The 57,671-nt window shown below is 46.4% G+C and carries 48 protein-coding genes and 1 pseudogene (1 of these 49 cut by a window edge); 16 read left to right on the top strand and 33 right to left on the bottom strand.

Features of this window, described 5'->3' with window-relative positions; all coding sequences use genetic code 11:
• Positions 1-103 precede the first annotated feature (103 nt).
• The 3 genes from OEU88_RS03255 to OEU88_RS03245 are packed head-to-tail and all read right to left on the bottom strand — an operon-like array spanning position 104 to position 1,897.
• A complete protein-coding gene (locus OEU88_RS03255; protein ID WP_262693665.1) occupies positions 104-844 on the bottom strand; it encodes a M48 family metallopeptidase in 741 nt (246 codons plus the stop codon).
• Positions 844-1,272 (bottom strand): YcgN family cysteine cluster protein, encoded by a 429-nt coding sequence (locus OEU88_RS03250; protein ID WP_262693664.1) that lies wholly within the window; start codon positions 1,270-1,272, stop codon positions 844-846. Before OEU88_RS03250 ends, OEU88_RS03255 begins: the two co-directional genes overlap by 1 nt.
• A 28-nt stretch (positions 1,273-1,300) precedes the next feature.
• Positions 1,301-1,897, bottom strand: coding sequence for an SCO family protein (locus OEU88_RS03245; protein ID WP_262693663.1), 597 nt, complete (start codon positions 1,895-1,897; stop codon positions 1,301-1,303).
• Between the two features lie 179 nt (positions 1,898-2,076).
• Here OEU88_RS03245 and OEU88_RS03240 point away from each other — a divergent pair, with 179 nt between their 5' ends.
• From OEU88_RS03240 to OEU88_RS03230, 3 genes are all read left to right on the top strand, one after another.
• Entirely contained in the window at positions 2,077-2,646 is a 570-nt protein-coding gene (locus OEU88_RS03240; RefSeq protein WP_262693662.1) for an ankyrin repeat domain-containing protein, read from the top strand.
• A gap of 128 nt (positions 2,647-2,774) precedes the next feature.
• Complete coding sequence (locus OEU88_RS03235; RefSeq protein WP_262693661.1) at positions 2,775-4,100, top strand: ActS/PrrB/RegB family redox-sensitive histidine kinase; 1,326 nt, start codon at positions 2,775-2,777, stop codon at positions 4,098-4,100.
• Between the two features lie 18 nt (positions 4,101-4,118).
• The gene (locus tag OEU88_RS03230; RefSeq protein WP_262693660.1) at positions 4,119-4,667 is read left to right on the top strand and encodes an ActR/PrrA/RegA family redox response regulator transcription factor; all 549 of its coding nucleotides are present in this window, start codon (positions 4,119-4,121) and stop codon (positions 4,665-4,667) included.
• A 17-nt stretch (positions 4,668-4,684) separates the two neighbouring features.
• Here the strand turns inward: OEU88_RS03230 and OEU88_RS03225 are convergent, their stop codons facing one another.
• Positions 4,685-5,407 (bottom strand): transglutaminase-like cysteine peptidase, encoded by a 723-nt coding sequence (locus tag OEU88_RS03225; RefSeq protein ID WP_262693659.1) that lies wholly within the window; start codon positions 5,405-5,407, stop codon positions 4,685-4,687.
• A 214-nt stretch (positions 5,408-5,621) separates the two neighbouring features.
• Between OEU88_RS03225 and OEU88_RS03220 the strand changes: the two genes are divergently transcribed.
• Positions 5,622-7,673 carry an HD domain-containing phosphohydrolase gene (locus tag OEU88_RS03220; protein WP_262693658.1) on the top strand — a complete coding sequence of 684 codons (2,052 nt, stop codon included), beginning with the start codon at positions 5,622-5,624 and terminating at the stop codon, positions 7,671-7,673.
• Positions 7,674-7,692: 19 nt separating this feature from the next.
• On the opposite strand, the gene OEU88_RS03215 is transcribed toward OEU88_RS03220, so the two are convergent.
• Together OEU88_RS03215 and OEU88_RS03210 are read right to left on the bottom strand one after the other, a co-directional pair.
• Complete coding sequence (locus tag OEU88_RS03215; protein WP_262693657.1) at positions 7,693-7,893, bottom strand: hypothetical protein; 201 nt, start codon at positions 7,891-7,893, stop codon at positions 7,693-7,695.
• A gap of 84 nt (positions 7,894-7,977) precedes the next feature.
• Positions 7,978-8,376, bottom strand: coding sequence for an Hpt domain-containing protein (locus OEU88_RS03210; RefSeq protein WP_262693656.1), 399 nt, complete (start codon positions 8,374-8,376; stop codon positions 7,978-7,980).
• Positions 8,377-8,543: 167 nt separating this feature from the next.
• Between OEU88_RS03210 and OEU88_RS03205 the strand changes: the two genes are divergently transcribed.
• Complete coding sequence (locus OEU88_RS03205) at positions 8,544-8,762, top strand: DUF3126 family protein (RefSeq protein ID WP_262693655.1); 219 nt, start codon at positions 8,544-8,546, stop codon at positions 8,760-8,762.
• Positions 8,763-8,787: 25 nt separating this feature from the next.
• Here OEU88_RS03205 and OEU88_RS03200 read toward each other — a convergent pair whose 3' ends face one another.
• Entirely contained in the window at positions 8,788-10,566 is a 1,779-nt protein-coding gene (locus OEU88_RS03200; RefSeq protein ID WP_262693654.1) for a winged helix-turn-helix domain-containing protein, read from the bottom strand.
• 187 nt (positions 10,567-10,753) lie between these two features.
• On the opposite strand from OEU88_RS03200, the gene OEU88_RS03195 reads away from it, so the two are divergent.
• Positions 10,754-11,317, top strand: a complete 564-nt coding sequence (locus OEU88_RS03195; protein WP_262693653.1) for a hypothetical protein — start codon at positions 10,754-10,756, stop codon at positions 11,315-11,317.
• A 143-nt stretch (positions 11,318-11,460) separates the two neighbouring features.
• Positions 11,461-13,155, top strand: a complete 1,695-nt coding sequence (locus OEU88_RS03190) for an AMP-binding protein (protein ID WP_262693652.1) — start codon at positions 11,461-11,463, stop codon at positions 13,153-13,155.
• Positions 13,156-13,164: 9 nt separating this feature from the next.
• Here OEU88_RS03190 and OEU88_RS03185 read toward each other — a convergent pair whose 3' ends face one another.
• From OEU88_RS03185 to OEU88_RS03165, 5 genes are all read right to left on the bottom strand, one after another.
• On the bottom strand, positions 13,165-13,770 hold the full coding sequence (locus tag OEU88_RS03185) for a winged helix-turn-helix domain-containing protein (RefSeq protein ID WP_262693651.1): 606 nt from the start codon (positions 13,768-13,770) through the stop codon (positions 13,165-13,167).
• A gap of 63 nt (positions 13,771-13,833) precedes the next feature.
• Positions 13,834-17,232, bottom strand: a complete 3,399-nt coding sequence (locus OEU88_RS03180) for an amidohydrolase family protein (protein WP_262693650.1) — start codon at positions 17,230-17,232, stop codon at positions 13,834-13,836.
• Between the two features lie 183 nt (positions 17,233-17,415).
• Positions 17,416-18,174, bottom strand: a complete 759-nt coding sequence (locus OEU88_RS03175; RefSeq protein ID WP_262693649.1) for a hypothetical protein — start codon at positions 18,172-18,174, stop codon at positions 17,416-17,418.
• A 96-nt stretch (positions 18,175-18,270) separates the two neighbouring features.
• Positions 18,271-19,002, bottom strand: coding sequence for a LytR/AlgR family response regulator transcription factor (locus OEU88_RS03170; protein ID WP_262693648.1), 732 nt, complete (start codon positions 19,000-19,002; stop codon positions 18,271-18,273).
• A gap of 19 nt (positions 19,003-19,021) precedes the next feature.
• Positions 19,022-20,065, bottom strand: coding sequence for a sensor histidine kinase (locus OEU88_RS03165; protein WP_262694180.1), 1,044 nt, complete (start codon positions 20,063-20,065; stop codon positions 19,022-19,024).
• A 247-nt stretch (positions 20,066-20,312) separates the two neighbouring features.
• On the opposite strand from OEU88_RS03165, the gene OEU88_RS03160 reads away from it, so the two are divergent.
• Positions 20,313-21,257 carry a hypothetical protein gene (locus OEU88_RS03160; protein ID WP_262693647.1) on the top strand — a complete coding sequence of 315 codons (945 nt, stop codon included), beginning with the start codon at positions 20,313-20,315 and terminating at the stop codon, positions 21,255-21,257.
• A gap of 13 nt (positions 21,258-21,270) precedes the next feature.
• On the opposite strand, the gene OEU88_RS03155 is transcribed toward OEU88_RS03160, so the two are convergent.
• Positions 21,271-22,830 (bottom strand): amidase family protein, encoded by a 1,560-nt coding sequence (locus OEU88_RS03155; protein WP_262693646.1) that lies wholly within the window; start codon positions 22,828-22,830, stop codon positions 21,271-21,273.
• Between the two features lie 170 nt (positions 22,831-23,000).
• On the opposite strand from OEU88_RS03155, the gene OEU88_RS03150 reads away from it, so the two are divergent.
• Positions 23,001-25,127, top strand: a complete 2,127-nt coding sequence (locus OEU88_RS03150) for a prolyl oligopeptidase family serine peptidase (protein WP_262693645.1) — start codon at positions 23,001-23,003, stop codon at positions 25,125-25,127.
• Between the two features lie 12 nt (positions 25,128-25,139).
• Here OEU88_RS03150 and OEU88_RS03145 read toward each other — a convergent pair whose 3' ends face one another.
• Positions 25,140-26,270, bottom strand: a complete 1,131-nt coding sequence (locus OEU88_RS03145) for an alpha-hydroxy acid oxidase (protein WP_262693644.1) — start codon at positions 26,268-26,270, stop codon at positions 25,140-25,142.
• 256 nt (positions 26,271-26,526) lie between these two features.
• Here OEU88_RS03145 and OEU88_RS03140 point away from each other — a divergent pair, with 256 nt between their 5' ends.
• The 3 genes and pseudogenes from OEU88_RS03140 (at position 26,527) to OEU88_RS03130 (ending at position 30,801) form a co-directional block, all read left to right on the top strand.
• Complete coding sequence (locus OEU88_RS03140; RefSeq protein ID WP_262693643.1) at positions 26,527-28,851, top strand: TonB-dependent receptor; 2,325 nt, start codon at positions 26,527-26,529, stop codon at positions 28,849-28,851.
• A 110-nt stretch (positions 28,852-28,961) separates the two neighbouring features.
• Positions 28,962-29,207 (top strand): annotated as a pseudogene (locus OEU88_RS03135) (arginase family protein); the annotation flags it as partial.
• Between the two features lie 16 nt (positions 29,208-29,223).
• Positions 29,224-30,801 (top strand): tetratricopeptide repeat-containing sulfotransferase family protein, encoded by a 1,578-nt coding sequence (locus OEU88_RS03130; RefSeq protein ID WP_262693641.1) that lies wholly within the window; start codon positions 29,224-29,226, stop codon positions 30,799-30,801.
• A gap of 31 nt (positions 30,802-30,832) precedes the next feature.
• Here OEU88_RS03130 and OEU88_RS03125 read toward each other — a convergent pair whose 3' ends face one another.
• From OEU88_RS03125 to OEU88_RS03055, 15 genes are all read right to left on the bottom strand, one after another.
• The gene (locus OEU88_RS03125; protein WP_262693640.1) at positions 30,833-31,360 is read right to left on the bottom strand and encodes an SRPBCC family protein; all 528 of its coding nucleotides are present in this window, start codon (positions 31,358-31,360) and stop codon (positions 30,833-30,835) included.
• Between the two features lie 24 nt (positions 31,361-31,384).
• Positions 31,385-32,443 carry a proline iminopeptidase-family hydrolase gene (locus OEU88_RS03120; RefSeq protein WP_262693639.1) on the bottom strand — a complete coding sequence of 353 codons (1,059 nt, stop codon included), beginning with the start codon at positions 32,441-32,443 and terminating at the stop codon, positions 31,385-31,387.
• Between the two features lie 776 nt (positions 32,444-33,219).
• Positions 33,220-33,774, bottom strand: a complete 555-nt coding sequence (locus OEU88_RS03115; RefSeq protein WP_262693638.1) for a hypothetical protein — start codon at positions 33,772-33,774, stop codon at positions 33,220-33,222.
• A gap of 155 nt (positions 33,775-33,929) precedes the next feature.
• Entirely contained in the window at positions 33,930-34,631 is a 702-nt protein-coding gene (locus OEU88_RS03110) for an Hpt domain-containing response regulator (protein WP_262694179.1), read from the bottom strand.
• Positions 34,631-35,110 carry a DNA-binding transcriptional response regulator gene (locus tag OEU88_RS03105; RefSeq protein ID WP_262693637.1) on the bottom strand — a complete coding sequence of 160 codons (480 nt, stop codon included), beginning with the start codon at positions 35,108-35,110 and terminating at the stop codon, positions 34,631-34,633. The genes OEU88_RS03110 and OEU88_RS03105 overlap by 1 nt, the downstream gene beginning before the upstream one ends.
• Positions 35,094-37,166, bottom strand: coding sequence for a GumC domain-containing protein (locus OEU88_RS03100; RefSeq protein WP_262693636.1), 2,073 nt, complete (start codon positions 37,164-37,166; stop codon positions 35,094-35,096). Before OEU88_RS03100 ends, OEU88_RS03105 begins: the two co-directional genes overlap by 17 nt.
• A gap of 5 nt (positions 37,167-37,171) precedes the next feature.
• On the bottom strand, positions 37,172-38,032 hold the full coding sequence (locus tag OEU88_RS03095) for a glycosyltransferase (protein ID WP_262693635.1): 861 nt from the start codon (positions 38,030-38,032) through the stop codon (positions 37,172-37,174).
• Positions 38,025-38,528: a glycosyltransferase gene (locus OEU88_RS03090; protein ID WP_262693634.1), complete on the bottom strand. Its 504-nt coding sequence runs from the start codon at positions 38,526-38,528 to the stop codon at positions 38,025-38,027. Before OEU88_RS03090 ends, OEU88_RS03095 begins: the two co-directional genes overlap by 8 nt.
• 68 nt (positions 38,529-38,596) lie before the next feature.
• Complete coding sequence (locus OEU88_RS03085; RefSeq protein WP_262693633.1) at positions 38,597-38,995, bottom strand: UDP-N-acetylglucosamine transferase subunit ALG14; 399 nt, start codon at positions 38,993-38,995, stop codon at positions 38,597-38,599.
• Positions 38,989-40,302, bottom strand: coding sequence for a glycosyltransferase (locus tag OEU88_RS03080; protein ID WP_262693632.1), 1,314 nt, complete (start codon positions 40,300-40,302; stop codon positions 38,989-38,991). The genes OEU88_RS03085 and OEU88_RS03080 overlap by 7 nt, the downstream gene beginning before the upstream one ends.
• Entirely contained in the window at positions 40,299-41,243 is a 945-nt protein-coding gene (locus OEU88_RS03075; protein ID WP_262693631.1) for a glycosyltransferase family 2 protein, read from the bottom strand. Before OEU88_RS03075 ends, OEU88_RS03080 begins: the two co-directional genes overlap by 4 nt.
• Positions 41,234-42,541 (bottom strand): hypothetical protein, encoded by a 1,308-nt coding sequence (locus OEU88_RS03070; protein WP_262693630.1) that lies wholly within the window; start codon positions 42,539-42,541, stop codon positions 41,234-41,236. Before OEU88_RS03070 ends, OEU88_RS03075 begins: the two co-directional genes overlap by 10 nt.
• Positions 42,538-43,797 (bottom strand): Coenzyme F420 hydrogenase/dehydrogenase, beta subunit C-terminal domain, encoded by a 1,260-nt coding sequence (locus OEU88_RS03065; protein ID WP_262693629.1) that lies wholly within the window; start codon positions 43,795-43,797, stop codon positions 42,538-42,540. The genes OEU88_RS03070 and OEU88_RS03065 overlap by 4 nt, the downstream gene beginning before the upstream one ends.
• Positions 43,794-45,044, bottom strand: a complete 1,251-nt coding sequence (locus OEU88_RS03060; RefSeq protein WP_262693628.1) for a lipopolysaccharide biosynthesis protein — start codon at positions 45,042-45,044, stop codon at positions 43,794-43,796. Before OEU88_RS03060 ends, OEU88_RS03065 begins: the two co-directional genes overlap by 4 nt.
• A complete protein-coding gene (locus OEU88_RS03055; RefSeq protein ID WP_262693627.1) occupies positions 45,037-46,299 on the bottom strand; it encodes a polysaccharide pyruvyl transferase family protein in 1,263 nt (420 codons plus the stop codon). The genes OEU88_RS03060 and OEU88_RS03055 overlap by 8 nt, the downstream gene beginning before the upstream one ends.
• A gap of 264 nt (positions 46,300-46,563) precedes the next feature.
• On the opposite strand from OEU88_RS03055, the gene OEU88_RS03050 reads away from it, so the two are divergent.
• From OEU88_RS03050 to OEU88_RS03035, 4 genes are read left to right on the top strand one after another with little or no spacing between them, the layout of a single operon-like run.
• The gene (locus OEU88_RS03050) at positions 46,564-48,303 is read left to right on the top strand and encodes a sugar transferase (RefSeq protein WP_262693626.1); all 1,740 of its coding nucleotides are present in this window, start codon (positions 46,564-46,566) and stop codon (positions 48,301-48,303) included.
• 1 nt (position 48,304) lies between these two features.
• A complete protein-coding gene (locus tag OEU88_RS03045; RefSeq protein WP_262693625.1) occupies positions 48,305-49,153 on the top strand; it encodes a DUF4114 domain-containing protein in 849 nt (282 codons plus the stop codon).
• Complete coding sequence (locus OEU88_RS03040) at positions 49,150-50,517, top strand: exosortase-associated EpsI family protein (protein WP_262693624.1); 1,368 nt, start codon at positions 49,150-49,152, stop codon at positions 50,515-50,517. Before OEU88_RS03045 ends, OEU88_RS03040 begins: the two co-directional genes overlap by 4 nt.
• A complete protein-coding gene (locus tag OEU88_RS03035; protein WP_262693623.1) occupies positions 50,517-52,526 on the top strand; it encodes a hypothetical protein in 2,010 nt (669 codons plus the stop codon). Before OEU88_RS03040 ends, OEU88_RS03035 begins: the two co-directional genes overlap by 1 nt.
• 1 nt (position 52,527) lies before the next feature.
• Here OEU88_RS03035 and OEU88_RS03030 read toward each other — a convergent pair whose 3' ends face one another.
• The 4 genes from OEU88_RS03030 to OEU88_RS03015 form a co-directional block, all read right to left on the bottom strand.
• On the bottom strand, positions 52,528-53,943 hold the full coding sequence (locus OEU88_RS03030) for a sigma-54-dependent transcriptional regulator (RefSeq protein ID WP_262693622.1): 1,416 nt from the start codon (positions 53,941-53,943) through the stop codon (positions 52,528-52,530).
• A 2-nt stretch (positions 53,944-53,945) separates the two neighbouring features.
• On the bottom strand, positions 53,946-56,228 hold the full coding sequence (locus OEU88_RS03025) for an ATP-binding protein (protein WP_262693621.1): 2,283 nt from the start codon (positions 56,226-56,228) through the stop codon (positions 53,946-53,948).
• 1 nt (position 56,229) lies between these two features.
• Positions 56,230-56,763: a heme NO-binding domain-containing protein gene (locus tag OEU88_RS03020; protein WP_262693620.1), complete on the bottom strand. Its 534-nt coding sequence runs from the start codon at positions 56,761-56,763 to the stop codon at positions 56,230-56,232.
• 235 nt (positions 56,764-56,998) lie between these two features.
• On the bottom strand, positions 56,999-57,671 hold the final stretch of the coding sequence (locus OEU88_RS03015) for an error-prone DNA polymerase (protein ID WP_262693619.1). Its footprint extends 2,609 nt past the window's final position; only the last 673 of its 3,282 coding nucleotides appear in the window; its start codon lies off the right edge, out of view — the gene reads right to left on this strand; the stop codon is at positions 56,999-57,001.

Raw genomic sequence — 57,671 nt, 5'->3', positions numbered from 1 at the left:
ACACAAGCTAAGTTTCATAGTTTATGCTCCGCGGGTTATAAAATAGGATTTTCAAATCATAGGGCCTACACAGGGTTTCCATTGAAAACATTATCTACATATTTCAATAATTTAATGATCCATCAATCAGATTCTTAAATTGCAAATCCATCAATTGGCTACCTTCCTTCTTTAACCAGCGACGATGCGAAGCAAAGTCGGGCATACACTTTGCCACATGTTGCCAAAACCGCTCTGAATGATTCATCTCCAACAAATGCGCCACTTCATGTGCAGCAACATATCGCCGCACCATTTCTGGAGCCAGCACAAGCCGCCAACTGAACTTGAGCGTTCCCTTGCTGGAACAGCTCCCCCACCGCGTTTTCATATCTCCGATACTGATACGCTGAAATGTTACCCCCAATTGGTCAGCATAGTCCCTTGCATCTGTAGTAAGCACGCGTTTTGCTTCCGCACGCAACCAACGCTCAAGGCGGGCCGGAGCCTGATCGATAGGACCACCAACAACAATTTGTTCGTTCTCCACACTGATCTTGCGCGGTGGCACACCAGAAAAAACCAGCTGGCTTTGCGCACCCATAAACGGCATAAGCATGCCATTAGCGATAACTAAAGCTGCATTTTGTTTACTACGCTCACGCTCAATCCAGCCAATATGTTGCGCTATGAAGTCACGAACTGCTTTTTGTGAAGCACGTGGGGGCAAGGTAACCTTTATATCACCAGATAAACGATCAACCCTTAAAATCATCCGTTTGGCCCGGGCATTGCGCCGCAGAGATAAAGGTACCTGCTCACCGGAAATATTCACATAATTTAAGCTGCGATCAACAGCCGTCATTATGCTGGCCATTCGACTAGATGGTCTTCAAAATCACCGGCAATTCGTTCGTCAATACTGCGCCCTTTAGCCGATTGCCTCGCCTTATGAACACTGTCTGGGTCACCGCTGACAAGCGGGTGCCAGTCATACAGTGGCTTGCCTTCATACAACAATCTGTATGCGCACGTACTTGGCATCCATGGCAGTTTATCAAGCAGATCAACACTCATGACTACGCAATTGCCGACGTACCGTTGCCGCGTCAGATATTTACCGCATTTGATGGTTTCAGGATCCAAAAACCGACAAGCGACGTCTGTGTAATGAATTTCGCCGGTCTCATCATCTTCCAGCTTATGCAAACAGCATTTACCACATCCGTCACACAGGCTTTCCCACTCAGTGCGATTCATCTCGGTTAGTGATTTTTCTTCCCAAAAACCCATGGTTTGATCAGGCCCTGTATCTGTTGGTTTAACGCTTTTCTAAAATAGATCCGAAAGCAGCAGCTATGTCTTGCGGTTTATCCCGCGAAGAAAATATCCGCAAAAACTCGCCGCCCGGGCCCATGACAAATTGATACGCCTGATGATCCATCAAGTAGCTATCTGTGCCCGGCTGTTCGCGTTTGGCGTAATATACTTTATATTTACGTGCAACATCAGCAATTTCAGCAGGAGTTCCTGTTAAACCAATAAGGCGAGGGTGGAAATCAGGCATAAAGCTCGCTAACTCCTCCACCGTGTCACGCTCAGGGTCTATAGTAATGAAAATAGGTTGAATGGGCGTGGTGTCATACCCCTCTTCTTCAAGCTGGTATAAAGCTACTGACATCTTCTGCAAATCCAGCGGACAAACATCAGGGCAAAAGCTATAACCGAAATAAATCAACATATACTGGTTATCAAAATCGGTATTGGAAACAACTTCACCAGTATGAGATGTCAATGTAAAATTGCCACCAGGTCCGCTTGTTAAAGCAGGCCCGTCGTTTTGCAGAAAAAAACGGCTACCAACGCCAACAAGCACTAACGCGACAACAATCCAGAGCGCAAAACGCACCATTTTCATCACATCTCTCCAAAATTTGATCTACCTGCCGTGACGGCAACGCCATTTACACTTGTGATACGGCCTTCGTTATAGAAATATGCTAGTGCTTTGTCACGGCTCCTGCGACAAAAAGGAGCATATGATGAATGAACAAAACGCCGCATATATCATCGGCTTGTTAATTGCTCGGAGTAACAATGACTTTCATTACACGTTTTCTGTCTCAAATCATGGTCGTGATTTCTGCCTTACTGATTAGCTTTTCTGTATCGGCACAATCGCCTCAATACGATTTATTAAAAGCAATTGACCGCCAAGAAGTGCAGGATCTGAACAACACGCTCCAAAAAGGCGTGTCTCCGGATACACGCAGGCGCAGCGATGGTATGCCAGCTATTGTTCTCGCGGCACAAACAGGCAATATCGCTATCATTAAAGCGCTGCTGGATGGCGGTGCAAATGTTAATCTTGGTGACCGGTTGCGCGGTGAAACGGCCTTGATGATCCGGTCTACAGCTGGCGACACAAACGCAGTAAAACTACTATTAACCTACAACGCTGACCCTAACCGCGCTGACATTGGTCAGGAAACCGCATTGATGAAAGCCGTAAGGGGGCGTAAATTTAAAACAGCGCAGGCATTGATCGAAGCTGGTGCCGACCCGAACGTTCAGGATCTAACAGGGAAAACAGCACTGGAATACGCAAAACTGAGCAAATCTAGGCGCTTCATAAGGCTGCTTCAGGATGCCGGTGCAACATATTAAATCTCAATTCTAGATTTCGGCTCAATAAAAACACTAATACACTGCGCTAATTGTCACACTGATTGCTTTTGACCATGTAAAAGGGTTTCTGACACGATCAACTTACCAATTGGATATAATGATCCATAATGCCGTACACGTCGCAAAAGAGTATTAATGAAATCTATCCTGACTTTGGTCCGGAAAGCGGTGTCCAGTTACATACAATCATTACTATTCGGTGGTTAGGGCTGGCTGGTCAGCTTTTTGCGTTGGCTCTCGTAGGTTTTGGGCTTGGCTTTGATGTCATGCCAGAAATAACGGTGCCACTGGTTCTTGCTTCCGGCCTGTTAAATGTTTGGGCGACATTACAGCGCGACGGTAACCGGCGGTTAAGCAACAAACAAGCAAGTGCGCATCTTGCTTTCGACCTGATTCATTTGGCTGCACTTCTGTTTGTAACAGGTGGACTGGCCAATCCATTTTCAGTCTTAATGCTTGTGCCAACCACTGTATCTGCAACCATGCTGACCCGCACAACAACTTATGGCCTTATTGGGCTTTCAATTGCGCTTGTAACAGCACTCGCATATACGCCGTTCCCGCTTCCATGGGACGGTGAGCCGCCAGTTGTCTCGCCGCTATTCAGAGCGGCGCTTTGGATAAGCTTATGCTTCACGCTTATTTTCCTGGCCATATATATGGCGCGCGTTGGTCGCGAGGGCAGACTGCGCGCACGAGCGCTTGCCGCCACCCAGTTTGCGCTTGAGCAAGAACAAAGACTTGCTGCAATTGGCGCATTGGCGGCAGCGGCGGCTCACGAGCTTGGCACACCTATGGGTACAATCATGCTTGCTGCAAAAGAACTGCTGGAAACATGGGACGGCGACGAAAACGCGCGTGCTGATCTGCAGCTTATTTTGGATGAAGTAACACGCTGCAGAGATATCCTTTCAGAATTGCGCGACCATAAAACGGCAGGAGACGGCGGTCATTTTATTACAATGTCTGTTGCCGCAGTATTGCATGAAGCCGCTGGGCCGCATGAAAACCGCGGTGTTGATCTTCATTTCGATATTGATCCATCAGCAGAATTTGAAATTACCCGCGCTCCTGAAATCATTCATGCTACCCGCAGTATTATTGAGAACGCGGCAGGTTTTGCGCGCACAGGCGTTATCATTTCTGCACATACTGCTGACAATGAACTTATTGTAACAATTGATGATGATGGGCCAGGCTTTGACCCTCAAATCATCAAACGACTGGGCGAACCATACGTTACAACACGAAGCCTAACCCCCGGCCGTGATGGTGGTATGGGCTTAGGACTTTTTATAGCAAAATCACTATTGGAACGCGTTGGCGCTTCACTCACTTTTTCAGCGTCTGATACTAACGGTGCGCGCGCATGTATCCGCTGGCCAGAAGCCGCTGACAGACAGCCCTCACAGACGCAACTGCACGTAAACTGATAAACCGAAGGACCTATCATGCAGAACTCAACATCTATTAACCCTGATGATAAATTACTCATCGTTGAAGATGATAAAGCCTTCAGAACACGCCTCACGCTTAGCATGGAGCGGCGTGGATTTAATGTTGTTGCAGCAGAAAGTGTTGAACTTGCCGGTTTGATGGCGGCAGAACACCGTCCCCGTTATGCCGTGCTTGACATGAAACTGACAGACGGCAATGGCCTTGATTTAGTACCAACATTACGCCATCTACGCCCAGATGTAAGGATCATTATTTTGACCGGATACGGCAATCTAGCCAGTGCTGTTGCTGCGGTAAAAGCAGGGGCAGTCGACTTTCTGGCAAAGCCTGCTGACCCAGACGAAATCGTAAAGGCATTGCTGACCGAAGAAGGCGAGAAACCGCAGCCACCAGAAAACCCGATGTCTGCTGATCGCGTAAAATGGGAACATATCCAGAGAGTGTATGAGCTTTGTGACCGCAATGTATCGGAGACAGCTCGCCGTCTCAATATGCACCGTCGTACACTGCAACGTATTTTGGCTAAACGGTCGCCGCAATAATGGCATTCCAGTTATTTTTACCGTAAGAAACGGCGTACCTGATGTAACCACCAAGCGGATTCATTGATGGAATATACGGGACGGTAGTGAAGAATTTTTTCGTGTGGCAAAACCCCGTCCACCTGATTATCCAGAATGTAAAATGTACCATTATAAAATACAGCAAGCACTGCATGTGCAACGCGTAGGTTTTCATCCTGCAATACAACGACACGCATTAAAGACGGGTCAACACCAAGCCTTTTTAACGTAATATATTTGCTGATTGCATAGTCCTCACAGTCACCGTCCTTCATAAAAAACTCGTCCGGTGTGGCCCAATAATCAGGAATGCCCCAGTTTACTGGATCAACAACATAAGTTGTACGGTTCATATAGACATTTACAGCTGAAAGCAGCTCGGGCGTGACAGGTGTATAATCCTGTTGCGCAGAGGCTTCGCTGGAAATAGCCGTATTTTGTTCAGCAATAAAGCTTTCCCAAGCATCGCGGTTGCATATAACGCGGTTGCGGCCGCGGCAGTTTTCTTCAGCCGACATACGTGCCGGTGAACGCGCTTGCTCGTTCTGTGTTCGCTGCAAATTGTGCCTGCGCCAAAGCTCTGTCCATTTGTCAAAAGAATTCATATTGGTTGAACGAATTTCACGGCTACCAAACAAGCCCGCCTGCTGAGCCCCCACAGGATAAAACCCCGCTAGCAAACAAAGTGAAATCAACAAAAAGCGCATGTGTCGTGGCATGATATTCTGAATTCTCTTATTTATTGGTCTCGCTTAACGCGACAGGAAAACATAACCTAATATTAAGCGTTTTTATGTCAGGTTAATCTTTCCGTGATTATGGTGACAAAATGTAAATAGCGCCCTAACATTCGGCAAGCAAAACTCGGCGCCTATCGTAAATGTGACATATGCACATGAACAGCTGATTAAGTAAGTAACCCAAGGAAAGACGATGTCACAGCCTGCTATCTCATTTCGCAATCTCGCAATGCCGTTTATTGGTATTGCTATAGTGATATCGTTAGTCGTTTTTTTAATTTTTAAGTTTGTAGACGGTGAGACTGAAAAAGGCTTGGAGAACTGGCAAGCCCGCATGAGTCTGATCGCAGATAGTCGCACTGCAGAAGTTTCAGAATGGCTCAACAGACATTTAAACAGCGTAGAAGAGATTGCAGGTGATGCATCCATTCAACTTTATGCCAACACTATCATTGCAGCAAACGATCCCAACAGCACCGAGGCACAACACGGCTATATTTTTTCCTTATTATCTGCCGAGGCAGAGACCGCCGGTTTTCATGAAAAAAGCGCAATAGATACTGTTGCTGCAAACGTTAAAAGGCCCAACAGGGCTGGCCTTGCTGTTGTAAATAGCGAAGGGCGTATACTCGTTGCATCTGCCGGCATGCCAATGCTGCGACCTGAAGAGCTAAGCCTTACTGGAGCACGGTCTTTTGTAAAACTAGGCCCTACTCTTGCAGACAAAACGCCATTAATGCTGGTCGGCACACCGATCACCATGGCCGAAAATAACCTAGATGTATCTGCGTGGCTTGTAGGAGCCCGTCCTTTAGACCAAGACTTCTTAGTGACCCTTGTTCAACCTGGTGACTATAGCGCCACAGCCGAAAACTATCTGGTTATAGCGGGCGAAGGGCAAATCGTAACACCGATTTCTCCGCTAAAACACGGCGGAAAAACTGGGAGTGCACGCACGGACCCAGCCGCCAGTTTTGCCGCGCGAACACCGGGAGGCTTTGGAGAATATACAAACTACGATGGTCGCAGCGTTCTTGTAACAGGGCGGGAATTATCGACACCAGTACCATGGATACTGGTGCGCACTATCGAAACAAGTGAAGCATTTGCAGACATCAACGCACAACGTAACAGTCTTTTTATTACACTACTGTTAGCCGCGACAGCATTAACGGTCGCTATGATTCTTATCTGGCGTCACGGCGTATCAACCAGACTTGCAAAGTCATTTGAGGAACAAGCCGCCCTATCTGGGCAAAACGAGTCCTTAAGCGTATTTTTACGCGCCGTTAGTGACAATCAGCCAGCAGCAATTGCCGCGATGGATACCGACATGAAGGCTCGTTTTGTAAACAAACAAATGGGTGTAATCGCCGGACTACCAGCCACAGAGCTGGAAAACAGACGACTGGACACTATCTTCGATCATGAAACAGCAGAATTGCTGCGAGGAAAGGTTGAGCGCGCCGCAACAGGGGTACCTGATTCTATTGCTTCGGTCAGCACTGCAATCGCAAAAGACAGATTATTCAAAACGGATATCTTGCCGTTACGGTCCAGCGGTGACACATCGGCACAAGTGCTGCTTGTAATGCAGGAAATCACAGACCTCGTAGCAGCAAACGAACGATCCGAAGCTTTGTTCCATCAGTTGATCGGCACCCTGACACAAATCATCGATGCCCGTGACCCCTGGAGCAAGCACCATTCTGAGCGTGTTGCAGATGTTGCGGCGGCCATTGCTCAGGAAATGGGCTGTGATGAAGAAACATGCGAGACGATGGAAATTGCCGGACAACTTGTTAATCTGGGCAAGATATTTGTACCGATCGATATTTTGACCAAGCAAACACCCTTGACCGACGATGAGTTATTGATGGTGCGCGACAGTATGCGCAGAGGCAATAATCTACTATCTGGCATTGAATTTACCGGCCCGGTTGCCGCGACACTTAACCAAATGCGTGAACATTGGGATGGCTCTGGTGAGCCAAACGGCCATAAGGCTGAAGATATTGAGCCTGGCGCACGTATTTTATCGGTCGCGAATGATTTTGTCGGAATCGTATCAACACGGGCACACCGCGCAAGCCTTGGTTTCGATAAAGCAATCGACATTCTTCAAGCCGAAACAGGCAAACGTTATGAGCGGCGCGTTGTAGCGGCGTTGCAAAACATTCTAGAAAACAAGGATGGGCGCAACCGCTGGTCAAGTTATATAAAAATGCCAGATATAGATGACTAGGATTTCAACGTAATCCAATTTAACTGTGTGCTGAAGCAGAAGACAGAAGCTCAGCCACACCAGCACCTATATCTATCCACTCAAGCGGACCATTCCAATCTGCAACATCAGGTAAAAGGTCTGGGATATGGTGAACTTTCAAGCTACTTCGTGAAGGGACAAGCGCGTCAGCTTCAGGTGGCAAATTACGCCATACCTCCTCCAGCTTTCGGCTCTGCATACTGCACTGCAAGGCGCAATTAACAAATTCTATTAACCATCTATTGCTGGTTAATACCTGAAACGAGATTGTTGGCCAAAGCCTCTATGTTTCAGAGATAATCGCGGCCAATCGCTTACGAATTGCATCGCCTTTTTCGCCGCCACTGCCTTGTATCTTGTGTGTCAGCACCACTTCGAAAACTTTCACATGCGCGTCCACAACACGCTGGGTAACAGGTTGATCACCCGACAGGTTTTTTATGTAAACACACAATGAATTTCCAGCATCGGTCATCAAAGGGAAATCAAAGCTACTTCCCATACCTTTAATGTTATGCGCCAGATCATAGATGCGGACAGCTGCATCACCTGTGCTGACTTCATCACCTGCCAGATTGGAAACAATTGTTTTCAGCTCTTCAACGGCTTCTGTTGTCCAATTAACAAATTGTTCAATCAATTCGGGGTCATTGGCGTAAGCAAAATCATCTTCATCTGACATGTGCAGTCGCCTTTCATTCCTTGCAATCGCTCATATATCACAGCCTACTATATAATGCCCATCAGAAACAAACACAGAGTAAAAAGACAAAAAGAATAGTTTTACTTGCCATATATAGCCTGCCTTGGATAAACCAATAGCAATCACATGATCCCAAGGAGCTTCCGGTGACACCAAACGAAACAGCACGCGTACAGACGTATCTACAGCGCAAGTTTAACAATAGCGCGTTTCGCCTCGTAAGAAGGCCACAAGCGCCTGACTCTGTTGAAGTGTTGCTTGGCGATGAATTTATCGGCGTTGTTTACCGTGATGAAGACGAAGGCGAGCTATCGTTTTCTTTCACCATGTGTATGCTTGAAGAAGATCTGCCGACTAACTATTAAGCCAGTACACATGTGAGTTTCTTGTTTACTCTGTACTCGCATTATATCCATACATGCGCCTTAAAACTGGCACGCGGTGAGCCCATAGCTTTACCCAGTTTTTTTCGGCTGTCTTTGTTTGCTCAAGGACAGCATGTGCCTGTTCATAGTCAGCAGCTAAACTATACAGCATAGCTTTGATGATAGCCGAAGAAGGCGAAACCAATTCTCCGAGAATGCTGTAGGCCGCGGCATGACCACCGTTATTAACTGCTTCCAGTGCACTTTTGTAACGTGCGGCCAATTGTACTGATGCCGGCGTGGTAGATTTGAAATGTTTTACCCAGGCCTCTACAGACTTTTGGTACTGACCAGAAGCTCCCCACACAAGGCCGCGGTATAGATCACCAGACATGCCGAGGTCTGTTGCATCATCTGCTGCAACAATAGCTTCGTCGTATCGTTCAGCCAAAAATAATATCCAGACTTTATCCAGCCTCAAAGCAGGATCCATCGGGTCAACAGACTGCGCAATCGTTATTGCCTCTACCGCGTCTTCCATTTTACCAACGGACGCAAGCGCATTGGCGTAACTAACCCATGCAATGACATTATTAGGCGCTAACTCAACAACCCTTATCAAACTGGCTAAGGCCTCCTGTGCTTCTCCGTTAACAAAAAGGGCATAATGAGCCTTGGCCAAAAATAAATCGATCGAAGCAGGAGATAACAGTTCGGCTTGTTCAATATGCCACTTTGCTTTAGCAAGAGGATCAACTTCAGCATCATAGAAAAACCCGCCAGTTTTATAGATATAAAGATCAGCAAGTGCGGTATGAGCACGTGCAAAACTAGGCTCAATCTCGAGCACTTCCAGTAGTAATTGCTGTGCACGGATTGCAGGGTCACGTTGTCGCAAACTCCATAAATACCGCGCACGCCAATACATTTCTTCTGCCAAAGCAGAGAACCTTGGTTGCTGGTTTATGGAAACTGTCAACCCAAGTGCTGCTGCCAAACCTTTCATTGCTGTCGCTTCAGCAAGCCGAAAATGACGCAAAGACACGGACTGGGTGGTAGACCACTGAATTCGATTTGTCATGTGGCTTTTAAGCTGCATGGTTAGCAATGGCCCACGTTCACCTACCACTAGTTTCGGTGTCAAAATCCAGGCATTATCATTATAATTCAAGAATGCCTTGTCATCAGGCTCATACCGCCAGCGAACCAATTGAATGTCTTCTGATTGCGAAAGAGTATCGAGCGTCAGTTCTGTAATGGTTGCAGCAAGCGGGTCTAACACTGGATCAGATGTGGCGTTTTCTGTGTCCAATACAAATAACTGAGGCGAATCAGTTGGCGCCTCGTAAACGGAATTAACCCAAACCACTAATGCCATCAGGCACAACACAACAAATGCCATCAACCATTTCGGCACATGTTGCTTTATTAAGAACGGAACCCCTTTTTCTGTTTCTGGTGCTCCGTGCTGCGCCAGCGCGTTGTCAACATCATCTCTCTCGGGGCCAGTATCAAGGAGGCGGTACCCCCGCTTAGGTATCGTCTCGATATACTTCGGGTTTTTGGGATCATCGTTCAATGCACGGCGCAGGTTACTGATAGCAACTGTTATAGAGTGGTCACTTACAACCTGCAGCTTCCATACTGTATCAATCAGCTCACTTTTCGATACCACCGCGCCGCGGTTCTCATACAATAGCTTAAGCACATCCATTGCCCGCGCCTCTATGCGCACACACTCTTGTCCTTTCGCCAGTTCATTTGTTGTTGCGATCGCAGTCCAATCGCCAACCTTGAATTTCATAAATTATGCGTCACACAAATTTGTTTCAATTCAGTCTGCCACTAAATTCCGAACAATTCTATTTCTTGATGTTTTCTTGAGGTCACCGTGAGGACTTTAAACAAAGCCCCGCTTAAGGAAATTTATGTGCCACATGGCACATCGGCCAGTGGTCGTAATAAATTCCATTATTGCAGGAACAGTCATCATGAAACAAAAGAGAATTAATCTGACAGCATTGATCGCAACAGCATCTGTATTTATCGGGTCAACATATGCATCAGCACAGGAAGCACATGAAAACCAATCTCTGCAAGATATGAATTTCCTTGTGGGAGAATGGATACTGGAAACCAGTTACGCCAATGGCAACAAGGCAAACGGTACACGTTCATGCGCCTATACCTTGCGTGATACCTATATAAAATGTTCGACGAAATCTATATTTGCAGGCGAAGCTGCAAACGGACAAGCACGAGACCTCGAGACCTATTTTAACTACAATGCACGCACAAAACAGTTTGAAGAAACGACAGTTTTCCAGCTTCCGGTAGGCAGAAAAGTTGGCGATGCCTATCTTGATAAATCAAATGGCACGATGATGATTCGTGGCTACATATACGGCGGCGATGGTAGCAGCGGTCCACGTGTATCCGAAGAGTGGGCAATCAGTGAAGACGAAATCACAATGACCATGCGCCTTAACAGAGGGACACAAGCCGCACACGAATGGCCCGTGTTTATTACAGAAACAATGACAAAGAAAAAATAACCCTACCAATAAGCACATTGAAACGGTTTTCTCTCAATTACCGTTTCAATTTCTGCCATATTCAAGCAAGCAAACATTTTCTGTTCGACGCAAGCCCATATCGCTCCTATTCTTTTGTCATAGACAGGTAGGAGACACCCTAGATGACACCAATGCCCAGCTATGTTGCAGGAACAAGCGATACACCGCTTCTGTACCAAACAATTGGCAATGCACTTGATACCACAGCAGACCAGCATGGTGACCGTGAAGCCCTGATTGTTAGGCACCAGAATATACGCTGGACATATCATGAATTGCGCGAAAGAGCTGATACATTGGCCGCAGGCCTCATTGATCTTGGGTTAATCCCCGGTGACCGTGTTGGTTTGTGGGCACCGAACTGTGCTGAATGGGTTTTAACACAATTCGCGACAGCAAAAGCTGGCCTTGTTTTAGTTAACATCAACCCTGCTTACCGATTATCCGAACTGGAATATGCACTCAACAAAGTAGGGTGTAAGGCGCTGATACTTGCAAGTGAATTCAAAAGCTCTGACTACACAGGCATGCTGACACAACTAGCACCAGAGATAGAAATTGCTCCAGCCGGAAAATGGCACGCAAAACAATTGCCGGACCTGAAGCACGCAATATCGCTCAGTGATAACCCACCTGCTGGCTTTATAAAGTTTGCCGCACTTTCAGAAAACCCTTCACCTGCAGCACAGCGCAAACTATCTGAATTGTCCACTATTTTACAGCCCGATGACGCGATCAATATTCAGTTCACCTCTGGCACAACGGGTTTTCCAAAAGGAGCAACTCTGTCCCACCACAGTATTCTCAACAACGGTTACTTTGTGGCTAAACGCCAAAGTTTTACGCACAACGATAAACTTTGCATACCCGTGCCGCTGTATCATTGCTTTGGTATGGTTATGGGTGTTCTAGGTTGTGTAACACACGGTGCTTGCATGGTTTTTCCTGGCGAAGCATTTGAACCAGTTTCAGTACTTGAAGCCATTCAGGCAGAACAATGCTCTGCACTATACGGTGTACCCACGATGTTTATTGCCGAACTCGAACACCCACAGTTTAAAGAATTTGATCTATCAAGCCTGCGCACAGGTGCAATGGCAGGGTCACCCTGTCCGATTGAAGTGATGAAACGCGTCATTACCGAGATGCACATGAGCGAGGTAACTATCGCTTACGGCATGACAGAGACAGCACCAGTAAGCTTTCAAAGCAAAAAAGATGATCCAATCGGCAAACGTGTCAGCACTGTTGGGCAAATTCATCCGTTTGTTGAAGTTAAAATTGTTGACAAACAAGGATGCACTGTAAATCGCGGCATGCAAGGCGAGCTATGTACGCGAGGCTACAGCGTAATGCTGGGATACTGGAATGATACTGATCGCACTAACGAGGCCATAGACACATCAGGCTGGATGCACACCGGCGATTTGGCTGTTATGGACGATGATGGATACGCCAACATTACAGGTCGACTGAAAGACATGATTATTCGCGGCGGCGAAAATATATACCCGCGTGAAATTGAAGAGTTTCTCTATACACATCCAGCAGTGCAGGATGTACAGGTTTTCGGTATTCCGGACGATAAGTTCGGTGAAGAGGTTTGCGCATGGATCATATTGCGAGCAGGCGAAAAGTCTTTGAGTGCAAACGATGTAACCGCATTTTGTAATGGCAAAATCGCCCACTATAAAGTGCCGCGCCATATTAAATTTGTTGATACATATCCCATGACTGTTACGGGGAAAATTCAGAAGTTTGTCATGCGAGAAACGATGCGCGAAGAGCTGTCTATTTCTGAGGTGGGAACAGCCTGACGGTCGAATTCACGATTGTGTTTCTTCACCAGCACGCGGCACAGGAGCAACAATTGCTGACATAACAACCAATGGGTTGTCTTGTCCGGCAGAACTCCAAAACAACTCAGCTATTGCTTCAATGTGCTGGTTAATCTTTGCCAAGGTGTCAGCATCTGGGGCACCAACAAGGCGAAATATCCATATATTTTTCTGTGATCCTGCATCAACAAGATGCTTAGACCGAAGACCACGGGTAAAGTCGCGGGTCGCTTGACGGGCCTGGTATTCACTCAATCGACGATAAATATCGAATGAGCTAGAATCGCCAAGTGTAATGCCGTACCGCATCACAGCACCAGGTGTGCGGTATAGCTTTTCCTCGCAGCGCCCAACACCGCGTTTACCCACACATTCGATCAAGCCAACCGACAAAAGTAGCTCAATGTGATGATATAGCGATGACACTTTAACACCAAGAGTGTTAGCAATCTCCGCTACAGAGCACACACCAATTTGCGCTAACTGATCAACAATTTCCATCCGGCGCGCAGACATCAAACATTCAAATTGATCTGGATGCTTGATCCAGTAAACACTCTCATCCTGCACATTGTCTGGATTGATTTGAGGCATTATTGCACCCTTGAATAAAGGAAGAACCCAAATAGGTTCTTCCTGTTTTATTGCTTACGGTACTTACTTTGGTCCGTTGTCGTGGAACCATAGTTTCGGCAGTTCACGTTGGCGCGGCCATACTTCTTCAAGCGTATCATCGTTGTACAAACGGCCATTCGCCATCACACGGTGAATATCCGTTGTATTCTGAAGATCCGCACGAGGGTCACTGTTAAGAACAACAAGGTCTGCGAACTTACCGGCTTCAATAGAACCAACTTCATTCTCATGACCGATGATATGTGCACCATCTATGGTAGCAGCCTTTAATGCCTCCATCGGCGTTGCCTTGCCTGAGCCCAACAACCACAGCTCCCAGTGATAACCAAGGCCTTGGAATTGACCGTGACTACCAACACCGACCTTGCCGCCAGCACGCTGGATATCGATGGCCGCATCAGCAAACCCTTTGAAAGCATACTCTTCATCACGGAACCACGCTGCACGATTTGTGCGTTGAGCAATGACATTATGCGGCATGAAACGATTCACCTTCTCATCGTTATGAGGGTTCATCTTAGTGAAGAAGTAATTCTCAGCCCATGGACCACCATATGTCACCAAAAGTGTTGGCGTGTAACCGATACCTGTTTGAGCAGCAAGCTGTTGCACATCTTTATAAACTGGGAAGACAGGCATATTATGTTCTGTACCGGCAAAGCCATCAATCATATGCGTCAGGTCAAGTTTGGTATCCAGACTACCCTCAGTTGTTGGCATGATACCAACTTCCTTGGATGCCTCTATCACATACTGACGCTGCTTACGATTACCCGTAATATATGCCTTGATATTTTTCGTACGGTAATGGTTCTTATAGCGCGTGAGAACTTTAACCGCTTGCTCCTTGGATTGGATCGCAGTATCCGAGAACACACCCGGCCCTGTTGACCATGCCCTCATACCAATCATGCGACCAGCTTCAACCATATCCTGATAAGCAAAAATATCAGTCGTGGATGTCTGCACATCAAGTCCGGAGGTTACACCGTATGCAACATTTGCCAAAAACGGCCAGAAGTTTTGTTCGATAACCTGATTACGGCTCCAGTTACGCCAATGTCCGTGGCTATCAACAAAACCAGGTGTAATGAACTTACCAGACATATCGCGCACTTCAGCACCGCGCGGGATATCAACACTACCTGGAGCACCAACAGCGATAAACTTACCGTTTTCAACAACAACATCAGCATTTTCAATGACACCGGCGTCGCCCATTGTCAGTACAGTAGCACCGCGCAGAACAATCGTTCCTTCAGGGTTGTCACGCGGCACTTCAACACGTGCGGTATACGCTGTGTAAGCTTTTTCTTCTTCAGCTTCAGCCTCTGACGTTGCTACGCTTTCAACTGCGGTATCTTCCGCACTCTCTTCAGCTTCGCCGTCTTGCTTATCGTCAGTTTCTTCAGGCTCTGGTTTAACCCATTCCACATCAGACAGATTCTGCGTATAAATGGTGCTGCCCACAGCCCACATAATAGTTTCGCCGTCATTAGACCACTCAAAGTGATCAACCCCGTAATCCGAGATTGTTTTAAGTGGCACAGACGGTGCGGCAACATTCACTGTTGCTGCTTTCTTACCTGTTTGCGGCACTGTCACCAATTGAAGCTGTTCCTGAGAACGTGCTAACGCATACTGACCATTTGGGCTAAGGCGCATATCACGAGCGCCAACAGGTTTTGCTGCAAAATACAACCCCTTACCCGTCACACGCAAATGTTCACGGCGATCTGTACCATCCAGACGGACAGAAAACAGAGCATCAGATGCACCACCAAAACCACCACCACTGTATAAATATACCCGGTTTGGCGCATCACCGAAGTGAATACTGTTGAAACCTGTGCCAGACATAATCACACGTACATCGCCGCTATCGACATTGATCGCGACCAAGTCACGCTGTGCACCGCCACCTGCCATGTTAAATTCATGATTTGAAGTACGAATGGCAACAATCTCTGAACCATCTGGCGTGAAGTGTGGGTCACTGTAATAATTGGCAGTGCTGGTAACTTGCTCTGGTCGGCCACGACCGTTTGCACGCATACGCCATACATGGCCACCATTTGGATCCCAACTGATATATGTCAGATAACGACCATCGCGTGACCAGCTAGGCTGGAAAACATTTTCACCCGCACGATTAATTTTTGAAGGGGCCGCACCGTCTTCAAGAGGCATGGAGTATAGTTCACCCAGCGTCGAGAAAACAACTGTGTCATTGTTCGGTGACAAAGATGGTGTTTGCGCCAAACGCGCAACAACCGGTCCTTCCGGGTCTTTTTCCTGCTGCACTAGGTTAGGGCCAATATCCAGTTTAACCTTTGCTGTGAAAGGAATAACCGAGCGCGCACCATCTTCAATAGCAATCCGTTCGATCTTGCCATCATTATTGATAACAATAGTACTACTATCAGGCGTAAAACTGTAACCTGGCAACAAGTCCCTTGTTGCACGCGATTCCTGATCATCACGTGTAACAGGATATGCAAGCCAGCGATCTTCACCTGTTGTCAGATCACGCAAGCGCAAGCCGGTTTTAGCTTCATAGCGCGTACCATAAACCAGTGAATTACCATCAGGAGATACAACAGGGCGGATAGCGCCGCCATATGCTGTTGCAATCGTATCTGTTGTGCCTTCTTGCAGGTCACGGCGCACGACACGCCACGGGAAGCTCGTCATATTGTATGAAAAACCGCCAAGTTTCGTTGCATAATATAGATAGCGACCATCTTTTGATACTGACACACCTTGTGCATTTGGCTGTTGATTACGCGGTGTGTTAGGGCCACCAGGTTTGGAGTTCGTTACCTGAATGCCCTTACCGCCATGCTTGTGGTACATCCAGATTTCGTTAGCACCGATACCGTTACCAACTTGTGAAACGTATACATAATTGCCATCAGCTGACCATGTCGGGCTCATGAAATCGCCAGAATTTGATGATGATAATTTCTTTGGTTTCGTGCCATCAACATTTGCAATGTATAGGTTCTCGGAGCCACCTTGATCAGACACAAAAGCGATCTGTGCACCATTTGGCGAGTATGCCGGCTGACTTTGAAAGCCCATGCCTGTTACAATTGCGGTGGCTGCACCGCCGCTCATTGGCATCGTATATATATCACCGAGAAGCTCGAAAATAATCGATGCGCCATCAGGTGAGATATCTAATGAAATCCAGGTCGCTTCATCAGTTTCAAATTCGACCGTACGTTCCGGCGCTAAAGGTAGCCCTTTTTTGTCGCCAGCACCTTCGTCAGCTGCACCATCTTTTTCCAGTGTATAGGGTGGCTCATGCCACTTCTCAGGTACTGGTGTAGTGATGGTTGCTGCAATTGCAGGTGTGTAGAGTAAACTTGTTGCAAATAACGCCGCCGTTAGCGTTTTGTTTGTTTTTAATGACATGACGATCCCCCTCGCTGTCGTTGTTGGCCAATCCCGAATCGGGAATACATAACGGTAACGAGCAATAGCCGCCTATTCAAATAAATATAAATTTTTGAATATAAAATAAACTAAAGACATATTATTTGTATCTAAAGTTATTATAAACTGGCCAAAAGTTAGCATCTTTTGAGGCGAAAGCTTTTAGTAATCTGCAAAGGCCTTTTTCAACCAACCTGAGTCTTCAAGCTCAGATAGCCGCGCACGCAAGTGTGCTCGAAATGATGCTGTTTTTTCAGTTTTTAAGCACAAAACACCATCAGTTAACGAATCTAGCCTTACAGAAGCTTTTTTCATTTTATCAGAATGCCCTAATTCCCTGGATAGAAAATCCAGATCAAAGTCATAACCTATCAGGCCATTAATCCGTTTAACTGCTAAAAGATTAAGCATCTGCACCTGACTTTGGAGTGCTAGCGTTTCCTTAATTCCCAACGAATGGATGACACCTAATAAATTAACATCCGACGCAACATTAAGCCGCTTCACTTCTTCCAGTGTTGTGACATCAGGCGCATCACTAGGAATATAGACAACAACATAAAGTGTATTAACGGGACCAATAAACTCAAGCTCGTCCGGCATAATGCCTTCAGATTCCCACACACTCAGCGAATCCGTAGCTATATAGGCACAATCAGCACTTCTGCCCGACATAATGCGATCGAACCGTGCTGCCGGGTAAAAAGAAGTGTTAATATTGCCAGTGTACCCTTCTGTTAATTTTTTGAGCACATCGTTGTAAACACCGTTACCATTCTCTTCATACGCAAGCGGGATTTCCATGCTGGCAATAGAAATATCAGGGGATGCATCTGCACTATCTGGCACCTGTAATGCCCAGGCAGAAGTTGACACACATAAAAGTAAAGACCCAATTAAACGCGCCATGCAACGGTTCACGCAGCAATCCTCCTCCACACCCCCATGCAATATATTACTTTGTTCTATAAATGTTTATAAACAGATAACACCCAGTAACAATAAGTATAATATTCCTTATAGTATTTTACTTCTTAAGTTTTTCGAAACACTTCGGCTGGCAATCAAGACATCACCATTACGACAATACACCCTGAATCGGCGATCAGGGTGAGGCATCAAACTTTCAACATATCGTAAGTTAATTACAGTGGTTCTGTTGAGACGAATAAATTGTTCACAATCCAGCTTCTTCTCTAATTCTGTTAAACTAATTCCAATCAAATATTCATTGTCGCCACGAATAAGAGCACAATACCCTCCGGCTACAGTAATCCGCTCCACCTCATCCAAATGCACACTAAATACATTGACACCTTGACGAACATACACACGGCTGAGCGGTGCATTGGTATCGCTTACCTCCATTAGACGACTTGCTTCAGTTGGAATCTGAGAAGCTTGAACGATAGCCTGCGCTCGCTCAATCGCCAGATCAAAACGATCACTGTCATATGGTTTCAACAAGTAATCTACGACACCCAGTTCAAATGCTGTAATGGCATGCTGTGCATATGCAGTTGTGAAAATAATATGAGGCTTATGCATAGTTAAAGCCGCCACCTTCAAACCTGAAATACCTGGTATTTTTATATCCAGAAACGCCACATCAGGCTTGAGCGTGTCTATCATTTCAATAGCATCTGAGCCGTTTGTCGCCAGGCCAACCAAATCAAGACTGGTTTGCTCGATCAGAAAAGAGAGGCTTTCAGCAGACAATGTTTCATCTTCAACAATGACGCATTTCATGGCGATGCTTTCATCATTCTTAACATTCGTGCGGCACGGTTATTATAGCAGTAAAACATTTGCCATCATCTGACGTACGTGCCTTCATATGTGCGTCACTAGCAAAACCTTTAAGTCGTGTTTTTACAATAGATAGCCCCATACCTTCACGTTCATCAAATTCATCGTCTTTTTGAGAAGTGATCGTGTTACGCACTTGGATTGTGGCGTGCTTCAGGTCATCCATCACATCCAAATGAAGGGTGCTATTTTGGCTACTACCTTCAACGCCGTATCGTATGGCATTCTCCAGAAGCGGCTGCAAAATCAATGGTGGCACCATCACATCCAATGCACTTTTATCAATGTTTCTGACAATGGAAAGGCGGTCCCTAAAACGTAGCTGCTGCAGCTCAAGATATAAATTACTGAGTTCCATTTCATACGCCAAACTAACAGCATCTTCACCTGTTTGAACGGCGACTAAAGACGCACGTAACAGTTCAGCCAACTTGACATGAGCGCTCTCTGCAGCGGCAGAATCTTTTCTGATTAGATGGCGTATGCCATTAAGTGTGTTGAAAAGGAAATGCGGGTCAAATTTCGCCAGCGCGAGTTGTACTTCTGCATTTTTCAACATCGCCCACTTTGTCTGTGATTCAGCGATGGCATACTGCACACCGGATATAGTTGAGTAAATCAAAACACCCGCCAACATATGCCAGTGAACAGCTTCGATGGGCGGCAAAAAGAAAAAGAAGGTGCCTTTTAGCAAACTCATCCTCGATAGCCCCATAAGCCAAACCAGCAACACCCAAAACCCGGCATAACAAAATGCAGATACCGCCTGAATAGCCAGCTGCACCCACCGATTTTCAAACCGTTGCATTACCCGGTTATTATAGAATATTACCGCAATACCAAGCAGCGCGGCAGGAACAATATTTCGCAAAGATATGCTAATTGCCTTCACCACGGACGGATTTTCCGACAACAAATGAAGCGCCGCATACCCGGACGCAAATGTCAGCCACGCCAGCGAATAACTAAACCAAAAGCTACGTTCATATCGAGGAAACCTCATCACAGCTGTCACTTCTTTCCTGTTAAATACACCAACATCAAACAACAGTGTTTACTTCAGGCTCTCAACAACAATGCGGCTAACCGGTCTGTGCAGCAGTACCAACGGTAAATTTATATGTGCCACCCCACCGCCAAAACATATTTGACCGCTCAACACACTACTCGGACCATCTAGAGAAGCCGAAATGGGTTTCTGTGTATTCACCGCATACATTGATTTACCGTCAATAATAAGGTGAATTGAAATGAGAATGACCTCTGATACAAAACCCTCACGACAAGCAACAGTTAACGTTATGTCGCGGCTTGCTACCATCCCATTTTTTCTGACTATTCTAATTACAGCGTCAACTCTAACATCACATGCATCCGCACAAGAAGACAGCACACCACCTCCAGTTGGCTCCTATGCCGGTGTTATCAGCCCGAATGATGTGCTCGCGCTTGCCATGACCGAACTTATGGAAAAGCAGTCACTTTACACACGTAATCAACGTGCGATCATGCAAAAATATATGCCTTTTGTTGCACCTGACATCAACACAATGCCCGAAAACCCTGTAGATCAATTTGCACTGGGCAACCTATTGTTTTTGTCATTAATGGCTGTCGACTCTGAGGCTCACCTTGAAGACCTGATGGAGCGAGAAGATGTTATTGGCCGCATATCGTGGCAACGTGTCATGCAAATTCGTCGCCGAGCCTATGACAGACCTGAAGAAACACGTGAAATGCTTGATGAGTATATCGCCAAATATGCACCCAGTAGTATCGAGATTAATGGGCGCTCCAAACAGCTAGCGGTTTATATCTCAAACTATTTTGAAAACGGGGACGCAGATCAGGCGGTTAACCTTCTTCTTGAAGAGTTAAAACGAATGCCTACAAACGCGCCCTACCCCTCTTTTCTTCTACCAGTTACTGTCACTGAGCAGATACAGAAATCGGGAAGATCAAACGAGATCTATTCTCTGATTGAGCAAAAACTGGCTGACCTGAAATCGCTGGAGAATGAGTGGACCGCTAAAACACCATCATTTGAAGAAGATCTCGCGATACGAAAGCAAGCGCCGACCTGGTATTGGATTTCCGAGGGCGTTAGCTCAGAGAAAAGTGTGCATGAAGTCAGGCTGCAACAGTTACGCAGCATGATACATGACCTTGATGCTTGGCTAGCTAGGCGCAATTAGGTATTACGCATTATCACTCAACAGCAAACTGCTCAGGTGGTTTGCGGTGTTTGGTTTTCTGCTCATAAGCATAGGCATATTTTATAAGGTTTCCTTCACCGTATGGTGCCCCTAGTATTTGCAGACCTGCGGGCAAGTTCCCGTAACTGTAACCCATTGGCACCGTTACGGCAGGCAAACCAGACGGCGGTGAAACAAGCTGGCTATTATCGCCTTTGTAACCTTCATCCGCTTTATCAATGAAAGCTGGCGGGTTAGTCCAGGACGGATACAGCACAGCATCAACATTATTGTCATTCATTGCTTTTAAAATATCGTCTTTAAAAGCCTTACGAGCCGGATGCTTAGGATAATCCAGGCACGGTGGATCACCTTGTTCTGGATGCACATTCATTGGCTTGCTGCCAAAAAATTCAAAGCCATCTTTTATATAGTCAGAATACTGACCAGCTTCATAAGCTTCCATCACATCTTTAATAGGTGCATTTTCACCGAGTGATTTCAGGTATTGTCCCATGTCATAACGAAACCGTACGCAGAAAACATCTGCGTTCAGGTGGGCGTTAAAATTATCGACAGTAAACGGGTCAACAATGACAGCGCCAGCGGCGCGCAAGTCATCTAGTGACTTTTCAAAAAGAGCAATCACTTGAGGATCTGCATCATCGGTGTCTACAAGCGCACGCAAGACACCGAGACGCACTCCCTTTAGGCCATCTTTATCCAGAAACGCTGTATAGTCTGCTTCGCGTTTACCCTTACCAAGTTCGGTAAATGGGTCAGCAGGATCATACCCTGCGACAACATTAAATAACTTGGCACCGTCGGTGACCGTGCGGGTCATCGGTCCTGCAATATCCCAATCAAATGATAATGGGATAACGCCGTCACGGCTGGTCAGGCCAATCGTTGAACGAATGCCAAACAAAGCCAGATGCGATGAAGGACCGCGGATTGAATTACCCGTATCTGTACCCATACCCGCAACAGCAAAGCTCGCCGCAATGCCTGACGCCGTGCCACCGCTTGAGCCCGCTGGCACACGGTCCAAATTATAAGCATTCGCTGTTGTGCCATTGGAGGAACTAACTGTTTGGCGCGGACTAAAGGCCCATTCCGCCATATTGGTTTTCGCGACGATAATAGCGCCTGCTGCGCGCAGTTTGCGCACCATAAAAGCATCATCCGGTGGGTAACTGTCCTTAAGCGCAATTGAGCCACCTGTTGTCGGCATGTCATGCGTATCAAAGTTATCTTTGACTAGAATTGGTACACAAAAAAGCGGCCCTTGTTGCTCACCGTTTCTGAGAGAAGTATCTGTTTCACGTGCACGATTTATTGCATAGGCATTAATGTTAGTAATTGCATTTAAACCGCTTGATTTATCGTGCGCCTCGATACGTGCTACATACCCTGAAACAACCTGCTCACAAGTCATCTGACCCGAAGTAATCGCTTGGTGAACATCAGCAATTGTTGCCTCAACAAACGAAAATGGTGCTGGCGCCACTTCTTCACACGCAGCAACCCCCAAACAAAGACTAACACCCATAATCACGCGTGACCAAACCATCGACATTCCCCTTAATAGCCTACTACCGAAACTCTATCGTATAAAACTATATGTGCCAATTCACGTAGTTGAGAAAACCGCTACATAAAAGCATCAATGTAAATGCTATGTTCACCAAGCGTATAACAAGTTAACATAAAAAGATAAGGTTGGGATACGAGGTTGAGTCTATGACATTGCGCGCCACACAATATTTTTTCTTGGTATCTATAACGGCCATATACGGCCTATTCGGCATGTCTTCATATGCACAAGATAATTCATGGGAAAATGCATGGCTCGACGAAAGCTATGGGGCTCGCGCTCTTTTTTGGGCAGAAGCCGAGACTAATAAGACCCGGCGTGCATTGCAGCAAAACCAGCTTTTCGAGGTGTACCAGCTCGAGGCAGAAGCCGTTCTAACAAGGCCTGGCAGGCTTCCCAATGTACGCTTCTCAGGCAACAATGTTTTCAATTACTATCAAGGAACAGATCATCCGTTAGGATTGTGGCAGCGCACATCACGCGTACAGTATTATGCAGGCCAACCACGCTGGGAAACCCTGCTGGACTTTGATGCCCTAGCTCAGGAAGAAGATCGTAAATGGATATTTGCAGGCGCAAACTGTAATGATAATCGCTGTCTTGTTTCGATATCTGATAACGGGAAAGACGCACATGAGGTTCGGGAATTTGACCTTTCAAGTATGCGTTTCGTTGAAAACGGCTTCATGCTGAGAGAAGATAAATCATCAGTCACTTGGTACGATACGGACACCTTACTTGTTGGCAGCACACTTGAAGGTGGACGAGCCAATGAGGCAGGGTTGCCTGCAACACTGCGCCTATGGCGCCGCGGCACAAGCCTGTCTAGTGCTGTCACGTTATTTGAAATTGACGCACAAGATGCTTTTCAGTTTCCTATGCTGGTACGCGCTGGCGGCGTCGATGGTTTTGTTGTTGCAACGCGCCCTAGTTTCTTTGATACCGAATATACATACATTGGCCTTGATGGCGCACAAGCGCCTATACCACTGCCGCGCAAAGCACAAGTCATTGGTGCCTTCAAAGGCGGGTTACTCATAAGACTTAATCAGGATTGGCTGCCACCTGGCACAACAGAACTCCTGCCCAGCGGGGCGCTTGTTTCCGTTTCACTAGTGGCCTTGATGCAAAGTCAAAACATTGCCGATGTAAAAGCGCTTTATATTCCCAAATCCGGCGAAGCGATCAGGTCCACCGCCAGTATAGGGGATACGCTTTATATCGAACTGTTACGTGCATATCGCAGCCGCATCATTGCTGTTAATGAAATAGAATCAGGTATTCATGCGGAAACTTTACCATTACCGGCAGATCATTTTATTACACTTCAAGGTACCGAAGCAGGGCAATTAGCGCTCAAAATTGAAGCGCCACTGTCCCCGCCTCGTTTATCTCTTTTTGATCCCGAAAACGGCACAGAAAAAATTCTGTACCGCTCTCAACCCGCATTTAAAACGGATAACCTAACCACAAAAATATTACACACCACCAGCGAAGACGGCACACTGCTATCATACACGATCATGCACCGCAAAAACATGGAGTATAACGGTAAAAACCCAACACTTGTTTATGGCTACGGCGGTTTTGATGTTGCCGTTACACCGCGCTATGAGGCTATTTTTGGCAAGCTGTGGCTGGAAAAAGGTGGTGTTTACGTCCACGCCTATCTGCGTGGTGGTGGTGAACGAGGGCCAGCATGGCACCAAACAGCCATGCTTAAAAATCGCCAGCAGCCCTACGATGATATGGCCGCTATATTAGAGGATTTACATAAGCGTGGCATTACTGCTCCCAAACATACCGGCATCATGGGACGCTCAAATGGTGGCTTGATGGTCGCCGCCCTAATGACACAGCGCCCTGAACTCATGAACGCCGTTGTTGTTGGCGGCCCGCTTATCGATATGCTGACGTATCACAAGCTTGGACCCGGTTCGACATGGGCCGCTGAATACGGCGACCCTCGCGATAGCAGTGATATTCGTGATTACATTGCAGGCTACTCGCCGCTACAACGGCTGAAACGCAATGCCGTTTACCCGACACCCCTGATTATCACATCTGTTGATGATGATCGTGTGCTGCCTGGTCATGCAAGACGCTTCCATGCCAAATTAAAAACACTAGGCCATGATACACTCTATTTCGAAGATAAGCAGGGCGGCCATTACTGGGAATTGGCAGGCGGGCCTGCGCCTGGTGATTACCACCTTCGCTCCACCGCTAGAGCAATCGAGTATACATATCTTCATGAAAGATTGGCGCAATAAGGAAGCTGCCCTTCAGCCTTTAATGTCATTAATAGACGGGCATCCCATTAATGCCATTGTACGCTCGGTTTCTGTTTTCAAAATCGTTAACGCACGCTCAACACCAGCCTGCCCGCCTGCTGCAAGGCCGTATAAATAAGCCCGCCCAATGGAGCATGCATCGGCACCTGCATTCAAAGCTTTTACAATATGATTACCGCGCCTGATACCTCCGTCTACAATAAGCTCCAGGTCATTTCCAACAGCGGCGCGAATATCTTTCACACAATCAATAGGGGCTGGGGCGCTTTCAAGTTGGCGGCCACCATGGTTCGATATCATCAATGCGGTGGCACCTACATCGCGTGCTTTCAAAGCATCAGGAACAGATTGCAGTCCCTTGATTATAAATGGCCCACCCCATTCACCAACAAGCCATTCCACATCTTTCCATGAAACCGTTCGGTCAAACTGGCTGTTAACATAGTCGATCAACCCCATTGATCCGCCAGACAGTGCGTCTGTGCGGTGCGCAACGTTCGCCAGATCAAAGTTAGGGTGCCGCAGGTAGCTGAGCGACCAGTGCGGGTGCATGGCAAAATTCAACAAACCCTTAAGGCCAAACTTGGGTGGCATTGTCATGCCCGTACGCAAGTCGCGCTCGCGGTTCCCTGCAACGGGTGTATCAGCAGTCAAACAAAGCGCTGTGTATCCGGCCGCTTTACAGCGCGCAACAAATTCCCGCGTTAGTCCGCGGTCTTTCATAATGTACAGCTGGAATATCTTCGGCACATCAATGGCATCAGCTATATCTTCAAGGCGCGTCGTTCCAAGTGTTGAGAGGGCATAAGCAGTACCAAACTTGTCCGCTGCCCGAGCCACCGCCAATTCTTTGTCGTGATGGAAAAGGCGTGACATACCTGTTGGGGACAGGAAAAAGGGTAATGCTATTTCCGTACCCAGAAGTTTGGTTTTCAAATCAATCCTGTCAACATCGACCAATACGTTTGGCATAAGCTCATATTTGTCAAATGCCGCCGTATTATTGTGCAATGACCATTCATCGTCAGCACCGCCGTCAATATAGTGAAACATTGGTGCTGGCAGGCGGCGCTGCGCCAACGTGCGTAAGTCACTTATGTTATGACATTTTGATAATCTCATACTGACGTTAGCTCCCCATTTTGCACACATCATATGTGAAAATACCGAGCACACTATCAAAGTTAGCAAATAATCAGAAGTATGTGTTTACTCGCGGCAAAATAACAGCCAAAATCCCTCAAGGAAGAGCGTTATACTTTTTAAGTTATGCGCTATATTGTTTTGTAAAATAACAAAATATTGGGGGCAGGCTTTTCTTATATTGCGAAGAAGAGCCCAAAGTGAACCATAAAGATAACTTTCGGGGAAAAATCTAATGAACAGCCAGTTTCATGTGATTAACAAGAAAACCATTGTCCGTTTGCTGTCAACAACAGCAATCACGCTTGCCTCAGCACAGGCTTACGGACAAAGCGATAATCTTGCAGTTGAGGAAATTCTTGTAACAGCTACAAAGCGGACTGAAGCAATTACGGAAGTGCCTTTGGCCATTCTTGCCTTTTCCGGCGACTTCACACGTGACCGCAATCTTGATGATGTAAAAGACCTGATCACATACTCACCCGGCATAACCGGCAACTCGAAAGACAGCTTCATTGATGCCGTTGCTATTCGCGGTATTCGCACACAGGATTTCGGCGTTGGCGGCGATCCTTCTGTTGGCTTCTTTAAAAACGGCTTTTATCAAGGCCGCAATGGTGCAGTGGTATCCAGTTTGTTTGATATAGAGCGTGCAGAGGTCTTGCGCGGCCCGCAAAATTTCCTCTTTGGTCGCAACGCCATATCAGGTGCCATTAGCACACACACTGCACGACCTAAGTTTGACAGCACATCTGGATTTATCGATCTTGACGTTGGAGAGCGTGGCCACTTCGTCGGCGAAGGTGCAATCAACCTACCTGTAAATGAAAACTTTGCCTTGCGGTTTGCTGGCTACTACTCAACAGAAGATGGTTATGTTGACAATGCCTTCGACCCGAACGGTGACCGTTTGATTGCCCATGACAAATGGGCTGTGCGCGGCTCTGCCGATTATCAAAACGGCCCATTAAGCATACAGCTAACCGCGGAATATGAAGACCGCGAGCAATCAGGTTCTGTTTACCGCGCTACGGGCCTCGGCGATAATTTTGACGCGCTTGAAGAACTATTTGGTCCGTTTAATCTGCCGGAAGACGGCCGAGATGTTAATCAGGATAATTCATTTGGCAGTATCGATGAAGGTGAAGTCGGCAGCGTTACACTACGCGTTGACTATGATCTCGATTTTGCAGTTCTTACATCTCAAACAGGCTATAAAGAACACACATATAATTACCGGGAAGACTTTGACGGCCTCCCTATCAGCATCAACAACTTTGGGCTGGATCAAAAAGGCACCTATTTCGAGCAAGAACTACGACTCGTCAGTCAAAATGACGGCCCGCTATCCTGGTATGTTGGTGCTTCCTATTATAACGAAGATTTGGATGCCCTGTTTTCTGCGCAAGGTGATGAAGAAGTTATCTGTGCCTATTATTACTTCGCATACTACGGCGAAAACCTGAACGGCAGCTGTCTTGCAGATGTATATTATGCCACAGCCGTACCTGAAGGGTTGTTGGAGCAAGGCGATGTGGACGGCAAATACACGGGCTATGCAGCATACGTTGATCTGACATACCAGTTCACAGACACATTCGATTTCAGTATCGGGCTGCGTTATACTGATGACAAGAAAACATTCAGCAACAATGTATTGCCTGTAACCAGCGCTCTTGGGCCATTTTTCACCTATAGTATAACAACAAACGGACCACTCACAGACACACGTTCATACGATGCATTAACACCGCGGTTTGTAGCTCGCTGGCGACCAGACGACGACAATACATATTATGCAAGCGTGACTCGCGGGTTTAAGGCTGGCGGGTTTGGTACGTTTGGTTTTTCACCAGTGCCGGGTGGCCCTGCAATATCTGCTGGCGACGAACTACAACCCGGCGACGCCGTCCCTGATGACTTTGATCCAGAAAAACTATGGTCCTTTGAGGCTGGTCACAAAGGCCGGTTCTTGGATGGCCGTATTTCAACAGACCTGAACCTTTATTATTACGATTATAAAGACCTGCAATTGCTGGTGTTCCAAGATGGCGGCGGCCTGATCTTCAATCTGGGTAATGTGAAAGGTTACGGTGCAGAAGGTACAATCACCGGCAACCTGAACCAGTATTTTGATGCCTTCGCAAGCCTTGCATTTAATGAAACAGATATTACCGATGCGGGGCCTGCATGCTCGTTGCCAACATGTGACGGTAACACGCTCGGTACACCGCGCTGGTCTGGTGCTGTTGTTTTAAACGGTCATGTGCCGATGGGCGAGGGAGAGCTGTTTGCAACCGCTGAGATGTTCTTCGAATCTTCCAAAGGTGGCGGCATTGAAAACAGTGCTATATCAAGAGTAGGTAGTTTCACTGACACCACTATCCGAGCAGGTTACCGTGAAGATGCATGGTCACTGACGGCTTACGTCGAAAACCTGACCAACGAGCTTTACTACGACCAAGGTAACAACAATGATGCGGTAATACCGGCGCATTTCTTTGGTCCAAGCAGGCCGCGTACATTCGGAGTTCGCTTTTCTAGAAGCTTTGGCAGTTAAGACTAAGCAGACCAAGAGGCGCTGTTACGTAACTCAATTATGCACCAGTTGATATGGCTGGTGCAGTCAGCGCTTTATCCGTGCGAAAAGACCAATTCGGGAGAAAATCGATAACCGAAGTCATTTCAGATATTGATCTTGCCTTTGCGCCCGGCACAGGCACGCCGGTTGTCGGCGGCCTGACCTCAATGGAAGCACAGCAGATACTACGCGGCCTGAAGAGTTTAAACATCAAATCTGCAGATGTTGTCGAAGTTGCACCGGCACATGACGTCAGCGCCATCACCGCACTGGCCGCAGCAACGATTGCTGTCAATTGCCTGGCGTTAATCGCTACTGCCAAAAAGAACGGATAAGCGACGGTAAGGCCTCATGCAAAACGACCAGAGAAAAAACGCCGAATTGTTACAGCGCGGGTTTGCGGCATTGCAATCTGGTGACTTGAAAACCGCAGAAAGCTGTTGCCAAAAAGTACTTGGTAATAATGCCAAAATTCCGCAAGCGCATTTCCTTGTTGGCCTGATAGCCATTGAAACCAAGAACCGTAAATTGGCTGCAAGCGCATTTCACACTGTGACGCAGTTGGATCCAAAAAATACAGCCGCGTGGGCGCACTTGGCAAAGGTTTTTAGCGAGCTCGGCTATACCGTGCGTGCGGATGATGCGCTCAAAAATGCTGAGAAGTTTTCAACGGACCGACCCTTAATCCAGAATGTTATTGGCTCGGTATGGACCTTGTTGGGTGAACATGAAAAAGCACATAGCTGGTTCTTGAAGGCACACATGGCAGAACCAAAATCATCCACATACGGTGTTAACCGTGCAAACGCGGAAAGCTTTCTGGGCCACACACATGATGCCATGAACACAATCGAGGCGGTACTGGAAGACCATCCATCCAATCCGCAGGCACACTGGATACGCGCAGGCCTGTCCAAAGCCACAAACAGTGACCATGCAAACACAATGAGCAACATTGCAGCCCAGCAAGCAAAGCAGCCGCACGCAGCCGCATTTCTGTATTATGGTGCTGGCAAGGAATATGAAGACATTGAGGATTGGCCACGTGCTTTTGATGCGTTCAATAGAGGCGCTGCTGCCAAGAGAAAAACGATTAACTACGATGAAGCCGAAGAAGAACGCATATTCGGCGTACTTGCCAAAAAATGTACACAGGAATGGATGCAAAGCAACGACAGTGACATTAAAAGCAGTGCTCCCATCTTCATTATCGGGCAACCGCGCACCGGCACAACATTGATAGAACGTATTATCACCAGCCACTCCGATGTGGCGTCAGCCGGTGAACTACAGCAGTTCTACCTTGCTATACGCAGAATTTCGAACATCGCAACACCTGCTCGCAATACAGCTGCCTTGATGGAAAGTGCCGTGTCAATAGACCCCGGCAAACTTGGCAGCGCCTATGTAACAGGCACGCGTAATCATGCCCAAAAAGCCGCACACTTTGTAGATAAGATGCCTGCAAATTACCTGTACGCACCGTTAATTGCACGTGCCCTGCCGCAAGCAAAATTTATCCACGTTATGCGCGGGCCAATGGACAGTTGCTTTGCCAGCTTCAAGCAACTGTTTGCTGATGCCTACCCACATTCCTACAATCTGGAAGAAATGGCGCGCCACCATGTACGATACAGACGCATCATGGACCAGTGGCAGGATGTGCTCGGCGAGCAAATGATTAACATCTCGTATGAAGAAACCGTACAAAACCTGGAAGACACCGCGCGCCGCCTGATCAGTTTTTTAGACCTGCCATGGCAAGATGATTGCTTGAATTTCCATCAGCAAAAAAGTGCTGTATCAACCGCCAGTGCTGTTCAGGTGCGCGAGCCTGCACACACGCGTTCAGTTGGGCGCTGGAGGCATTATGAAAGCGAGTTGCAACCCATGACCAAAATCATAAAAGCAGCTGGATTACCCTTATAAACGATGCCTCAACACGGCTAATATGATTTAGCTATTCCAGGCTGGACGTGGCAAGCCTTTTGATTGCCTCACCTTTAACAAAGTCAACAGCTGGCGCCAAAGCATCCAGACCACTTTCCGAAGTACCATTTGCAATTTCATCAAACGTAACTTTGGATCCGTCACCTTCAGGTGTGATGGTGATGGTCCAGACAACATTAACACCGAGACCCTGCAACGGCCCAAACGGGGCGTTCAGTCGCAGCTGTTTTCCCGTTTGCACAGATAAAACCTCGCCGTGCGCCACCGAACCACCCGCCCAGTCTTCTCTCCACAAACCACCCGCCGTTGCATCCAGCGACAAGTTTGCCGAAACGCCAGAATAGCTATGTTCAGGGTGCCACCATATCTCGGGCTGTATCAACCGTGCCCACAGAACAGCCGGTGCCATATCAGAGGTTGCTTCATGCTTTAAGGTATAGTGGTCTGCTTTTGCCTTGACGATATCAGCCAGCGCAGAAGGCACAAAAAGCATGCTGCCCAAACAGATACCACCTATCATTTTTGTCACGTCAATCATTATACACCTCGCTTAAGTTATTAGCTAAAACGCACCACTATCAACATCGCGCAAGAAGCGAATAAGACCCTCAAAGAACACGTCTTCATCGTCTAGCTGCGACAGGTGTGAGCCACCCGGACACAGATGAAAGCGGCCATTGGCAACTTGGCCGGCCATCCACTCCATATGCGCAGGATCCATCGTATCATGCGACGCACCAATAATCAGCGTTGGCACCGTGATTTTGGACAAGTCAGCTGTACGGTCCCAGTTTTCAAGCAGGCCACTGGCGCCCAGTTCACTTGGCCCCTGCATTGGAATGTAAACATCGTTGTTCACATGGCCGAAGCTGCGATTAATGGCATCAGGCCATTGATCAGCTGGCATGCGCAGCACATGATCAACATAATGATGTTCAATCAACAATGAGACATACTCTGGGTTGCTATAATCTTTGGCGGCTTCAATCGCTTTCAATTTCGCAAGAACGGCCGGGTCCATGTCTGCCATCAACACATTGGCTGCATAATCATTGTAGGCAGGAATGCTGGCCATCATGTTCGAGATGATGAGGCCTTTAAGGTTCGCTTGATACTTGAGGGCATATTCAATGCCTAAAATACCACCCCACGACTGACCAAACAGGTAGAAATTATCCGGCCCCAAACCAAGTGCTATGCGCACCTGCTCAACCTCCTCAACAAACCGCGCCGTTGTCCAGAGATCAGGCTCATCAGGCTGATCAGAGAAATAAGACCCGAGCTGGTCATAATAGTAAAACTCTATGCCTTCATCCGGAAAATGCTCGCCGAACACTTCATAAATTTCATGTGTCATGCCGGGGCCACCGTGCAGCAACAAAACCTTTATGGTCGGGTTGTCACCGACCTTTTTGGTCCACACATTAAAGGTGCCTTTTTCAGTGTGCACAGGGATCAACCGCCCTTCGCCCACTGTCGGCGTTCCCTTGCTTTCCTGTACAACAGCTTCCGTTGATGTTTGCGCATCTGCGCCAGTGTTGGTTGGTGTTGCCGTCTCGCTGCTATTGCATGCCGAAAGCGCAAAAAGCGCAGCGAATGCCACCGTGAATAATGAACGCATGAGTTCCCCCTTAAGTTTGCCAGCCATTAGCGCGCAAACGCTAGCATGCACCCCGGCAAAAACCAACACGGCGCACACATATGTGAACAAAGCTAAGGTATAGGGAATAAGGTAAAGAGAAAATGGCGCACCCTAGAGGATTCGAACCTCTGGCCTCTGCCTTCGGAGTATATTCCTATAAGAATGATGATCATATTTAGTCCGGAAATTACAGGAAATACCGGGATTTGGCGGGAAGATACGGGATTATCCGGGACGCGAAAGCGAAAGATTACTCATCTCAGTCACACTGTGGGCACAAAATGGACCCCACGCAATTAGCTAAATTCACGCCCATTTTAGCCTCTGCCTTAAATGGCATTTAAACTCTGTCTAAACGGCCATCACCAGTCAGCTTACCACTAGCTTCATAGGCTGATGGCCTGGCTGGCCCTTGTTTTCGTGATGCCTTCCGCTTCCTTATTTCTCGTGTGGTTTCTTCGCCGACTTTGTCGAACACTTTGTTTTACATATTTATAATCTTTGTGTAGCTGCCTCAGTTTGTTGATTTGTTTCAAGGCTCTAAAACCAATTGTGGCCACAGCGCCTACAACTAACGTTTCACCAACATTGATATCTAGAACAGCGTCCACAAACCTTTTGCCTTCGAGAAGTACGCCGGACGCAACCTGGATAGCCGCATCATACCGGCGGCCCATGTAACTAAACGGCTGGCTTACGCCGTGGATATTTTAAATTCAAAATTAGATTTTCTGACACATCACTAGTCTTCAAAATCATCGTTTACGCACATCCTCAATATTCGCAAATTCGCGATACAAATCGAGTTGAGAACTTGTAGAGAAACCGGAAACGGCAAACTGTTTTCTCGCTTCCCCGCCAGAGCGCGCAATAACCTCCGCAGTATAACGGGTAACAGTCATTGTTTTTGGCATTTTAACACCACCCGGCTTACCAAACCAAATGGGCACCTGGTCCACTACTATTTCATACGACGACTGCATAGATTGTGTATCGTGTTCGATTGTGATCGCCCTGCTCTCACCTGGTTGCAAGAGGACACGTTTTGGGAAAACTTTTAAGGCGCTAACTCTACTTTTCAGGTTAGCATTCATGATTCCAACTTCAGCAGTACTGAGGTTGAGTAAAACAGGTTTATCGCTTGGGTTTGAAACAACAAATTCTAAGTCAGGAGTCCAGCTATGAACCATTGCGACTCTGGTTGGCCGGAAGTAGTAATCTGACGAAAACGCTTGATTGTGCCCCAACAAAATTAAACATATACCAATGTGGGAATACGCTAATATTTTTCTGTTAAGCTTGATTAACATTTAGATTTCTCCAGATAATATTTCTGGAAAAACCATTGCAAAAACCGCTCCAATGAATGCGGTTTAAGTTATTGTTATATAATGACTATTTATACATCTATTATTGCGGCTTAGCAGTTACATAAGTACCTTTTGCAAAATGAAAATATTGCTTCCTAATCTGCAAATATTGAATTTGAGTCAACATCAACAATTATCTCTTGCCTGAGAACCGATTTAACCTCAGGCGCCGCTTTAGGTCCCAGGTTAATAAGTTGCTCTCCCAACGCTGTTGACAATTCCGACAATCGATTAAGGCCGTACAAGTGTGCGCTACCTTTCAATTGGTGGAGTAACGATGTGAGGGCTTTATGTGACATACCACCTTGGAGCTGCTCAGCTACATTTTTAAGATAATCGCGGTAGCTTTTTGTCAGCGCTTTTTTTTCGGCCTCAATATCTACATCACATACAGCATAACGCTCAGGCTTTTTATGCACGATATGCTGATTGATCGCCTCATTAAGCCGCGGAAAATTAAACGGCTTTTCAAAAAACATGGATGCACCCGATAAGCGTGCATTTTCTTTTGCTATTGAAGAACCATCTGCACTTAAAACAAATATAGGAGGACAGTTTTCAAGAGAGACCAATTGCTCTAGCAAGGAGAGTCCGTTCCCATCTGGCAGGCTCACGTCAAGTAACAACAAGTCATATGGTATTGGTCCAGCTTCAGCTTTTTTAAAGCACTCAAGTGCTTGCTTTACCGTGCCGGCCACTTCTGGCACATACCCTTGTTGACGAAGGTTCGCTTCCAAAAGTAGCGCAATACTATCTGTATCTTCAACAATGAGTATTCTTTTGCCCGTTTTACACATCACTGAACCCTCCTCTCTTCGAACGCCAGCTTACGATTCCACTCGGCAATCAGCTCTTTAACGTTGCTAACTGTGCTTTTAATTGAGTGTTTTGGGAGCGACGCTTGAACAGGTGTAGCCATAAGATAACGCTCTATCATTACTTTCATGGCTTCAATGTCAGCATCACTGCTTTTATCGAAAACGCCTGCAGCATGACAATTAACGAGCCGTTTCAGCAGAGAAAATTCAAGAGTGCCTGACAAAACGACCACCAGACTTTCAGGCGTGACCTGCCGCACTTCTTCTGCGAGTTTGGCTCCGCATTTTTCCCCTGAAAAATCATTATCAAGAATATAAATGTCATATCCGCTTAACACAGTGTCACGCTCACTTGAGCTAATTAACAATTCTGGAAACTGCATGCGAAGCTTAAGGGCAAGCATGCCAGAATAGTGTGGGTCATCATCGAGTATTAGTAGTTTACGCAGCTTTTGCATCATCAAATCCTTTCGGTGAGGTTGACTTGGTTTCAGTTTGGGCAAGATTGGGGTCGTCTTTGCGTGCGCCAAAAAACAAGGGGACTAAATTCTGACATTGAGAAGTAAAACGTCGAACAAGGCGCTTTTCATTACCTGGGGATATAGAAGCGATTGTGAGATCAGACAGAGAAGGTAAAACCCGCGTAGAATAATGCTGTTCCACCACTCCTGTGTAAATTAAAACCAGATCGTATTGCTGAGCGTGCTTTTGTAGCCAGTTTCTGGCAGCATCAATACTATAGCCCTCGGCCCTTCCTCTGCTCCCAAATGATATGTAGTCAAAGGAGCTCTCTGTACTTATCCTAATTTCTTCGCCGTAACATATGCTTTCAATAAATCCAGAATTTTCATTGGCTCCATCATCAGCTGCACAAACGACTAAGGTCTTTAACCCCTGATGGATTGCAACTTCGGCCAGTGGAGTTAGCGGAACATGCGTCTCTGGATCGAAGCGAACAATGCTAATAACATTGGTTCTGTCTCTTCTCCAATGCCCGCTGAATTGCAATTGGCTCAAGAAAATTGCCATATCGGAACAGGTTGGGGCCGGTGACAACACAGCTAAATCTACACCTGCATGTGAAGGCGCAATTTCAACATCGTCACTGTATATTATGCTGGAAGACAGCTGTCTTCGTGCAAAGAGTAAAACTGCCGCAAAAAAACAACCCGCCATGAACCCAACCATGGCAAATTGAGCACGCTTGTCACTAGCTGCTGAATCAGGCATGTTGCCGCGGGAAAGCACTTCAATCGTTCCTGGTAGACTATTCCTGCTTTCCAGACGCACTTGGTCAAGTATGCGGCGTGTTTCAGCAAGCATCCCTGCGATCTGGAATTGTTCAGCGTTAATACGCTTGAGTTGAATGAGTTTACTGTTGAGATCTTTGGCGTTGATAGAGAGTTCATTCCGGCGCGCTATTAACTTCCTTTTCAGTGCATTTAATTCTGCCAATGATTGCGATTTTGCGGCACCGTCAGCACCAGTGATTGCACCTGTCTTACCAAGTGTTGCAATAAGGCGGCGGCGGGACTCGATAGCATCATCAATCACCTGCAAAGAAGCAGTTAAATTTGCTACTTTCGGGTGCTCTGACATGTAGCGCAATTTCAGTTTCTCCAATTCAGCAGCGCGTTTTGCCCGTTCAAAGACCATGTCAGCCATGGCGCGGTCCAACAACGTGGCCCGTTTGATTTCCATGTCTCCTGTATCTGCATCAAGTGCACCGTCCGTCGTCTCCATTTCCACCAAGGTGTTGGTCAATTCTCCAACGCGAATATCCAATTCCTCGAGTTGAGTCACTTTGGTTAAATGCGCCTTTGCTAAAGAAGACGCATCGTATTCTTCTCCAACCTCCAGCAATTCCTTGTTCAAGGTATACTGCTTTGCCATAAGTTCTTGAACGCGCACCTCTAGTTCACGTGCACGAAGGATTTGCCGCGAGTCAGACTGCCGCTCATGAAGCTCCGCATAGCTGGCGAGGAGAGCGTTTACAAGCTGCTGCGCTCTGGTGCCATCAGTACTCTTCCCGCTAACCGCAATTAAGCCCTTTAATTTCTTGACTTCAAGCGCATCGATAACGTCCCTTAATCGAGGGCGTGGCCCCACATAACCTTGATCATCCAGTTTTTCGATCAGAATTTCATGGGCACGCGAGAGCACTTGTTGGCTTTGTATATATGTAGCCTCTGCTGAAACAAAAGCATCGTAAAGCCTCAAGCGGCTATCATCATTATCAGCATATAATATCTTGGGTTCTTTTGCGACAACACGTACCAATCCCTGGCTTTCAAAAACAGGCTTAACAACGGTGTAAGCAATGAATGCAAAACCGAGTCCCAGCAACAAGGCCAAACCGGCGAGCTTACCCCATTGTCCACGGTAAATGCGGGTTACAGCTTTAACTGGATTCACCGGTGCTGGAGCATTTTCCTCCACAAAATCCTTAACTTGCCATAAAGCAGGATTGCCAACAGTTTCGGCAGCATCACCATCTATGCCTTGAACACTCATGGTGCTTACACCTCAGCACATATATTGCGAGCACTTTGATCTTGCTCCCAGGTTGGTTTTTTGCCAACGAACAAACGATTTCGGATATGTGCGGCAACAGAAACTGACAGAAAAACGATAGCACCATGCCAAAGCATTGGGCGAACAAACAACCTTCCTAAAAAAATACAGGCATTCTTGAATTTCTGCCACGCTCCTAAAGCAAACGCCGAGCGCTCCAATTGAGCATTTCCTCTGTATACGCGACTACGAACCTTCATAAGGCTTTTGAGCGTTAGTGGTGCCCGAACGACATACTGAGCGTGTTCAACCCAAAGAGAGCGCTCGCTCAACTGGCGGCGCACAAACTCATCATCATTAATGACATCAGGAAAAGTACCCAGACACTTTAATCCAGCAGAACTTATAGCAAAAAAACCACCGACTTTACGATTATCAAAGTAGCCATTTTGAGACCAAGCACGATAAAAAGCTCTAACGTTTACGCTGCTTTCTCTCGTTTGTAGAAACGCATTTCCATATGCAAGGTAAATACCGCCATCAAGAAGGGTGTTCACAAGTGAGCGCACCGCTTCCGGGCTTGTTTTGATATCCGCATCAAGGAAAACGATCGGTTTATGTTTTGCTGCAGCGATACCAACATTTAAAGCCATCGTCTTTGACGGTAATTGAATATCAACGACTTTAGCGCTCGGCGCTACACTATGTGCCTTTCTGACTGTCTGATCCGTGCATCCATTACACACAACGATAATATCAAACTCACCCGGAAACATACCTGTCTGCAAAGCACCAAGGGTTCCACCAATCGCCGCTTCTTCATTAAATGCGGGGATAATAACAGTACATTTAGGCATACTAGGCATGAGTGTCTCCCGAAGCACCGTTGCTCATGATGAAATGACCAATTGCCGAAAGCAGTTGAGGCTCAGCGGAAACGGATGCACCATCCCCAGTTTCAAGAGATGCTATGGCATCTAATTTCTCAAATAATTCGTCTTCACTTCGCGCAACATGGATGCCCTCACGGTCTTCAAGGTTTGAAACGGTCGCCAATTGATGATCATTCCGGTGTTCGCCAAACTTAACAAGCCGGGGCATAACGATAATTGGTCTGCAATGTTGCAAGGCAGTCAGAATGGTGCCCATACCAGCATGCGAAACAATGACTTTGCAATCCGCAACCTGTTTTGCAAATTGCAAAGGTGTTAATGTGGCCGCACTTTCTATATGCTGAGGCACCTTTCCTTCTGGACCCACTTGGGCAAAGCAACCACTAACATTCTGTTTCAATGACCATTTTTCCAATGACGTAATTAATCTATCAAATGGTAATTGGGTTCCAACAGTTGCAAAAATCATAAAAAATCTCCTTCTAGGACTTGTTTTCTGTCCTAGAAGGAGCAATGCCTGTGCCAGTCGCAATTTAGTTAGAGAACGCTCCCGTGACACTCTACGCCAAACTTTTCAGCCACTCTTGGCCACTGACTGAACACACGGCTAGCATGGGATGTAGCAAGTTTAGCTGACAGAGACATTTCTTCAGCATTTGCAACGCTATCAATAAAGAGGCTCTTTGCCCCAACCAACTTGGCAAAGCGACAAGCAAAATAACCTGGTGCAGCACCCGTGGAAACTACAACATTTGGGCGCACACGTAACACCAGATATAAAACACGGATTGCCATCAGAATAAGCGATAACTTCGTATCACGGTTTCCATCTGGAATGACATAAAACGGGCTGTCACCAACTTCAGACCTAGAACCTAGATTCACTGTGACATAAGTAACATCACAATCACGAAAGGCAGGCCGTAGCCTTAGCATTTGGATCCAATGGCCTCCTCCGGAAGCAACGGCAAGGATTTTGGTTTTTTTCTGTGATTTAGGCATGATGACGATGTCTCCTTCTTATTTTGAGGTATGTTTAGAACATGTTCGTACATTGATAAAAGTTGTGCAATTTTTGCTGGCCAAAGGCCGATTTTGGTCATTTTTTGGATTGCTCCATCGGACAAACGCCGACGAAGCTCTGGCATAGAAGCAAGCGTGCGAACCGCAGTCGCAATTTGCCCTGCAAACAAATCTGGCTCGGTTACCGCGACCTTAAACCCGCAACTGTCGTCTACAACATGGCCCGGCCCACCGCGGTCAGCTACAATTACAGGTAACCCATGACTTAATGCTTCAAAGACAACACTACCACTCGGCTCACGAAAGCTCGGGAAGCAAAACACATCTGCTCTAGAGTAAAGTGTATCCACTTCTTCTCGTGTTATTTGACCATGAAACGTTATTAAATGGCTGATATTTAAATCTTCAGCCAACTCTTTGCATAGCTCCATTTCTTCACCTTTACCCGCCACATCGAGGTGAATTCCAGGTACATCACGAAGCAATTCCATTGCTCTTACGCAGTCACGAAGTCCCTTAGTTCTGACACCGCGGCCCACGTGTAAAAGACGCAAACCTGCATGAGAGAACTTTGAACTGGATCTTTCATGAAGTTCAGTAATGCCAAGCTCGCTCATCACTTTAAATCGGCGTATATTAGTATGACCTATCGCATCTTCGACATAAGGAGCTACTCCAAGAATACCCGAAGCTTTCCTATAACTACTTTTCAACATTGGGTCTAAGGACAACCGCCACTTATCGAGGCTACGAAATCGCGTGTACCATGCAGCACTTCCACATTCTTTTTCAAACGCAGATGGTGTTGAAAGACTACCCCCCAGAGGGCCTAAAAAATAAGGCAAATCAAAACACTTGAACGGTGACGGAAAGCGTAGAGCGATCGGCGAAAATTGATGGCCAATATCAAACGCAGTATCAGTTTTCAGAAGAATTTTAATCTGCCGTTTGGCCCACCTGTAATATGCAGGATATGACAGCTTCGCCATTGCGTTAATCCGTTCAAATCGGCGCGTCCACGATGGTTCAAGTTTTGAAATAACGGTTACATCCGGCAATTGTTCGCTCAGTGGCTTTCTACCGGGGCGCTCGAATGAAATTAATGTTACGTCAGCCTGCTTTGACAATTCATTGATCCACATATAGGCACACCAGGCTTCACCAACATCTGTACCATCACAATACGGGGCAAGTGCCATTACTTTAGGCCGCCAATTCATGACATTGTCCCCTTGCCTGTCGGCCATGCAGCAGCAAAACTAACTGTTACATTGAAGAAATGCTTCATCCGCACCAAATGATTTCGACCATTTGCACGGCGTGACTGGAACCACCAGAAAACAAAACGGCTGCTATTGAAAACAAACAACAAAAGAAACACGGCTAAAGAAACAACAGGACCATTATACTTTCGGTGTAACTTCACGGTTGCTTCCGAAAGCATAACATCGCGCTTGTGATTAAGGCCTCCAGAACTGCCTCCACCAAAATGTGTTATTTCGCCTACAGGCGCAAACACCACATCCCAATCAGCTGCTCTCATTCGCCTGCACCAATCGGTCTCTTCACCGAAAAAGAAGAAACGTTCATCCAAAAGGCCAACTTCATTGACACATTCACGGCGCACCATCATATAACATCCAGACACAGTATCTACATTCCGTGTCGTCGTTCTATCCCAATCCAACATGCGGTAACGTTTAAAAAATGGAACACCGTTTATGCGGTCCAATCCCAATGTTTGCATTGTCAAATTCAGGAAAGAAGGGAATTGGCTTGTGCTATGTTGAAGCGTTCCATCTCTATTTAAAACCCGACACCCCATTGCACCTGCATTTGAATCTGAATCCATAAATTCTATTGATTGCTGAAGAACATCACCATGAACAAGGGTGTCTGAATTCAAAAGCAAGATATACCTGCCTCTTGCTCTTTGAATCACTTGGTTGTTCGCTGCGGCAAAACCAACATTTTCACTATTGCAGTAAAGCCTCGTAGCTGGAAATTCTCTGGACACCATAGCTGCACTGCCATCATTTGATGCGTTATCAACCACTAGAACCTCAAAACTGCCTTTAGGGCTGCCATCAAAGACTGAATGCAGGCAATCTCGCAACATAGCGCGTGTATTCCAATTGACGATTATGATGCTCAAATCCATAAGAGCCTCTCCTGTATTTGGGGTGATTTTTGAGGTGTAAACTGTTGTTTAGCTTGCGAAGGTCGGTGTTCTTGCGTCAAAGCAACACCACAACCAATCAAGAAGAAGAACTGCACCATCAATGAGTTCCAGAAATGAACTGTCAGGCCAGCAAGGGTGAAACTTAATAGAGTTACCAACCATGATTTGCGTGCATTCTTGTTGGCGTCGCTGGTTGATTTTTGGCGCGTTTGGCGCATGCCAATAATCACTAGCGATAGCAGAAGGAAAAGCAACGCAGGCAAACCATAACGTACAGTTGTCAGCAGCCAAAAGTTGTCCATGCTCGAGCTCATCCATGGAGCCCGTATCCAGTCATTCAAACCAATACCAAAGATTGGGTGGCGTGCTACTTCAGCAGTACCATAATTCCATATGTGCACGCGGTTATAAGCGCTGTTTGCACTAAAAGTCAGATAAGAGATGAATACAAGTATGGGTGAACGGTTCGAAGCCATAGTTAGAACCAACCAAGCAGCCGCCATTATCGCCAGCAAGATCGTCCATCGGTTAGCTACTCCTGCCGTAAATCGATCCCAGGCAATAATACCCATTTGAAGTGCCAAAGCCGTAAAGGGGCCACCAGACAAAGAGAAGAATGTCGCCATCCCGATAGCAGCAAGTTTTTTCACGCTTGCAAGGTTAAGCTGCGCATTGCCCAGAATGTAATATGTACCCGCAAACGCGCTGGCAGAAAAAACGCCAAACAAAATAGGATGTTCAAATGAAGCAAACGCACGAGTTAAGCCAAGGCGCGGTTCAATGTAATGTGGTCCAGAGCCACCAAAAATAGCTTTGAATGGTTCACGCAGTATGTGCGTACCGGAGAAAGATTCAGCGGCAGCAAAAATCAAAAGGCCTGCTGCAACAGTAAATATCAACTTTAAAACAGCGGCATAATCATCTGTTGTTTTGATATAAGCACGTGCCACAACGTAGGCACCGAATGTTTCAACAAAGTATATGCCAGCAGTTTCAATGCCTTCAGATAAACCCATCGTAACAATTAAAGACAAACCAGCCCAAAGGCCGTGCATTGCCATTAATCCATCCGGCCATCCAGCAGGGTTGTGGCGATCCTGCAACAGCATGTTAATTGCCGGAACAATCAATGCTATCAACGTAACGCGGTAAGGAGACAACCGCAGAGAACCAACCGACAAAGAGGTTTCTGGTGGCAAGGTAAAAGTTAACAGTAAAATTACCACTGGAAGAGCTGGCCACTTAGCCGCAGGTTTATATGTAGTGGCTGTGCTCAAGAAAAGTACCCTTCCTTAAGCCAGTTCGTTTTCTTCCGTAGGTAAAGTTTCTTAGTGACAACACGCTTGAAGGTACCAACAAGTGATTGTGCTTTTGCTCTGAAAGGCAATGCGACCCAACAATTGAAACTATCTGCTCGTAACGACAGAGCTTTACGGCCCACTAAAAGTATCGCGATACTACGCCCCCAAACCGCACCTTTTGCAGCGAACAGATTGGGTTGTGCGTCGAATAATATCTCTGGGTCACGAAGTTCGGCCTGTAAATAACCAGCCGCAATAGCACGGCGCAAAAATTCCTGTCCGCGCTTAGTGCGAGCAATGATCAAAGATTTCCCATAGTTGTCGGCATCAATTGGTGTCTGCCATGGGTCACCAACCGAAATATCAGCTTCCTCACCAGTGTGGTCAGCACATGTATGGCAGCGCCATTGGCGATGCTTTTGCAGGATGTTACCCCACCCATCACTATAGCTTGTTGAATGTGCTTCAATTTGGCCATTAGACGCTTTCCAGCGCGCTTCCATATCACCTGGCCAACCATCACCTCGGTATTTCAAGCTCTCCAATTTCGCAGCCGTTGCCGGCGCAAGGTGCTTAAGCAACGCTTTGGTGCCACGGTGGCTCGGCGTACCGGCGCAGAAAATTGATATTGTCAGGCCTAAATTGGCAGCTACACGCGTATCATTCTTTGCAACCTTGTTCACACCAGCGATATCACACGGTTTACCAATCACAACGCAGGCATCTGTTGCATCTGCAACTAGATCAAGACTGTCACATACGCTTGCAGGCGCATAACGTGAGCCAACACCCTCCATCAGTTCTTCATATGATTTACTCAAACGTGCTTCATTTAAGGCAGGGTTATCTTTGCTAGCTTTCACATGCAAAATGCCGCCGAAATCGAGCATATCGATAGCGAAAAGAGAAAGTGCGGTAACCGCGCCTCCGCTTGATCCTTTAAAACGGATTGTTTTGTCTACAGCAAAACCTTCCCATATCTGCTCTATAGGTCCCCACGCCTGCCCAACATCCGATGTATCTGTCGAAACCTCGCCTGTTACTGACGGACAAGATTGTAAAAGCAAAGCTTCCGTATCAGCACCAATGGACTGATCAATAATAGGACGCCGGTTTTCGTCTTCAGTTTCTGCCATTTTAACAAAGAGAGGGGCCATTGCAGCACAAGCACCACAGCCCGTACACATACGGTTTTCTACAACATCTTTCAGGGAGGAAGGCTGACGGATCATTGTAAAATCTCCTGTGGCTGTGGTGCTTGAATCTGTTGAGTGCGCCGATTACGCAACGAAAACATTAAGCCTTGAGCTGTCCAGGCAGCGCCTTCGCCAAAACAAGCAATAATTAATAAAGTGACAAGGGAACCACCTGACATCACGCTCGTAATCGCGACTAAAACCGCAAAAACGCGCACAAGGTTAGCTTTGAAAGGTATGTCAGTTTGACCCAGAGCCTGAGCCGCCACTGATTGTGGGGCCCGGCACAAACGAAGTGCTTGCGCAAATGCCACAAGAAAAATCGCGATTGTTTCAGCTTTAAAGTCAGCGCCAAACATCAGCGTTAACAAGGGATTAGCAAAGAATATAAAGCCAGCCATAAAGAAAACAGCGAGCCCATATATCCAGATATGAACATTCTTTAATTTGTATTCAAAGTTCTCGCTGTTTTCCCTCTCAGCGGCAAACATTGGCAAACCAATGGTTAATGTCATGCGACTAAGAACAAGAACCGGCACAAGTGCTAGCTGGAACATCATTGAGAAATGGGCGAAGGCATCTGCTGGCAACAATGCAGAAAGAATTACTCGCTCTCCTTGCATACTCCAGAACATGGTAACGCCTGTTAGCAATAGAGGCGTGCCAAAGTGGAATAGCTTGTTAAGCTTTTGCATATCAAAATCAGAGCGGTACGCTGCATCAGACATAATGTGTGAAAGAGCTGTATGCATGAAACCTTGCAACAACATACAAGCACATACCGCTTCTAGAGTAGGTGCCATTGAGGTAGCGAAAAAGACACCGATTGTACCTAAAACAACAGTGACACCTTCCACACAAAGCGCAGGGCGAAAATTAAGTGAGCGCTGGTGCAACCTATAACCTTGATGCGTATACCCACGAACCAAGGCGGCAAGTGCAAGTAGTAAATAGCTCAAAAAGCTAATGCCTTGAACATTATACAAACCCATGAAAAGCAAGATAATGGCCAGCAAACCACCACGTATACGCGCTGTGAAATGAGCAGCAGCCAGAGCACCATCAATTTCTTTATCTTTGACACTGATAATGTGGCGCTCAGCAGCGAGATCTGTTGACATTGCAAACAGCCGGATGCTCAAAACTAGGAAAATAAATTCTCCCAATGTCTCTGCACCAACAATCCTGGCAACGATCACATTCCGGGCAAAAACACACAACTCAGTAAGCAACTGATTTGAAGCAACATAGCCAAACTTGTGTGCTTGAGATGGATTAAGCATATGCTTTTTCCTTCAGGTTTGCGCAAGCTTTAATCGCAGCACTTATTGCATCCATCTGATATGCCCATTGGCGTTTTACCTGGAGCACCTGAGAGCGTAATGCAGTGTGGTTCTTGTCTCGGTTTTCAAAATCTTCGATCAGCGCATTGGTTAGCTCGTCCGTCCGCATAGTGCGCATATCAAAGACATGTTCTGCCGCTTTACACGAAGCGAATACTCCGCGGGCTTTTCCGCTGTATGCCATGTTGGCAACAGGTACCACTGATGATAGAGCAGCTATTGTTGCGTGCATCCGAGCCCCAGCAAACCATTGGGTTTGAGCTATAACGCCTTTCAAAGTAGCTGGCGTCCGGGCGTTTTCTTCAATGAGAACCCGCGAACGAAAGTGTTCAGGCAAACTAGCCTTTAGTGCACGACACGCAGGCAAGTCGCTTTCCCCGCCACCACCTGGTGTTACATGAGGCACTAATAAAATAGAAACTTGAGTGGTTTTAAGAATGTGACGACAAAGATTGGCCAACACACCACGATAATTAGCCTTAAGACCAAATTGCTCACGCGCATTGTCTAGTTTATTCCAGAGAAGGCCACTGACGTTAATACCAACCGCATCAAAAGGTTTTTTAACGTCACCAATTGCAGGTAAACCAAACGCTAAATCAACACCAAGACGGTGTTTATCTTCATCGAAGCTCTCGCCTAGAAGTTCTCTCAAATATTCCAAACTGTCGACGTCACGCGCAAAAGCTAATGTGCATTCACTCAGTATTTTGCGAGCAATTTTACGAGACCGTTTGTAAAGAAACGGACCGTATGTTTGTGGCATCAAAATAAGAGGTACATTCGCATCAAGTGCCATCAATTTTGGCAACGTGATTTGATCAAAACGGGCTGGGCCATATATGTCCGTGAAGCTATCGCCTCCACTAACATCTACCACAGCATCAGAACCATGCATGGCCCTCAATGGAGGAGAACTCATTCCCATCAACTGCTTCAATCGGGCATGGTGCATGTTGGCGCCCTGATAAACTCTTTTACCAGCTTTGAACGGAAGACTCTTAGTCTGGAACTCATCCTGACCAGCAGGCTTGCCTGTTGGACCGATCCCGAGATCATGATCAAATATAGTGAACTCTTCGATGCCTCGCTCTTGCAAGCCAAGCACTGCAGAATGACACAATGCGGTGACGCCGTGGTTCCCGGTGTCGGGAGCAGCGCCTGCGATTACTACTGATGTGCGTGAATGTTTCATGGCCCTATCGTCGCAATCGCTGTGCCATTTCACCGCATCACTTAAGATACTGAAAAATATAAAGAAAAAATAATTGACCCGTTTTGCTTTTTGCAATTTGCACAGTGAAAAATTCTCAAACTCGAATGAAATTCGCATTTTGCAAAGAATGCAAAAAACCAAAAATCTATAAAAGATAAGCTTTTTCAACGACTTAATCGGTCCGGCCAGTTGGCATGTGGATTGCGCTAGTACTCGTCAGAAATTGAAATAAACGAGGCCAGTATGTCTGTAACAACGCAATCAACTAATCTGACAAACAATGATTCTGCGCGATACAATTGGAAAAATCAGCTGTGGCATGCAGAAGCAAACCGCTCGGCTTTCTGGATTGGTTTTCAGCGCGTTACCGCAGCAACAAGTCTTATCTTGCTAACTCCTTTATTCTTGGTCCTGCTCGTACTGGTCAAATCAACCAGCAAAGGACCCTTCATCTACAGTCAAAAACGCCCTGGCTTGAATGGTAAATCATTCACCGCTTACAAAATAAGAACCATGAGTGTAGGTGCAGACAAAGACCTGTCGCGTGCCCGCCGTGTTGATCGAAGTGACCCAATGATTACGTCTGTTGGGCAAATATTGCGAGATATGAAACTAGATGAACTTCCTCAACTATATAATGTTGTTAAGGGCGAAATGGCGCTGGTCGGCCCTCGTCCAATTGCACCCTCATTAGCCAGTGAATTAGCGGAAAAAATACCCGGCTTTAATCGGCGTCAACAAGTACGACCAGGCCTAACTAGCTTGGCACAAGTTTGTATATTCGATAATGCAGATTCAAACGGCCTGATCGATGATTGGTCAACTCGGTTTGAGGCTGAACTCGATTACATTTACAATCAAAATGCCAAGTATGATCTTGTGATCATCGCTTTAACTATAGCATTCATTTCCAAGAAAATACTCAAGAGAATACCAAAAACTACCTTGGCTATAATTCCTATTTTTTGCCTTTTACTACTAACTGCATGCGGAGAGCGATTAGCGACACGAAAATTTATCAAAGCTGATGCTGCATATGAAAAAGAAGTGCGGGCATACGGTGCCCGTCAGGATCCCTCAATTGTTGACATAGAGCCCGTATCCATTCCCTCGGAACAAACGGAACCGCAAGACCCAATTTACCGCGTAGGTAGCGGAGACAAATTACTGATCAACGTATTCGGTGAGGAAGGCCTGGACAATCTGGAAGTTGCTGTTGATGGCGCTGGTTTCATACAGGTTCCCTATCTTGAACAATTGGAAGTTGGCGGTGCAACAGTTGCGGAAATTCAAACTGCTCTGAAAAAAGGATTCGCAAGACAGTTCCGCGAACCATGGGTTGTTGTTCAAATTACTGCACATCGCAGCCGCCCAGTGTACTTGCTGGGCCAATTCAATAATCCTGGCGTAGTTTACATGGAAGGACCAACAAATCTTCTTCAAATTTTAAGTATGGGACGAGGCCTTTCTGAACTCGCCCACCTTAGCGGTGCTAGGCTTTGGAGACAGGGTGCAATTGCAGCTGTTGATATGCAGGCACTGTTGATTGATGGCCGATCAGAGCACAACGTACCTTTGCTGCCCGGTGATACTCTGTTTGTACCAAGCAAGGCCGACAAGAAAGCATATGTTTTAGGTGCCGTTGCCCGTGCTGGCGCAGTACCTTTCTCTAACGAACCAATGACACTTCTGAAGGCACTTACACAGGTTGGAGGGCCTGTTAAATCGGCAGCGTTGTTATCTCAAGTGCGCGTCATCCGCGTTCATTCGGCAGTCGAGGGTCAACTAATTCTCGTTAATGCCAAAGACATCCTAAAAGGCCGCGCACCAGATTTGGAGCTAATGCCTGATGACATCGTTTACGTTCCCGACAATTGGATAGAAAGCTGGAACCAAGTGGTTCGAGCCGTTTCCCCAACCCTCCAACTTGCAGGCGGCACTTTGCAACCGTTTGTACAAGTCAAATTCCTCAAGGGAGAATAAAATGCAAAACCTTCATAAAGGAGCCATCGCAATTGCACTGGCTGGTATGTCTTTTTACCCAAGTTACGCCAGCACTGTGTCGCCGGTTCAATCAAGTGCCAGACCTTTCGGCCTTGATATAATTGGGACAGTACAACTGGCTGGCTCCGATGATAAATCAGCAGAATTCTCACAGAATGCTCTGCCGGGACTTCAGGCGATTGTAAATAATACGCTGACTGAGAGCCAGTCGATCGGCAACTTATCATCCATCGCACTCAGCCCGAACGATCTACTAATAACAAACACATCAAATGTGCGAGCGTACTTTATTGGCGAAGGCGCAGGATACAGAAATTCATTAGGTGTTTACACAGGTGACAGCGCAGAGGCTCTTACTGGCGATGCTTCACTTATTATGCCTGATGCCAGTACGTCATCGTCATATTATAACCCAACTGGAAGTAGTTATAGATCGAGGTATGCACCCGTAGCTTCCGGTGATTTCGTTGATCTTGGTGAATTTGCAAGTGACACACAGCTAAACTTGTTCCTGATTGCGAACGGTGCTTCAGGAGGAACAGATACATACTTCACAGACATTGATTTAAACCCAGACGGCATAGATCATTTTGTAGTACTGGCAACACCGGATAGCCCGTATGTTCTAGTTGGCACAGAAGACCTGTTTGGCGGCGGTGATGAGGATTACAACGACGTCGTGGTGGCCCTTGACATTGGCGTAGCAAATGCAAAAGAGCTTATTGCAAAAGCAGTACCATTACCTGGCCCATTGGCTGCATTACTCGGGCCGTTATTTTTCTTCGCTGCTCGCGCTAGAAAACGTTTCCAATTCAGAGCCGGCTTGTGAAAAACAGTAACTTTTTAAACATCGCAGCAATCGCGGCAGCCCTACTTGCCGCAGTATTGATGGGGCCGTTTCTTATGTCCAGCAACAGCCTTGGCCGCTGGTCGATTTTCGTCTTAGCCACTATCAGCGCATGGCTAATCCTCGGGGGAGCGCCCGAGGGAAAGCAACAACGATCAATGCTTGCTTATTCGGCAATTCTTGGTGGCTTATTGCTTGTCGCTGGCAACATATCTGAGATAGATAAACTACAATATGTATCTGCAATTATTCTCTTGTCCGGGACAATCGGTCATTTTTGCAGGTTAAGCCCAAAAGCAACTTTGCTTATATTGTTTTGCTTCCTGTCTACACTGCCGTTACCTGCAGGAATGGAAACCTCCATATCCGTATGGTTGGCTGAACGTGAGGCCGCCCTATTTGTGGCGTTTGGCCAGACACTAGGCATGGCGCTTTATCAACTAGGCCCACAAGTAATTATGGGTGAGCAAGCGGTTACTATTAACAGTGACTGCAGTGGTACATTGTTGCTCATACCATCCTTTATTGGCTGCCTAACTGCATCGATACAGTATCGCGGCTCATTGCTAGAAAAAACCGCGATAACACTGGCGGCTTTTCCTTTGGCGTTTGCTATAAATGTCATTCGCTTAGCTATTTTGGTCATTGCTAATTTTACGCTAACCGCGGATGTGACAGATAACTTACATGACATAGCAGGATGGGTAGCCATGCCAATTGCATGGGCAGCACCTATTATTTGGGTGAATATTTATGGCAGCCTACAAGAGCCTGACCTGAAGATATCGTACAACTTCACTATAGTGATGCTTGGAGTTTCCATTATTGCTGCAGCATCACACACACTGACAAATGTCCTCACCAAAAGTACCGTGGAAACTCCCGTTTCCATCCCTTTATACGTGGCTGGTTGGATCGGCAAAAACGAAGCAATTCCCGAAGCCGAGGCTAAAATTCTCTCAGCGGACCAGGCAGTCAGGCGTTTATATACTTCACCAGACAATGATCGTTCACTTCTAGTGACAACAATGTTTCACAGAGACCCAAGAGTGGCGGCCGAACATTCAAGTGAAAAATGTTATAAAGCGATGGGCTGGCAAACGAAACAAGTGAAGCGAGAGACATTAGCGCCTGGCGTTCAGATCACTCATCTTATCGTTCGAAATCATACCATCATTCAAGCAGTAACCGAGATTACTGTTCAGCCTTCAGCGATTACGACTGAACATGAAAAAGGTGCACTGCGTCTACAGGTTGTTGAGACCTCGTCTATACCGCTCAAAAAGCGACAGCAAACCGCATTGGATTTTCTCAAAAAGACCCCAACTCAATGGAGTACATTGTGATGATTAAGAAAGTAGCATTCGCAGCGCTCATTGCAGCAGCAGCAGCCGGCGCTTACATCAGCTATAATAAAATCACAGACAAACGTTGTAATGATTGGCTAGACACAGCGACCACTCTCCAAAACGATGGGTACCATGCAGATGCCATCAAAGAGCTCACTCTTTATTTTTCTCAAAGTAAATGCAGAAGCAAGTCAGACGTTGCTGCTGTTAAACTGCTCAGCGAAGCACGTTTGGAAGTGCCATTGCCTGACAATGCACATACAAACCAACAGCTATTACTCACAAAATTAGGCTGGAATCTCCAAAGAGATACCAGCTACAGCTTAACGGAAGCCTCTGCAAACCTTGTTCGCGGCGATTGGTATAATGCCCAGAAATTGGCGCGGCGCGTATCTGGCGCCAAAGCTGCATTAATAGGCTTATCAGCATCACTGCGCTTGCAAGACCTTGAAGCTGCTGAAGAAGATTTGCTCCGATTTAGCGAAAGTGACGCCTCGCTTTTCCAATGGGCAATGATCTTGAAACTATTGAGAAACAACGGTGATTTACTCGCTATTGCATCTCAACTTGCCCCAGACATACCAAGTTCATTTGCTCGTCTAGCCGCTAAGTCAACAAGTCGGCAGGCTACAACATTAACTCAAGAGGACATAAAGTCATTGTCTTCCACACTTTCTGACAACGATCTTGCCGTAGCCACATCTTTGCTTGTTTCTCAAGGTGATGAGCTTGCCGCAATTGCGTTATTAAACCAACCAACCCGTTTAATGCCGGGCAGTTTGTTGAAAAGGCATGCTCGCCTTCTTTGGAAACGTGCAGAATATGATGTGTTATCAAGTTTTCTGACACGTCCTCACAGCGGCATCATACCAGCTGAAGTTAATATGATAGTTTGTTTGGCTCAAAAACAACTAAATCAATCGTGTAGAACTGGCTTTAACCAGCATGAGTACAAGAGACGGCATGGTATATATACCGCTAGCCGTTGGGGTCAGCTCCTGAAAGAGCTTGAAGCGGACACCATCAACCCAAGTCGTACAATCGACGCATTAAGCAATATGAAAAACATTGTCACATCGAGCGCTATCGCCCATCAGTTACTCGAAAACCTATATAGGTCCATTGGTGAAGAAGCCCTTGCTGGCAAGCACGAAAAACATGCTCAAATGCTTGGCCTGGGTAATCGAGGTGTTTTCGTAAGAAACATGATCAACAAAGAAACCAAGAGCTGCGGCAAATCCGACACATCATGCATGGGTCAGAAGTTATATGCAGACTCTTCTAATTTCGATGCATGGCGTACAGCGCTCGCTGCTGGTTACAAACCTGAAGCTGCACTTTTGGAACAGTTGCGTGAAAAAAGCCCTAATGAAGCCACATTATGGCGCGTTGCCAAAGCACGTTCAGCGATCGCTAAAGAGACGGACGATAGTATGGCTGAGGGCCTTCGTTTACTAAGGCCTGTGTTAAAATGGGCACCAGATGATGCAACGTCTCAGCTACTAGCGTCGGCAGGGTACGCTTATTTTGATGACCTAGATGCTGCCTACGCTCACTTGGCAACAGCAGCAAAAACTGAACCTGATAGTGCCATTGCTGCGCTCAGATTAACCATTAAATATTATGAAGAAGGTCGAAATATTGGGCCTGCAGAACTTGCACATTGGTGGACCAGCATTTCGAGGCTGGAAATGCAGGCGCGAGGCATAATGGTGACATCTGAAAGCACCACGAAGCTCCTTACCGATAGGTTATCAATCCTTGCTGCATACAGCGAACAAAATAGAGATTACAATCTAGCTATTGCCAGTTATCGGGCCATTCTGGAAATCTCTCCTGAAAACCATATGGCATTAAACAATCTTGCTGTAAGACTTCTTGATAAAAACAAAGACTTGGATAGAGCAGAAAAAATGGCACTCCAAGCTGTGAAACTGGAGCCTGGACAGCAAGAATACAACGCTACATTAAAGGATATTCAAACAGCTATTAAGGCAGCGTTGTGATTTACTCTGCTTGTTCCCACGTTTCTTTTTTTCGGTATATTGTAGAAGGGCTTACGCCGAGAGAGTCAGCGGCTTTGGGGATGGATCCATCAAAGACAGCAATCCTATCTTCGATTGTTTTTCGTTCTACATCCGCCAGTGAAGCCATTAGTAAGGTTTCGTCAGCAGGCTTGTTCGCTCTCATATCCGAGCTAGGAACAAAGGTTGTAGCAAGACTATTGGCTTCTGTAGATGCCAAGCTCTGGCCTTCAAGCATCGGAAACATGGCAGCTGTCACAAATTCGCCATCTTGCAAGACAGCAACGTTACGGACCGTATTTTGCAATTCACGCACATTTCCAGGCCAAGAATGAGCCATAAGAAGTGCCTGTGCATCCGGGGCAAAGTCTTTAAAATTCTTACCTTCTTCTGCGACATATTTCTCAAGGAAATACCGCGCAATGTCTATTACATCGCGGCCGCGCTCTTTAAGTATAGGCAAATTGATCGGTACAACATTCAGTCTAAAGTATAAATCTTCTCGAAAACGACCCGCGCGCACTTCTTCTAACGGGTCGCGATTAGTCGCACAGATCACACGAACATCAACTTTCTCAGCTTTGGGTGACCCAACAGGTTGTACTGTATTAGTCTGTAAAAACCTCAGTAGCTTTTTTTGTAAACTGAGGTCTAACTCACACATCTCATCCAAAAACAGTGTACCACCTTCAGCCGACCGCGCCGCGCCTTGGCGATCAGAAATAGCTCCCGTGAACGATCCTTTTAAGTGACCAAAAAGTTCAGACTCCAACAAATCATGAGGAATCGCAGCACAGTTAAGTGGCACGAATGGCCTTCCAACGCGTGGCCCAGCCTTGTGAATAGCTTCGGCACACAATTCTTTCCCTGTCCCTGAAGCACCTGTCACAAAAACAGTTGCCTTCGAGGCCGCTACGTTTTCAATGGTACGATACACACGTTGCATGGCTACGGAGTTGCCAATGAAATCGTAAAAAGCACCATCTTGCTGCTTATGCCGCAACGTATCTACTTGCTGGCGAAGCTGCACACGTTCAAGCGTGTTATTTACCGTTGTAACAAGCCGGCTTTCTGAAAACGGTTTAACAAGATAATCAAGTGCACCAAGTTTCATTGCGCGCACTGCATTGTTAAGAGATGCATCCGCCGTAATAACAATAGCCGGTGTCTCCATGTCAGTGCCTTGTATTTCTTCCAAATACGCAAGGCCGTCACCGTCAGGCAAATTGAGATCTAACAAGATTAGGTCAAACTTGTCTTTGGCCTGTGCTTGCCTTGCATCAGCGAGGCTTTCGGCTGTTACAGATACAATCCCGGCAACCTGCAGGTGTTTTTCATATAGCATTGCCATTGATAGAACATCTTCCACCAACAAGATTTTCTGTTCTTTGACCGCCATACTTAAACCTCTCCCACTGGTGGAGCATCTACCAACAAACGAAGGGCTTCAATTCCAACAGGTAGTCTATCAACAATAACCTCAGCAGTTGCTAAACACTCCGCATCCACACCTTGCTTGCCTAACTCACTTGCTGTTCCGGAAAGGTGCTGTAGCTGCACCAACCCAAATGTACCACTTACACTCTTAAGCTTATGTGTGGCATCCGCAACCTTCTTGGTGTCTTTTTGATGAAAACCATCAGTTATCAACTGGAGGCAACTGGACAAATCTGCGATGCATTGATTGAGTAGCATAGACCTACTATCTGTATCTAACGGGTCCAAAAGTGCCATGAGCATGTCACGATCAAGCATACTATGTTCATCAAATTCATACATGCCTTGTATGTTTGTATCTTCCTTACCCGTCTTCTCATGGAGAAGGCATTGTTCAATAGCAGTATACAAATCTTGCCTGTCAAATGGCTTAGTGACAATACCCACCATGCCAGCTGCTTCAAATTCTTCACGGTCCGTATCCATGCCATGTGCCGTTAAGGCATAAATTGGCGGCGCTTTTTCCTTACCTAAAAGCTTATGGATTCTCGAAGTGGCCGCCATGCCGTCCATTTCAGGCATTGCTATGTCCATGAAAATGAGATCAAAATCATGATTAAGCGTTGCTTCAACAGCCTCGATACCGTTGTTGACTATTGTTACTCGGCAATCAAATGCTTCCAGTGTCATACGAATTATTGTCTGATTAGTCGGCACATCTTCAGCAACTAATATTCTTGGGCGTGCCCCCAGTCGCTCGCGGAAACTATCAAGCGACCTTGTGGTCGCAGGTCTATCGTCAACTTGCTCTAGTACTGACTGAATGGGCAATCTTAGCCAAAACCGACTACCTGAACCAGGCTGACTATCAACCCCGACACTGCCATCCATCAGCTCTGCCATTTGGCGACAAATAGCGAGGCCAAGCCCTGCGCCGTCTCCTATTTGTCGTTTATGTGCACCAACACGGGTAAACTCACTGAACAATTGTTCTTGATCTTCTGCCGATATCCCGGGACCAAAATCTATAATAGAAAATTGAACTTGGGTCCCGTCACCACCAGCCATAGCTACATTTTCAACAGAGAGGATGAGACGAGCAGACTTAGCGTATTTCAAGGCATTGGAAAAATAGTTGTTAATGATTTGGCGAATACGCGCGGGGTCTCCCCAATAATTTTTTGCTATATCATCTTTAACGTCGATATCCAGCGCTACATTACGCGCTTTTGCGTGCGGTAACCAAAAGCTTTGTATCGAAGATACAAGCTCTATTATTGAAAAAGCTGATGGTTCAATTTGAAGCATGCCAGCCTCAGAACGTGCGAAGTCAATAACGTCATTTAAGAGGGCTTGAAGCGTTTGACCGCTATTTCGTGCCATTTCAACCAGCGTTCCAGCTTTGGTAGGCATTTCTTCATCCTGCAATAAGTCGAGGCTACCAAGTATCCCGCTCAGAGGAGTCCGTATCTCATGGCTTATAGTAGCAACGAAGCGGGATTTCAGCGCACTGCTTTCTTCCGCTTTTTCTTTTGCTGCCTCCAATTCTTCCTTCAGTTTAGTCAATTGAACAATTTTTTGTTCCAAGTCTTTTGTTCGAGCGGTAGCTCTGTCATGTGCCTGGCGTTCCGCGACTTTTGCACTTGCATATGAAGCAACAGTTTCAAGAGCGGTTAAATGTTGCTCACTAAAAAAGTTCTTTTCAGGACTCTCACAATCAATAACACCGATTAATATCCCATCATGAAGCATCGGAACGCATACTTCTGAACCGCCTGGTGTAATATCTGGTACATAGCGTGGATCAGTTGAAACATCATTGACAATCTCAGGGCGGCGACTTGCTGCAACAGATCCGGTTATACCCTGTCCCAAGGAGATACTTAATGGGTTAAGTATCTTTTGACCTTCCGGGTTCTTATCAGCAATTGCAGCACATTGAATAATAGACTTCGTCGAAGCATCATATAGATAGAAAACACAATCAGAGAACCCTAGTCGACCAACAACTTCACGCACAACATACCATGCTAACTCATCAATACTTTTAATTGTTGTTATCGCCAAAGCAAAATCGCTCAATACAGTTAGGTATTCTTGTTGGCCACTATTAACTGCTGTTAAAGCTTGATTCGCCTCATAAAGAGCCGCGCTTTTCTCCTCGAGCAACTGCTCGGCCTCAAGGCGGGCTTTATTCTCTCGGCTCAGTTTACGGTTTAATAGATCAATCTCCTCGCTAGACGACATATTAGATCCGTTCGAGTATAAAGGTTGTTTGGTTTCCATTCGGCAATATCTTGGCAATTTTATATGGATCGTCGAACTCGTCAAAGCATGCTTCAGTAAGGCCTTGCGCAACGGCAGCCAATGGTCTGTGAGAACGATAAACCAGTTCACACGATCGTTCGTCAATGCGATGCAATGTGATATTTGGCGGAGAAGAATCTGGATACAGCTTCCTAACTTCACCGTGAATGTGTGCGCCGACTTTCTCTAGAAAGTCCAATCCACTCTCTACACCTTCAAAGTAAGCTGGGAATATTTCTTTGAATCGCGATAACAATAAATAACCAAAACGACGAGCAAGTTCATCAGGTGCAACACCCATATATTCAGCTAATTTTACATGAATAGCGGCAAACTCATTGAAACTATAATTCCCAACGGCGGTATAAGCACCAGTAACTTCATCACCTAGGTCATTAAATATAGCGTCGATTACATCATCGGAAACGAGTGATGCCGCATAATCCAAATATTCTGTAAACATTAAACCGCGCATAGCTTATCCTTGTGTCATTGCAAGACAAGTTGCGAATTCGCAAAGTTCTTTTCAACTTGCAATAACGTTGCAATCGTTATGCCAGCAGTTTTCAGCCGATACGCCTAGGTTAATGTATCTTGGCATAATGCATCATTGCAAATTGCAATTGCAATTTGCAATGATCTTAGCTTTTTGCAAAAAATATATAATCTTACATTATAGCTAATAACTATCATTTTCAGCTTGAGTAACTTCAATGAAAATTTCTTCCTTTAGGCAATATTGATGATACGCGCCCAGGTTTATTGGCCTCCTGCTCGCTTAAGCTAATATGCTCAGCTAAACCGCCATTCGTCACTTCGTCTGATGGTTCGTAGGAGTTAGGTAATTCTTCACAGTCACAGATGCTTGCCAACTCATCGCTCATATCGACAAGCTGACGTGCTACAACATGCATAACAGTTTCCTCGCGCTGCAGCATACCAACGACACCCAAAAACCGCGCTCCAATAACCGTGCGCCGTTCTGCTTCGAATAACTTGGGCCAGATGATAATATTAATGATACCCGTTTCGTCCTCGAGCGTGGCAAAGATAACGCCGCTTGCTGTACCAGGCCGCTGCCTGACAAGCACGAGGCCCGCGACAGTCACCAAACGGTTTGCAGGATGCTCCATTAGTTCTGCTGCAGTGATGAACTTACATGCTTCAAGGTTAGGCCGAATAAAACTAACGGGATGGGCTTTCAGCGATAGTTTGAGCGTTGTATAATCTTCAACGACATGCTCACCGAGTGGCATGGTCGGCAAGCATACCTCGGCCTCCTTTTGCATGACCTCGGCACTGTCATTCAAAGCATGCTCAAATAACGGCAGGTCTTCAACAGCGCTCCTAGCACCTGTTGGCGCACCAAGCCCCTGCACGGCC

Origin of the sequence: Kordiimonas aquimaris (genome assembly GCF_025574485.1) — a bacterium.
Classification (GTDB): Bacteria; Pseudomonadota; Alphaproteobacteria; order Sphingomonadales; family Kordiimonadaceae; genus Kordiimonas; species Kordiimonas aquimaris.
The sequence above is the reverse complement of the archived record's forward strand: the minus strand, read 5'-3'. Positions and strand labels throughout refer to the sequence as shown.

What these genes read in the sequence shown, in the direction of transcription:
- OEU88_RS03255 (WP_262693665.1), bottom strand. Translation starts at nt 844, where the DNA reads ATGACGGCTGTTGATCGCAGCTTAAATTATGTGAATATTTCCGGTGAG.
- OEU88_RS03250 (WP_262693664.1), bottom strand. Translation starts at nt 1,272, where the DNA reads ATGGGTTTTTGGGAAGAAAAATCACTAACCGAGATGAATCGCACTGAG.
- OEU88_RS03245 (WP_262693663.1), bottom strand. Translation starts at nt 1,897, where the DNA reads ATGAAAATGGTGCGTTTTGCGCTCTGGATTGTTGTCGCGTTAGTGCTT.
- OEU88_RS03240 (WP_262693662.1), top strand. Translation starts at nt 2,077, where the DNA reads ATGACTTTCATTACACGTTTTCTGTCTCAAATCATGGTCGTGATTTCT.
- OEU88_RS03235 (WP_262693661.1), top strand. Translation starts at nt 2,775, where the DNA reads ATGCCGTACACGTCGCAAAAGAGTATTAATGAAATCTATCCTGACTTT.
- OEU88_RS03230 (WP_262693660.1), top strand. Translation starts at nt 4,119, where the DNA reads ATGCAGAACTCAACATCTATTAACCCTGATGATAAATTACTCATCGTT.
- OEU88_RS03225 (WP_262693659.1), bottom strand. Translation starts at nt 5,407, where the DNA reads ATGCCACGACACATGCGCTTTTTGTTGATTTCACTTTGTTTGCTAGCG.
- OEU88_RS03220 (WP_262693658.1), top strand. Translation starts at nt 5,622, where the DNA reads ATGTCACAGCCTGCTATCTCATTTCGCAATCTCGCAATGCCGTTTATT.
- OEU88_RS03215 (WP_262693657.1), bottom strand. Translation starts at nt 7,893, where the DNA reads ATGCAGAGCCGAAAGCTGGAGGAGGTATGGCGTAATTTGCCACCTGAA.
- OEU88_RS03210 (WP_262693656.1), bottom strand. Translation starts at nt 8,376, where the DNA reads ATGTCAGATGAAGATGATTTTGCTTACGCCAATGACCCCGAATTGATT.
- OEU88_RS03200 (WP_262693654.1), bottom strand. Translation starts at nt 10,566, where the DNA reads ATGAAATTCAAGGTTGGCGATTGGACTGCGATCGCAACAACAAATGAA.
- OEU88_RS03195 (WP_262693653.1), top strand. Translation starts at nt 10,754, where the DNA reads ATGAAACAAAAGAGAATTAATCTGACAGCATTGATCGCAACAGCATCT.
- OEU88_RS03190 (WP_262693652.1), top strand. Translation starts at nt 11,461, where the DNA reads ATGACACCAATGCCCAGCTATGTTGCAGGAACAAGCGATACACCGCTT.
- OEU88_RS03185 (WP_262693651.1), bottom strand. Translation starts at nt 13,770, where the DNA reads ATGCCTCAAATCAATCCAGACAATGTGCAGGATGAGAGTGTTTACTGG.
- OEU88_RS03180 (WP_262693650.1), bottom strand. Translation starts at nt 17,232, where the DNA reads ATGTCATTAAAAACAAACAAAACGCTAACGGCGGCGTTATTTGCAACA.
- OEU88_RS03170 (WP_262693648.1), bottom strand. Translation starts at nt 19,002, where the DNA reads ATGAAATGCGTCATTGTTGAAGATGAAACATTGTCTGCTGAAAGCCTC.
- OEU88_RS03165 (WP_262694180.1), bottom strand. Translation starts at nt 20,065, where the DNA reads ATGAGGTTTCCTCGATATGAACGTAGCTTTTGGTTTAGTTATTCGCTG.
- OEU88_RS03160 (WP_262693647.1), top strand. Translation starts at nt 20,313, where the DNA reads ATGAGAATGACCTCTGATACAAAACCCTCACGACAAGCAACAGTTAAC.
- OEU88_RS03155 (WP_262693646.1), bottom strand. Translation starts at nt 22,830, where the DNA reads ATGGTTTGGTCACGCGTGATTATGGGTGTTAGTCTTTGTTTGGGGGTT.
- OEU88_RS03150 (WP_262693645.1), top strand. Translation starts at nt 23,001, where the DNA reads ATGACATTGCGCGCCACACAATATTTTTTCTTGGTATCTATAACGGCC.
- OEU88_RS03145 (WP_262693644.1), bottom strand. Translation starts at nt 26,270, where the DNA reads ATGAGATTATCAAAATGTCATAACATAAGTGACTTACGCACGTTGGCG.
- OEU88_RS03140 (WP_262693643.1), top strand. Translation starts at nt 26,527, where the DNA reads ATGAACAGCCAGTTTCATGTGATTAACAAGAAAACCATTGTCCGTTTG.
- OEU88_RS03130 (WP_262693641.1), top strand. Translation starts at nt 29,224, where the DNA reads ATGCAAAACGACCAGAGAAAAAACGCCGAATTGTTACAGCGCGGGTTT.
- OEU88_RS03125 (WP_262693640.1), bottom strand. Translation starts at nt 31,360, where the DNA reads ATGATTGACGTGACAAAAATGATAGGTGGTATCTGTTTGGGCAGCATG.
- OEU88_RS03120 (WP_262693639.1), bottom strand. Translation starts at nt 32,443, where the DNA reads ATGCGTTCATTATTCACGGTGGCATTCGCTGCGCTTTTTGCGCTTTCG.
- OEU88_RS03115 (WP_262693638.1), bottom strand. Translation starts at nt 33,774, where the DNA reads ATGTTAATCAAGCTTAACAGAAAAATATTAGCGTATTCCCACATTGGT.
- OEU88_RS03110 (WP_262694179.1), bottom strand. Translation starts at nt 34,631, where the DNA reads ATGTGTAAAACGGGCAAAAGAATACTCATTGTTGAAGATACAGATAGT.
- OEU88_RS03105 (WP_262693637.1), bottom strand. Translation starts at nt 35,110, where the DNA reads ATGCAAAAGCTGCGTAAACTACTAATACTCGATGATGACCCACACTAT.
- OEU88_RS03100 (WP_262693636.1), bottom strand. Translation starts at nt 37,166, where the DNA reads ATGAGTGTTCAAGGCATAGATGGTGATGCTGCCGAAACTGTTGGCAAT.
- OEU88_RS03095 (WP_262693635.1), bottom strand. Translation starts at nt 38,032, where the DNA reads ATGCCTAGTATGCCTAAATGTACTGTTATTATCCCCGCATTTAATGAA.
- OEU88_RS03090 (WP_262693634.1), bottom strand. Translation starts at nt 38,528, where the DNA reads ATGATTTTTGCAACTGTTGGAACCCAATTACCATTTGATAGATTAATT.
- OEU88_RS03085 (WP_262693633.1), bottom strand. Translation starts at nt 38,995, where the DNA reads ATGCTAAGGCTACGGCCTGCCTTTCGTGATTGTGATGTTACTTATGTC.
- OEU88_RS03080 (WP_262693632.1), bottom strand. Translation starts at nt 40,302, where the DNA reads ATGAATTGGCGGCCTAAAGTAATGGCACTTGCCCCGTATTGTGATGGT.
- OEU88_RS03075 (WP_262693631.1), bottom strand. Translation starts at nt 41,243, where the DNA reads ATGGATTTGAGCATCATAATCGTCAATTGGAATACACGCGCTATGTTG.
- OEU88_RS03065 (WP_262693629.1), bottom strand. Translation starts at nt 43,797, where the DNA reads ATGATCCGTCAGCCTTCCTCCCTGAAAGATGTTGTAGAAAACCGTATG.
- OEU88_RS03060 (WP_262693628.1), bottom strand. Translation starts at nt 45,044, where the DNA reads ATGCTTAATCCATCTCAAGCACACAAGTTTGGCTATGTTGCTTCAAAT.
- OEU88_RS03055 (WP_262693627.1), bottom strand. Translation starts at nt 46,299, where the DNA reads ATGAAACATTCACGCACATCAGTAGTAATCGCAGGCGCTGCTCCCGAC.
- OEU88_RS03050 (WP_262693626.1), top strand. Translation starts at nt 46,564, where the DNA reads ATGTCTGTAACAACGCAATCAACTAATCTGACAAACAATGATTCTGCG.
- OEU88_RS03045 (WP_262693625.1), top strand. Translation starts at nt 48,305, where the DNA reads ATGCAAAACCTTCATAAAGGAGCCATCGCAATTGCACTGGCTGGTATG.
- OEU88_RS03035 (WP_262693623.1), top strand. Translation starts at nt 50,517, where the DNA reads ATGATTAAGAAAGTAGCATTCGCAGCGCTCATTGCAGCAGCAGCAGCC.
- OEU88_RS03030 (WP_262693622.1), bottom strand. Translation starts at nt 53,943, where the DNA reads ATGGCGGTCAAAGAACAGAAAATCTTGTTGGTGGAAGATGTTCTATCA.
- OEU88_RS03025 (WP_262693621.1), bottom strand. Translation starts at nt 56,228, where the DNA reads ATGTCGTCTAGCGAGGAGATTGATCTATTAAACCGTAAACTGAGCCGA.
- OEU88_RS03020 (WP_262693620.1), bottom strand. Translation starts at nt 56,763, where the DNA reads ATGCGCGGTTTAATGTTTACAGAATATTTGGATTATGCGGCATCACTC.